This is a genomic window from Neobacillus sp. NPDC058068, assembly GCF_042885335.1.
Lineage (GTDB): Bacteria > Bacillota > Bacilli > Bacillales > Cytobacillaceae > Neobacillus.
In genome coordinates this window covers 1-55937 of record NZ_JBHVSI010000001.1, presented here as the reverse complement: position 1 = coordinate 55937, position 55937 = coordinate 1, and the positions used below count along the sequence as shown (strand labels likewise).

At 38.3% G+C, this 55937-nt stretch carries 65 protein-coding genes, 1 pseudogene and 1 riboswitch (1 of these 67 running past the window's edge); of the genes and pseudogenes, 16 read left to right on the top strand and 50 right to left on the bottom strand.

The annotated features are described in order from the left end of the window. Positions 1-844, top strand: the 3' portion of a protein-coding gene (locus ACFVSW_RS00325; protein WP_387310969.1) for an acyltransferase family protein. 188 nt of this gene lie to the left of the window's left edge; the window shows 844 of its 1032 coding nt (coding positions 189-1032); its start codon lies off the left edge, out of view; it ends in the stop codon at positions 842-844. A gap of 174 nt (positions 845-1018) precedes the next feature. Here ACFVSW_RS00325 and ACFVSW_RS00320 read toward each other — a convergent pair whose 3' ends face one another. Beyond that, complete coding sequence (locus ACFVSW_RS00320; RefSeq protein ID WP_387310967.1) at positions 1019-1147, bottom strand: hypothetical protein; 129 nt, start codon at positions 1145-1147, stop codon at positions 1019-1021. A gap of 29 nt (positions 1148-1176) precedes the next feature. Beyond that, a complete protein-coding gene (locus ACFVSW_RS00315) occupies positions 1177-1656 on the bottom strand; it encodes a hypothetical protein (protein WP_387310966.1) in 480 nt (159 codons plus the stop codon). Positions 1657-2052: 396 nt separating this feature from the next. Between ACFVSW_RS00315 and ACFVSW_RS00310 the strand changes: the two genes are divergently transcribed. Both ACFVSW_RS00310 and ACFVSW_RS00305 read left to right on the top strand, forming a co-directional pair. Next, the gene (locus ACFVSW_RS00310) at positions 2053-2424 is read left to right on the top strand and encodes a VOC family protein (protein WP_387310964.1); all 372 of its coding nucleotides are present in this window, start codon (positions 2053-2055) and stop codon (positions 2422-2424) included. Between the two features lie 91 nt (positions 2425-2515). Then, positions 2516-2914, top strand: a complete 399-nt coding sequence (locus tag ACFVSW_RS00305) for a nuclear transport factor 2 family protein (RefSeq protein WP_387310962.1) — start codon at positions 2516-2518, stop codon at positions 2912-2914. A 169-nt stretch (positions 2915-3083) separates the two neighbouring features. On the opposite strand, the gene ACFVSW_RS00300 is transcribed toward ACFVSW_RS00305, so the two are convergent. From ACFVSW_RS00300 to ACFVSW_RS00255, 10 genes are all read right to left on the bottom strand, one after another. Continuing rightward, complete coding sequence (locus ACFVSW_RS00300) at positions 3084-3425, bottom strand: IDEAL domain-containing protein (protein WP_387310960.1); 342 nt, start codon at positions 3423-3425, stop codon at positions 3084-3086. A gap of 114 nt (positions 3426-3539) precedes the next feature. Continuing rightward, complete coding sequence (locus ACFVSW_RS00295; protein WP_387310957.1) at positions 3540-3953, bottom strand: RrF2 family transcriptional regulator; 414 nt, start codon at positions 3951-3953, stop codon at positions 3540-3542. 157 nt (positions 3954-4110) lie between these two features. Continuing rightward, positions 4111-4245 (bottom strand): BA3454 family stress response protein, encoded by a 135-nt coding sequence (locus tag ACFVSW_RS00290; protein WP_387310954.1) that lies wholly within the window; start codon positions 4243-4245, stop codon positions 4111-4113. Between the two features lie 84 nt (positions 4246-4329). Then, positions 4330-4725 (bottom strand): transcriptional regulator SpxA, encoded by a 396-nt coding sequence (spxA, locus tag ACFVSW_RS00285; protein ID WP_387310951.1) that lies wholly within the window; start codon positions 4723-4725, stop codon positions 4330-4332. Between the two features lie 185 nt (positions 4726-4910). Next, a complete protein-coding gene (locus tag ACFVSW_RS00280; protein ID WP_387310949.1) occupies positions 4911-5783 on the bottom strand; it encodes an aldose 1-epimerase family protein in 873 nt (290 codons plus the stop codon). Between the two features lie 318 nt (positions 5784-6101). Further along, complete coding sequence (locus ACFVSW_RS00275) at positions 6102-6284, bottom strand: Fur-regulated basic protein FbpA (protein WP_387310948.1); 183 nt, start codon at positions 6282-6284, stop codon at positions 6102-6104. Positions 6285-6761: 477 nt separating this feature from the next. Then, positions 6762-7094: a hydrolase gene (locus tag ACFVSW_RS00270; protein ID WP_387310946.1), complete on the bottom strand. Its 333-nt coding sequence runs from the start codon at positions 7092-7094 to the stop codon at positions 6762-6764. A gap of 495 nt (positions 7095-7589) precedes the next feature. Further along, a complete protein-coding gene (locus ACFVSW_RS00265) occupies positions 7590-7784 on the bottom strand; it encodes a DUF3231 family protein (RefSeq protein WP_387310944.1) in 195 nt (64 codons plus the stop codon). Between the two features lie 35 nt (positions 7785-7819). Then, a complete protein-coding gene (locus ACFVSW_RS00260) occupies positions 7820-8083 on the bottom strand; it encodes a hypothetical protein (RefSeq protein ID WP_387310942.1) in 264 nt (87 codons plus the stop codon). A gap of 18 nt (positions 8084-8101) precedes the next feature. Further along, complete coding sequence (locus ACFVSW_RS00255) at positions 8102-8344, bottom strand: hypothetical protein (protein ID WP_387310940.1); 243 nt, start codon at positions 8342-8344, stop codon at positions 8102-8104. Between the two features lie 235 nt (positions 8345-8579). Between ACFVSW_RS00255 and ACFVSW_RS00250 the strand changes: the two genes are divergently transcribed. Beyond that, the gene (locus ACFVSW_RS00250) at positions 8580-8822 is read left to right on the top strand and encodes a glutaredoxin family protein (protein WP_387310939.1); all 243 of its coding nucleotides are present in this window, start codon (positions 8580-8582) and stop codon (positions 8820-8822) included. A gap of 73 nt (positions 8823-8895) precedes the next feature. Further along, positions 8896-9183 (top strand): multicopper oxidase domain-containing protein, encoded by a 288-nt coding sequence (locus tag ACFVSW_RS00245; protein WP_387310937.1) that lies wholly within the window; start codon positions 8896-8898, stop codon positions 9181-9183. 62 nt (positions 9184-9245) lie between these two features. Here the strand turns inward: ACFVSW_RS00245 and ACFVSW_RS00240 are convergent, their stop codons facing one another. Beyond that, complete coding sequence (locus tag ACFVSW_RS00240) at positions 9246-9641, bottom strand: hypothetical protein (RefSeq protein ID WP_387310935.1); 396 nt, start codon at positions 9639-9641, stop codon at positions 9246-9248. Between the two features lie 273 nt (positions 9642-9914). Continuing rightward, positions 9915-10103 (bottom strand): annotated as a pseudogene (locus ACFVSW_RS00235) (aldo/keto reductase); the annotation flags it as partial. A gap of 104 nt (positions 10104-10207) precedes the next feature. Between ACFVSW_RS00235 and ACFVSW_RS00230 the strand changes: the two are divergent. Then, the gene (locus ACFVSW_RS00230) at positions 10208-10750 is read left to right on the top strand and encodes a GNAT family N-acetyltransferase (protein WP_387310933.1); all 543 of its coding nucleotides are present in this window, start codon (positions 10208-10210) and stop codon (positions 10748-10750) included. Positions 10751-11081: 331 nt separating this feature from the next. On the opposite strand, the gene ACFVSW_RS28065 is transcribed toward ACFVSW_RS00230, so the two are convergent. The 6 genes from ACFVSW_RS28065 to ACFVSW_RS00205 form a co-directional block, all read right to left on the bottom strand. Beyond that, positions 11082-11240 (bottom strand): YuzK family famiily protein, encoded by a 159-nt coding sequence (locus ACFVSW_RS28065; RefSeq protein WP_483871399.1) that lies wholly within the window; start codon positions 11238-11240, stop codon positions 11082-11084. A gap of 468 nt (positions 11241-11708) precedes the next feature. Further along, complete coding sequence (locus ACFVSW_RS00225) at positions 11709-12419, bottom strand: potassium channel family protein (RefSeq protein WP_387310930.1); 711 nt, start codon at positions 12417-12419, stop codon at positions 11709-11711. A gap of 309 nt (positions 12420-12728) precedes the next feature. Then, complete coding sequence (locus ACFVSW_RS00220) at positions 12729-12929, bottom strand: hypothetical protein (protein WP_387310928.1); 201 nt, start codon at positions 12927-12929, stop codon at positions 12729-12731. Positions 12930-13252: 323 nt separating this feature from the next. Beyond that, the gene (locus ACFVSW_RS00215; protein ID WP_387310927.1) at positions 13253-13951 is read right to left on the bottom strand and encodes a hypothetical protein; all 699 of its coding nucleotides are present in this window, start codon (positions 13949-13951) and stop codon (positions 13253-13255) included. A 103-nt stretch (positions 13952-14054) separates the two neighbouring features. Then, on the bottom strand, positions 14055-15860 hold the full coding sequence (locus tag ACFVSW_RS00210) for a PrsW family glutamic-type intramembrane protease (protein ID WP_387311637.1): 1806 nt from the start codon (positions 15858-15860) through the stop codon (positions 14055-14057). A gap of 817 nt (positions 15861-16677) precedes the next feature. Then, positions 16678-16815 (bottom strand): hypothetical protein, encoded by a 138-nt coding sequence (locus ACFVSW_RS00205; RefSeq protein ID WP_387310924.1) that lies wholly within the window; start codon positions 16813-16815, stop codon positions 16678-16680. Between the two features lie 240 nt (positions 16816-17055). On the opposite strand from ACFVSW_RS00205, the gene ACFVSW_RS00200 reads away from it, so the two are divergent. Both ACFVSW_RS00200 and ACFVSW_RS00195 read left to right on the top strand, forming a co-directional pair. Further along, entirely contained in the window at positions 17056-17388 is a 333-nt protein-coding gene (locus ACFVSW_RS00200; protein ID WP_387310922.1) for a PadR family transcriptional regulator, read from the top strand. Further along, entirely contained in the window at positions 17385-17936 is a 552-nt protein-coding gene (locus ACFVSW_RS00195; protein WP_387310920.1) for a DUF2812 domain-containing protein, read from the top strand. Before ACFVSW_RS00200 ends, ACFVSW_RS00195 begins: the two co-directional genes overlap by 4 nt. Positions 17937-18063: 127 nt before the next feature. Here ACFVSW_RS00195 and ACFVSW_RS00190 read toward each other — a convergent pair whose 3' ends face one another. The 8 genes from ACFVSW_RS00190 to ACFVSW_RS00155 all read right to left on the bottom strand — a co-directional run bounded on the left by ACFVSW_RS00190 (position 18064) and on the right by ACFVSW_RS00155 (position 24563). Then, positions 18064-19155 carry a threonine aldolase family protein gene (locus ACFVSW_RS00190; protein ID WP_387310918.1) on the bottom strand — a complete coding sequence of 364 codons (1092 nt, stop codon included), beginning with the start codon at positions 19153-19155 and terminating at the stop codon, positions 18064-18066. A 115-nt stretch (positions 19156-19270) separates the two neighbouring features. Next, on the bottom strand, positions 19271-20290 hold the full coding sequence (locus tag ACFVSW_RS00185) for a thiazole biosynthesis adenylyltransferase ThiF (protein ID WP_387310915.1): 1020 nt from the start codon (positions 20288-20290) through the stop codon (positions 19271-19273). Then, positions 20287-21054, bottom strand: a complete 768-nt coding sequence (locus ACFVSW_RS00180; protein WP_387310913.1) for a thiazole synthase — start codon at positions 21052-21054, stop codon at positions 20287-20289. The genes ACFVSW_RS00185 and ACFVSW_RS00180 overlap by 4 nt, the downstream gene beginning before the upstream one ends. Position 21055: 1 nt before the next feature. Then, a complete protein-coding gene (thiS, locus tag ACFVSW_RS00175; RefSeq protein WP_387310911.1) occupies positions 21056-21259 on the bottom strand; it encodes a sulfur carrier protein ThiS in 204 nt (67 codons plus the stop codon). Positions 21260-21269: 10 nt separating this feature from the next. Beyond that, positions 21270-22166 carry an NAD(P)/FAD-dependent oxidoreductase gene (locus ACFVSW_RS00170; RefSeq protein ID WP_387310909.1) on the bottom strand — a complete coding sequence of 299 codons (897 nt, stop codon included), beginning with the start codon at positions 22164-22166 and terminating at the stop codon, positions 21270-21272. A 1-nt stretch (position 22167) separates the two neighbouring features. After that, positions 22168-22908 carry a thiazole tautomerase TenI gene (gene tenI / locus ACFVSW_RS00165; protein ID WP_387310907.1) on the bottom strand — a complete coding sequence of 247 codons (741 nt, stop codon included), beginning with the start codon at positions 22906-22908 and terminating at the stop codon, positions 22168-22170. Then, positions 22909-23017, bottom strand: a riboswitch (TPP riboswitch). 142 nt (positions 23018-23159) lie between these two features. Beyond that, entirely contained in the window at positions 23160-23333 is a 174-nt protein-coding gene (locus tag ACFVSW_RS00160; protein WP_387310905.1) for a hypothetical protein, read from the bottom strand. Between the two features lie 111 nt (positions 23334-23444). Then, the gene (locus ACFVSW_RS00155) at positions 23445-24563 is read right to left on the bottom strand and encodes an NAD(P)/FAD-dependent oxidoreductase (RefSeq protein ID WP_387310903.1); all 1119 of its coding nucleotides are present in this window, start codon (positions 24561-24563) and stop codon (positions 23445-23447) included. A gap of 174 nt (positions 24564-24737) precedes the next feature. On the opposite strand from ACFVSW_RS00155, the gene ACFVSW_RS00150 reads away from it, so the two are divergent. Then, the gene (locus ACFVSW_RS00150; protein WP_387310901.1) at positions 24738-25880 is read left to right on the top strand and encodes a CAP domain-containing protein; all 1143 of its coding nucleotides are present in this window, start codon (positions 24738-24740) and stop codon (positions 25878-25880) included. Positions 25881-25930: 50 nt separating this feature from the next. Here the strand turns inward: ACFVSW_RS00150 and ACFVSW_RS00145 are convergent, their stop codons facing one another. The 13 genes from ACFVSW_RS00145 to ACFVSW_RS00085 all read right to left on the bottom strand — a co-directional run bounded on the left by ACFVSW_RS00145 (position 25931) and on the right by ACFVSW_RS00085 (position 39101). After that, complete coding sequence (locus ACFVSW_RS00145; protein WP_387310899.1) at positions 25931-26254, bottom strand: BC1872 family protein; 324 nt, start codon at positions 26252-26254, stop codon at positions 25931-25933. A 423-nt stretch (positions 26255-26677) separates the two neighbouring features. Then, on the bottom strand, positions 26678-27148 hold the full coding sequence (locus ACFVSW_RS00140) for a hypothetical protein (protein ID WP_387310897.1): 471 nt from the start codon (positions 27146-27148) through the stop codon (positions 26678-26680). 123 nt (positions 27149-27271) lie between these two features. Next, positions 27272-27832: a class I SAM-dependent methyltransferase gene (locus ACFVSW_RS00135; protein WP_387310895.1), complete on the bottom strand. Its 561-nt coding sequence runs from the start codon at positions 27830-27832 to the stop codon at positions 27272-27274. A 118-nt stretch (positions 27833-27950) separates the two neighbouring features. Then, positions 27951-29198, bottom strand: a complete 1248-nt coding sequence (locus ACFVSW_RS00130; RefSeq protein ID WP_387310893.1) for an aminopeptidase P family protein — start codon at positions 29196-29198, stop codon at positions 27951-27953. Between the two features lie 151 nt (positions 29199-29349). Beyond that, complete coding sequence (locus ACFVSW_RS00125; RefSeq protein WP_387310891.1) at positions 29350-30513, bottom strand: iron-containing alcohol dehydrogenase; 1164 nt, start codon at positions 30511-30513, stop codon at positions 29350-29352. A gap of 184 nt (positions 30514-30697) precedes the next feature. Continuing rightward, entirely contained in the window at positions 30698-31972 is a 1275-nt protein-coding gene (locus ACFVSW_RS00120; RefSeq protein ID WP_387310889.1) for an L-cysteine desulfidase family protein, read from the bottom strand. Between the two features lie 236 nt (positions 31973-32208). Then, the gene (locus ACFVSW_RS00115; protein WP_387310887.1) at positions 32209-32940 is read right to left on the bottom strand and encodes a gamma-glutamyl-gamma-aminobutyrate hydrolase family protein; all 732 of its coding nucleotides are present in this window, start codon (positions 32938-32940) and stop codon (positions 32209-32211) included. Positions 32941-33132: 192 nt separating this feature from the next. Next, positions 33133-34164, bottom strand: a complete 1032-nt coding sequence (locus tag ACFVSW_RS00110; protein WP_387310885.1) for a threonine aldolase family protein — start codon at positions 34162-34164, stop codon at positions 33133-33135. Between the two features lie 220 nt (positions 34165-34384). Beyond that, on the bottom strand, positions 34385-34564 hold the full coding sequence (locus tag ACFVSW_RS00105) for a DUF2187 family protein (protein WP_387310883.1): 180 nt from the start codon (positions 34562-34564) through the stop codon (positions 34385-34387). 57 nt (positions 34565-34621) lie between these two features. Beyond that, a complete protein-coding gene (locus ACFVSW_RS00100; protein ID WP_024028214.1) occupies positions 34622-34936 on the bottom strand; it encodes a thioredoxin family protein in 315 nt (104 codons plus the stop codon). Positions 34937-35040: 104 nt separating this feature from the next. After that, positions 35041-36558, bottom strand: coding sequence for an osmoprotectant update ABC transporter permease/substrate-binding subunit OpuFB (gene opuFB / locus ACFVSW_RS00095; protein WP_387310881.1), 1518 nt, complete (start codon positions 36556-36558; stop codon positions 35041-35043). Further along, the gene (locus tag ACFVSW_RS00090; protein ID WP_387310878.1) at positions 36551-37519 is read right to left on the bottom strand and encodes an ABC transporter ATP-binding protein; all 969 of its coding nucleotides are present in this window, start codon (positions 37517-37519) and stop codon (positions 36551-36553) included. The genes opuFB and ACFVSW_RS00090 overlap by 8 nt, the downstream gene beginning before the upstream one ends. A gap of 229 nt (positions 37520-37748) precedes the next feature. Then, positions 37749-39101, bottom strand: coding sequence for a S8 family peptidase (locus ACFVSW_RS00085; RefSeq protein ID WP_387310876.1), 1353 nt, complete (start codon positions 39099-39101; stop codon positions 37749-37751). A 361-nt stretch (positions 39102-39462) separates the two neighbouring features. Between ACFVSW_RS00085 and ACFVSW_RS00080 the strand changes: the two genes are divergently transcribed. Then, positions 39463-39708: a hypothetical protein gene (locus ACFVSW_RS00080; protein WP_387310874.1), complete on the top strand. Its 246-nt coding sequence runs from the start codon at positions 39463-39465 to the stop codon at positions 39706-39708. 38 nt (positions 39709-39746) lie between these two features. Here ACFVSW_RS00080 and qoxD read toward each other — a convergent pair whose 3' ends face one another. The 5 genes from qoxD to ACFVSW_RS00055 form a co-directional block, all read right to left on the bottom strand. Further along, positions 39747-40031, bottom strand: coding sequence for a cytochrome aa3 quinol oxidase subunit IV (qoxD, locus tag ACFVSW_RS00075; RefSeq protein ID WP_387310872.1), 285 nt, complete (start codon positions 40029-40031; stop codon positions 39747-39749). Positions 40032-40033: 2 nt separating this feature from the next. Then, on the bottom strand, positions 40034-40630 hold the full coding sequence (qoxC, locus tag ACFVSW_RS00070; RefSeq protein WP_387310870.1) for a cytochrome aa3 quinol oxidase subunit III: 597 nt from the start codon (positions 40628-40630) through the stop codon (positions 40034-40036). Between the two features lie 3 nt (positions 40631-40633). Next, positions 40634-42577 (bottom strand): cytochrome aa3 quinol oxidase subunit I, encoded by a 1944-nt coding sequence (gene qoxB, locus ACFVSW_RS00065; RefSeq protein ID WP_387310867.1) that lies wholly within the window; start codon positions 42575-42577, stop codon positions 40634-40636. Positions 42578-42634: 57 nt separating this feature from the next. Continuing rightward, on the bottom strand, positions 42635-43552 hold the full coding sequence (gene qoxA / locus ACFVSW_RS00060; RefSeq protein WP_387310865.1) for a cytochrome aa3 quinol oxidase subunit II: 918 nt from the start codon (positions 43550-43552) through the stop codon (positions 42635-42637). A 338-nt stretch (positions 43553-43890) separates the two neighbouring features. Beyond that, positions 43891-44892 (bottom strand): LLM class flavin-dependent oxidoreductase, encoded by a 1002-nt coding sequence (locus tag ACFVSW_RS00055; protein ID WP_387310863.1) that lies wholly within the window; start codon positions 44890-44892, stop codon positions 43891-43893. A 146-nt stretch (positions 44893-45038) separates the two neighbouring features. Between ACFVSW_RS00055 and ACFVSW_RS00050 the strand changes: the two genes are divergently transcribed. The 4 genes from ACFVSW_RS00050 (at position 45039) to ACFVSW_RS00035 (ending at position 48818) form a co-directional block, all read left to right on the top strand. Next, positions 45039-45857: a S1C family serine protease gene (locus tag ACFVSW_RS00050; RefSeq protein WP_387310861.1), complete on the top strand. Its 819-nt coding sequence runs from the start codon at positions 45039-45041 to the stop codon at positions 45855-45857. Between the two features lie 217 nt (positions 45858-46074). Beyond that, positions 46075-47058 (top strand): ring-cleaving dioxygenase, encoded by a 984-nt coding sequence (locus ACFVSW_RS00045; RefSeq protein WP_387310859.1) that lies wholly within the window; start codon positions 46075-46077, stop codon positions 47056-47058. Between the two features lie 156 nt (positions 47059-47214). Further along, positions 47215-48198 carry a GMP reductase gene (gene guaC / locus ACFVSW_RS00040; RefSeq protein WP_387310858.1) on the top strand — a complete coding sequence of 328 codons (984 nt, stop codon included), beginning with the start codon at positions 47215-47217 and terminating at the stop codon, positions 48196-48198. Positions 48199-48368: 170 nt separating this feature from the next. Beyond that, entirely contained in the window at positions 48369-48818 is a 450-nt protein-coding gene (locus tag ACFVSW_RS00035; RefSeq protein WP_387310856.1) for a S1 domain-containing RNA-binding protein, read from the top strand. 86 nt (positions 48819-48904) lie between these two features. Here ACFVSW_RS00035 and ACFVSW_RS00030 read toward each other — a convergent pair whose 3' ends face one another. The 4 genes from ACFVSW_RS00030 to ACFVSW_RS00015 form a co-directional block, all read right to left on the bottom strand. Beyond that, positions 48905-50269: an Nramp family divalent metal transporter gene (locus ACFVSW_RS00030; RefSeq protein ID WP_387310854.1), complete on the bottom strand. Its 1365-nt coding sequence runs from the start codon at positions 50267-50269 to the stop codon at positions 48905-48907. Positions 50270-50528: 259 nt separating this feature from the next. Then, on the bottom strand, positions 50529-51584 hold the full coding sequence (locus tag ACFVSW_RS00025; protein WP_387310852.1) for an ABC transporter substrate-binding protein: 1056 nt from the start codon (positions 51582-51584) through the stop codon (positions 50529-50531). Between the two features lie 82 nt (positions 51585-51666). Next, on the bottom strand, positions 51667-52518 hold the full coding sequence (locus ACFVSW_RS00020) for an ABC transporter permease (protein ID WP_387310850.1): 852 nt from the start codon (positions 52516-52518) through the stop codon (positions 51667-51669). Further along, positions 52496-53287 (bottom strand): ABC transporter ATP-binding protein, encoded by a 792-nt coding sequence (locus tag ACFVSW_RS00015; RefSeq protein ID WP_387310848.1) that lies wholly within the window; start codon positions 53285-53287, stop codon positions 52496-52498. The genes ACFVSW_RS00020 and ACFVSW_RS00015 overlap by 23 nt, the downstream gene beginning before the upstream one ends. 207 nt (positions 53288-53494) lie before the next feature. Here ACFVSW_RS00015 and ACFVSW_RS00010 point away from each other — a divergent pair, with 207 nt between their 5' ends. Together ACFVSW_RS00010 and ACFVSW_RS00005 are read left to right on the top strand one after the other, a co-directional pair. Next, a complete protein-coding gene (locus ACFVSW_RS00010; RefSeq protein ID WP_387310846.1) occupies positions 53495-55090 on the top strand; it encodes an ATP-binding protein in 1596 nt (531 codons plus the stop codon). Further along, positions 55087-55773: a response regulator gene (locus tag ACFVSW_RS00005; protein ID WP_387310845.1), complete on the top strand. Its 687-nt coding sequence runs from the start codon at positions 55087-55089 to the stop codon at positions 55771-55773. The genes ACFVSW_RS00010 and ACFVSW_RS00005 overlap by 4 nt, the downstream gene beginning before the upstream one ends. Positions 55774-55937: the final 164 nt, after the last annotated feature.

The following is a 55937-nucleotide window of genomic DNA, read 5'->3' as shown; positions in this document are numbered from 1 at the left end:
TCCCAATAGTCTTCCTACTAACTTTTGGGTGAAGAGGATTAAATGGCTGGTTCTACCCTATCTATCCTTTGGGATCATTGATGCCCTCGTCGGTAAACATTTCGATCCTAGTTCCGTATTAACCCAGAGAATCATTGTAAACATTTTTAGAGGTTCATTTGAAGGATGGTTCATTTTGGTTATCCTTCAGTTTTATATAATCCATTACATTGTTACACGTTTCAAATTGTCAATGAAATGGCTGTTTCCATTAAGTTTGGTGACTATGATTGTTTATTTGAAAAAAGGACTTATTTTCTTTGTAGGCATCGAGGATCTTTTTAAACTCCCTTTCCTAGCCTGGTTTGGCTACTTTACAATTGCATTTATCATTGGAAAGCATTATGCAGTTATTGCTGAAAAATTAGTAAAATACCGCTGGCTTACAATTTGCTTACCAGTTATCTCGGTAGGAATTATTTATTTATCATATAAAACTGGAAATACTATAATTCATTCTAGACGATTGGATCTATATCCGTTGGTTCTTTCAGTTACTGCTGTTGTACTTGCTTGGGGACAAGTCATTCCAAATACAAAATTTATTGATCTAATTAGTAGATATTCTTTTGGCATCTATTTGTTACATTGGCAGCTTCAAAGATTTCTTGATTCATATGTTGTAGATTACTTTACTCATTTTCGTACACAGGCGTTGGTTTTATTCGTTTTATCCTTGTTGGGTTCAATATTGATCATAAGGGTGGTTACATTCCTTCCATTTGGTTCATTTATTGTCGGTAATGTGAGAAAGAAAAAAACTACATCTTTTAGAACGGAACACGGAAAAGCTACGGCTGCATAGGAAGTGCCTCTGCATTGGGATCGGATAAAAGATGAGCCTGACCCCCAATGCAAGAAACTAGAATTTAAGAGTAAATTAATTTAGATAGTTTGATTATGCAGAGTGCGAGAGGACATCCAGTAAATGGATGTCCTCTCGCACTCTAATTCAGCTATCATTTTTCCATCATTAATTTTAAAATGAGTTCATCGGTTTGCCTTGTAAAATTGGATGGAAAGCTTTTTGTTCTTGTTGTTGTTTTTTATTTTCTTTTTTATTATTATTTTCTTCTTTTTGTCCCCCTTTCGTATCACGATGCGTCAACGTATCGTCAAGCTCTCCACATTCAGGTTCTAGAAATGTATTTTTTCTTCATGGCCGCTCACTTCGTTGCCGCAAATCAATTCTTCTTGTTTACAAAAAGATTCAAAGAGGCTGCGAATTTCCTGTTTTTGAATGGATTCCGAAACATATTGAATAAGTGAGAGATCCTCGACATCCTTTAACTCGGAAAAAATACAATCCATCATTTGTTTCCCGCCTCTATAGAGGTTGTACTTCCCCCAGTTTTTCATCGCCAGCTCTCTCGTTTCAGGATTGTAACGAATCAACTTGTGATGCTTGATGAATCGTTCCATTAACGAATGAACACTCTCAATCGAATAGCCCAAATCAAAAGCCATTTGTTTTTTCGTAATTTTGTAGATTCCAGTTTGTGTTGTATGTGGATTCGTAAGAAGATAAAGGTAAAAATATCGATCCTCCGGTGTCATCTCTTCTGAAACCATCGGATTCTTCCAAAAATCCGTACACACCATTCTAAACTTTGCCATCTTCAACCACTGTCCTTTCTTTTAATAAAATTTCTTCACTCCTTATTTATAGTTAAATGAAGAAAATGGCCATATGTTTTTCAAACGAAATTGAATATTTTATGACACCTTTTCATCACCTTGTCCTTTGCGAGGGCTATATGTAAAAAGCCCGCGTCTCAGTACTTCTAAGATATCGAGATTAGCGGGGTAAAGCGAATCTCCGTTATCATTTTTGAGGGCGTTTTTTGCAATTTGGATGATTTTTAGGCTTTTTTGTGTGAATGTGTTTATCTATTTGAAATGTACCCACGTCATCTAAAAATTATGGTAAATGTTGTGAATTCCACAGCAATCATTTATAGTTAATATAAATAAAGTGAGTTTTCTCACATTAATAAAAAGGGAGGAGAAAATATGGAGCTAGGTGCTTTTTCTGTAAGTTTAAACGTAAAAGACATTCATCTATCTAAGTCATTCTACGAAAAACTAGGATTTCAAACTTTTGGTGGTGACATTAGTCAAAATTGGCTTATTATGAAGAATGAAAATTGCATCATTGGACTATTCCAAGGAATGTTTGAAAAGAATATTCTGACCTTTAATCCAGGCTGGAATGAAAATGCTGAGAATCTTGAATCGTTTACGGACATTCGAGACATTCAAAAACAACTTAAGGCTGAAGGAATAAACATGCTGACTGCAGCAGCTGAAACAAATGAGGGACCAGGACATTTTGTCATTGAAGATCCAGACGGGAATCAAATTCTTGTCGATCAGCATCGATGAAAAAAGAGGAAATAATGGCCGAGAGGTTTTAGTACCTAAAAACTTCTATTATTTCTAACAGGAAAATTCTTGAAAGGAAAGGATGATTGAAATGAGCACGGAACAGGAGTTTACAACGAACCTCTCACTCAAAGAGAAAGCTGTGTCTTTTCTACAAATCGTAGCATCAGGGAAAGTTCGTGAAGCATACCAGGCTTACATAGGTCCTGACTTTCGGCACCACAACCCCTATTTCCGTGGCGATGCAGAATCACTCATGCTTGCAATGGAAGAGAATGCAGCTATGAACCCTCATAAAATACTTGAGGTTAAACTTGCCATTCAAGAGAAAGATACGGTTGCGGTTCACTCTCATGTAAAGCAGAATCCAGAAGATCTTGGTGGAGCTGTTGTACATATTTTCCGTTTCCAAAATAACCAAATCGTTGAATTGTGGGATATTGGACAACCCATACCAGAGAATTCCCCTAATGAGAACAGCATGTTCTAAAGTAGTTAAATGGATGCGTGGCTAAAACACGCATATATAAAAAGGTGCATTCATCCGTTACTGGATTAATGCACCTTTTTTTGTTCAGCTATTTGGACTAACCCTTTCCAAAAAACATTGGATCTTCCTTTTACTAACGTTCAAACCAAACGGAATTTATTGTGTAGTTTTAATGTACTCCATTTACTAGCTGCTTCATTGCGTTTAACTCCGAAGAAAGCACTAAAAACCATTCCTTATCCCCTGTTGATAATGCCAAGTCCAGGAGGAATTCAATTTGTGCCTTGTTGGTTACATTGGAAACAGGCAGTTTTTTCACCTGTTTACTTAAAATAGGTATTGTTTTTCCAATCGTTTGATTAAGGTCACTTGTTACAACGGTTACCTTCACTACGCCTTCTAGTGTATCTGGTGACAGCGATTCAACATAACCAATAATTAATTCGCCATCCCGTGATTCTGCCTTAATCCAATCACCTGTTTTTAAAATCGTATTATTGTTGGAGAACATAATTTTTTTCACCTTCTTAATATTTTTGTTTCATCTTAGATTATGCTAGCTTTCACTGATCTGTAATTTTTTTTATTACATTTTATTTAATAAATTGTGCAGACATATATCCAGTCACGGCCTCTTATTAACAAGATCAACAACTTCATTAATTGTATAATCCTTTAAATATTCTCCCATATGCTCTTCCGCACCAAAGAAAATGCTGCATAAGACTTTTTGCATATTCGCCCCGACAATACAGTTTTCATTGGATTCAGGACATTTAGGCTTTAGTGCACCTTCTGAGGTTATTTTATATATATCCCAAAGATTCACTTCACTTAGTTCTAGCACAAAAATAAATCCGCCTCCAGTTCCCTCTTTTGATTTGATAAATCCATGTTTTTTTAACAAACTTAGCACTTTTCGAATGCGAACCGGATGGACGCCAGCACTTTCCGAAATCGAATCGCTAGTTGACATGCGGTCCGGCTGTAGTGCAAGAAAAGTTAAACTATGAATGGCAAGGGTAAAATCACTATTCATGAGCTTTCCTCCTAAGCAATAAATCTTATCACGTTTTTTACTATTACATCTATTGTCTGCATCTTTTTTAAAATTATCAACGTACTGTAATGCTAAGCATTACAGATTTGCTAGTCAAGCACTTAGCTATACTAAGTCCGTAGCAAAGCCGCTTTTTTTAAATATCCCATTGTTTTTTGACTTGCTTTTCTGCTATCCGGTTAATTTTTTCCCATGTCATATCTTTTTTCACGATTACATTGGTATGGTAATTTCGATTTTTATAATTTACTGTCACGAATACTTCAATCATCACTTTTTCCTCCTTTTAAACCACATATTTCAATTATATATATTAAGGTTTGTTTTTACAGGCTAAGCATTTTGTCCTTAAAAATTAATTGGCCGCTTTTTGCAATTCGATGTACAAATAGTTTCGGATCCTACGGGGCAGAAAACTACGTATTTCGTCCTCGTTATATCCAACTTGTAATCTTTTTTCGTCCAGGATAATGGGCCGGCGTAGCATTTTGGGATGCTCCATGATTAATTGATACAATTCACTAAGTGGAAGAGATTCAATATTTACGTTTAATTCTTGGAACGCCAATGAATTCGTTGAAATAATCTCGCTAGTTCCCTCTTCTGTCAAGCGAAGAATCGATTTAATCTCATCGACTGTAAGGGGATGAGATACTATGTTTCTTTCCATATAGTCAATTTGATGCTCTTCAAGCCAAGCTTTTGCTTTTCGGCATGAAGTACAACTCGGTGTCGTATACACAGTCACCATACTTTTTCACACTCCTTAGTGTATTGGCAAGTATATTTAAATGTAATAAAAAAACTTACAGTTATCATACTGTAAGTTTATTCGTTACAGTACATTTTGTCAATTGTAAAGTTTTGGTTTGATCATTCACTCTTACCAAAAAGATTATGAATTCGGCAGACAGTGTCTGCCTGTTTTTTTACGGCTCACATAAACCTCATTTTATACTCTGCCCTGAATGCTTCTCTTGGTTCAATCTTATTGATTCCAAATTTCTCTTTCAAGTTTCCATTTGTGTTGTATGTATCAGCAATACCGTACCACGGTTCGATGCAAATAAACGGAGCCATTTTACCTTCTGTGTAATTCGACCAAATTCCAACAAACGGAAATCCTTCAAACCTTACTTCTACACCATGATTCGACTTATTCGATGACAGTGTAACTTGATCAATATTACTATAAATAAGTGCATCATTCGCAAAAAGCGAGTCATTTAGTGGAATCGATGATAGATCATTGACTATTCCTTTCTCGCGAATCAGTGAATTATCTATCTCATATTCCATCACATTCTTATTTGCAGCAGAAATAAAGTGCAAATTATAGTTCTCTAGAGTTTCATTTTCTAATAGTGGAATCCTAAATGCGGGATGGGCACCAATGGAAAAATACATTTCTTCCTTGTTTATATTTACGATTTCCCAACGAACAGTGAGTATTTCCTCATTGATGGAATAACGAATTATCGCAATAAACTCGTAAGGATAAACATGACCGTAACGTCCGCGAGACTCGAAACGAAAAGAAACGTCTGTTGTAGTCTGATCATCCACCTCAAATTCCACATCACGCAAAAAACCATGTTGTGACATTTCGTAGGTCTCACCCTCGAGTTGATAGCGGTCTTCCTTTAAACGTCCTACAATCGGAAATAACACCGGTGAGACACGTCCCCAATAGGCAGGATCTCCCGTCCACATATAGTCCAGCCCATTTGTCTTATGCTTCACTTTGCGGACTTCTGACCCATTTCGACTAATTTCCACCTTCAACCAATCATTTTCAATAACAATCATCTTATCTGCCTCATCTCTGGTCTGCATTCTTTCCTTTTATTATACCGAAATTCTATTGTTTCAATAACAAAGGCACACTTTGTTACATTTACTAACATGTTTTTTTTCCTAAAATAATATCCTTTGTTTCAAAAACAATACGAATTTGTTTTATATTACAAAATAATAATATCCATAATGCCCAACCTTTTTTAATAGAAAAAAGACCGCTGATTCTGGAACATCACACAGTCTATTGCAAAAGCAACTTCCCATCAAAAGGAGTAAGGTGTCAGGCACTATGTAATATTTGCACATAATGCCGACACCTTTTTTATGTTACACCCATTGTATGGAACTAAAGTCACCATGGGGATGGGTTTGTAATTTAAATTTACGATATTCATATTCTAATTTTGAAAGTGGCATTTCGTATAGCTGTTTGTCCTCTTTTTCATAAATGTTAAAAAAGATTAATTTTTTGATCAGTTTTTGTCGATTCTTTTCTCTGCTATTTCTCATTCGAAACACTCTCCCAAAATTAAATACATTTCTTTTTGCATCGATTTATTAATATTAAGGGACCAGTCAGTTTATTTTATGTATTTAATCATAACCCAATAATTCCTATAAGTAAAGTATGAATTAAATGTATTTTTGTTATTTTAGAATTTATTGAATTTTTAAAACGGCGCAGATTCCATCTAATAAAACAATATACACCCGCTGCGGTAGGAACGTTATTAAATATCAGCTTTTATTATCGGTAATAAGTTGACGAAACAAAGTGCCACATGCACTATCAATTTTTGGATGGTGCCTGACACTTTGTTTCAAAATTTCCATCAACGTCTCTCAATCATTATTTAACTGCAGTTAATTGCATTGATTCATAAGTTTCAATGAAGTCATCATCATCACATATTGATTTTCATTTGCCTATGGATGGTGCCTGACACTCCGATTCTTTACTTTCATCCCAAATAACTTTCGGTCCTCTTAATCGTTTACAATAGCTTCATTTAAGATTCCCATTTCTCTAATATGTGCACGAGTTTTTTCATCACCTAGGTAAAATAGCATTGTATAGATCAGCATCATTTGCCGGTCATATTCCATATTTTGAGGCTGATAATGGTATTCAAGAAAAGGAAATTGTGCCCGAAAAAAGCTTTCCCAGTCCATTTCGTCGTTATGATCAAAAAGTCGTTCAAGAACAGCTAGTTGGGATTCTGTAGCTTCAATTTTAAAATTCCATTCTCCTTCGAAAGGGTCTCTGAGAATATCGTGAGATTGAATATTAACATAATAACTTTGTTTTTGATCACCCATCCGATTCATCTCCTATCTTTTTGTATGTTTACCACAACTTTGATGGTTTTAACCATTTTCAAAAAATATGTAGAATAATAAAAGAAAATAGAATAGAATAATAGGTTTACGAATTTGAAATAATTGGGTAAACGAATAGTAGAAAGATGAAAACTTAGTTCTAGATAAAGCTGTATAAACATGTTTTTAATGGCTCTCTTTAAACGATCAAAAAGTTAATGGAGGGATGTATCATGAAAATTAATAAACATGAATGGCTTTCTTTAAGTAAAGAAATAAAAGTAAAGCTAATTCGATTAGCGATATTGGAAAACCGAACCAAATATTCAAAATCTCATAAGATCTTTTCTACTAAATAAAGCCAGTCCCCCTCCACTTTGCAAAGTTTAAGCACTGGGGGACTGGCACCTGATTACGCAATTTTCCAATCTGTATCATTATGTTTCAATTTCATTTCTGAATATTGTCTCCGTTCTTACTTTTTAATTCACCTCATTAGCTCTTTATTAATTGATCACGGTCTTCTGCTTGTGGTGGCTCTTCCATCCATCCATGCTTAATCATAATCTTGGCTCCGTCTTCGGCAAATAGCGAAATTTCCGGAATTAAAGATGCATATTTTAATCCTAAATCTCTTCTTAGGCTTGCTGCGATTGCCATTCCAAAATTGCCAATTCCTGCGGCAATCATCGATAGTGCATCTCCCGCTGGATTGCTTCTTGCTTCTAGCTCTCCATGTCCGGGTGGTGCTCACCTAGAATAGAATAACATCCATAAGCAGTCTGTTCGAGATCAACAATTTGTGACACATGATCCTTTTTCATCTGGTCGGAGATTTCCGGCAATGCTTCGCTTGAAAGCTGATGACAGAGTGCTTCGACAATTATGTCCTGTTCGTCTATATCTTCTGTAGCATGGTAGGCCTCTCGTAAATACTGAACAGCTAGCTCGGATTTAATGTTTTTGGCAACAGACGTAGCAAAAATCACAGAATCTCGTTTCTTTAATTAAGGTGCTACAGCCTCAACCACATCATCATTTTGAAAAGCAATTAACGCCGTGGCCGCCTCTTTCAATAAGATATCCTCATCTCGGACCAACAAGCTGGCCAAAGTAGGAATATATTTATCCATTTTTAATAATCCAATCATGTAAACCTCCATAATCCCGCGATAGGAAAACCATTGTTCGTTTAATTCTGCTTGGATGATTTTGTCGATTTCGCAGGTTGAAATCCAATCGTTTTTCACGATACACTCTGCCAGTTTCTTTGCTTTTCTATATGGAGCTTGCTCGTGATATTGAAGGCTTTCAAGTTCGTTTAGGTATTTTTCATATTCCCCTATTACGGCTCTTTTTATAGTTCTTGGTTGATGTTATATTTCAATGAGGGTCACTTCCTTAAAAATTGATCTAAAGTATTTAATTGTACCCATGGAAACAGAATTCATTGTACAATAGCATTAATGAAGTGGAGGTAATTAAATGAAAAAAGTGATTATTTATTCTCAAGAGACTTGCCCGCCTTGTCATGCGGAAAAACTTTGGTTAAAAGAAAATCGGATTGAGTTTGAAGAAAGAGACATACGTAAAGACGATCAATATTTGCAAGAACTTATTGCACTAGGTGCTGCTGCTACGCCAGCAACCATTATCAAAGACGAAAATAGCGAAGAAGTTATCCTAGGATTTGATCAAGCGAAATTGGCCCAGATCTTAGGGGTATAAAGTATGATAAAAAGGGAAACCAGTCATCGGTTTCCCTTTTTATTCATGTTGTTAAGCGATTATTATAAGGAAAATGGGGTCAGTCCCTCAGTGTGTTAAAGCGGTAATTCATCGGGGGACTGACCCTATATTCCAGATATTAAACCGGAGAGATTTCTATGTAGAAAAGTATTCCAAGGAGAGAATTATCCATTTTACCTGTCCGACAATACCTCCCGAACCTCAAGAACGAGGATTGAAGGAAACAGTTAGAGCTAATCCTAACCAGGTAAATCGAATTATCATGAAGTTTGGTCCTTATACAGGGTACTATGTATGGCACTGTCATATCTTGGAGCACGAGGATTATGAGATGATGTGACCGTTTATTGTTATCGGTTAACAGACTGTGCTCCGTAAAAAATCTTCTTTTCCAATTAGTAACTAGGTGTCTTCATTGGATAGGAACTTTTTACTAATTCGATGAAAGAAAGGGCTGATTTCTTTAAATAATGGTTTTAATTGTTTAGATGTTTCAACAAACATATCGATAGTTTCCATAAGCAATACAACATCCACATTGTTAATAAGATCTTCTATTTGATTTTGAGTGGTGTGAGTTCTAGTTTCAGGTTCTTTTCTTCTATAGCCAAACAACAAATTATCAGTCCGATCCAATCTCCTATCGAAAGATGATTGCTCTTTTTGTTCTGGCGATTCTTGGGAATTTTTTTCCCGTTCATTGTAAGTTTCTCTGCGTTTACTGTTTCCAAACATAAATCTTGAGAACCGGTCAATTTCTCCATTCGGTTCCTGTTTCTGTTTTTTATCCTTCTCCATAGAGTGCTTCTTCCTCCTTTCTTTCTTATTCCTTTAGATAAACTATGATTAGTTTTGTATCAGAGTGTGGACACATATACAAAAAATAAAAAAGAAGTCAAAAGACTCCGTTATTTTTTCATAGAAATTGAACAAGGACCTTTGACATTACAAAACAGTATCAACGTACTGTGCACTAACAGTATATGGTTTTCCCAAAGGGAATTTGGGATTTTTTCATGCACGGAAAAAATGCCTGATGCATTCCTCTTTAATTTACATATCCATTTAATGTCTAACGGCCACCCCTACAGTCCCTTCGTTTTCATAATTATAAGCAGAAACTATAAGTCGATAGCCGAGATCAATGGCACTTAGGATTGAATTGACACCTTCATTTCCCTTCAGTTTATATTTACCCAAACCGATTTCTGGAAAAGTAATCCCATCATTTAGTGTAACTTCCGGAATTGTTTTGTTCAAACCTTTCTCATTCTTAAATTAAGAATCTGCAGTTAATTCAGTCTTACAAAAAAATAAGAGACGTGATAACCTTATTATTGAATACTCGATTAAAGGAGAAGAAAATGAATATAACATATGAAGTTATTGCAGATGAAAAAAGTGAATGCTGTAGAGAGTTATGTAATGAACTAATGGCCTTTCAAAAGTCGAAAGCATACATAAAACCGGAATTATTTTACAACATGAACTTCGACACACGGATGATTCCTTCCATAAAAAGTGCAATACATAATAATATTGTGGTAGCTAAAGATGGAGATAAAATAGTAGGGTATGTCTATTCCAATATTTCTACCAAAGAGTCCTATTCAAATGACTTTGCCACCTTTTTTGACCTATCTTCTGTTAATAGGGATCACGTAGGTTGTTTATCCCAATTCTACATTAAAGATGGGTATCGACAATATGGGATTGGATCTAGCCTTTTCATTAGGTCAATGAAATGGCTGCAACAATTTGAGGATGTCGAAGATTATTTTATCTTTGTCTCCAATGGCAATACGAACGCCTTGGAATTCTATAAGCGCAAAGGATTTTCAGTTAGTCATGATATATTGGATGGTTTTATTACCGTTTTACGGAACATTAAGAAGATTGAAAAGTAGATATGTATAATTAAAATTGATTTATTCCTTTCATCAAATTTTTATTCTGAATGCCATGTTATTTCCAACTGAGTATCGCCACCATCTAATTATATATAAACTTTCCCTCCACTATTACTGGTAAAAGGGCCAGCCCCGCCTGGTAAAGACGATCAATATCTGCAAGAACTTATTGCACTAGGTGCTGCTGCTACGCCAGCAACCATTATCAAAGACGAAAATAGTGAAGAAGTTATCCTAGGATTTGATCAAGCGAAATTGGCCAAGATCTTAGTGGTATAAGTAAAAGGTATGATAAAAAGGGAAACCAGTCATTGGTTTCCCTTTTTATTCATGTCGTTAAGCGATTATTATAATGAACTAGTCGATCTAGATCAACAACCATTCTGCGACACGTATTATAATCCTTTTCTCGGCTCTTTTCGACTCTTATTCTTACTGAATGATGTCTCATATACTCTTCATAACCTACACCATGTGCACTGTACATCGCTTTTTCCATTTCGCTCGTATAACTTAATTGTAAATGATCGATAACAAATCATTCCTTTCAGTTTTTTCATATGGCGATATGTTCTTTTACGTAGGTTTCATCTTAACATTGAATTCTAGGTCAGACAAAGTCGAAAAAACGGTGTATTTTGCTGTATAAAGGAATGTCATCCAAACTCGAGAAAATATCACTGATATGCATACCTTTTTCGCCATATCCTTCCATATACTGCATAACCTATACTCCACAGCTTTATCATCAGCGCTTAATGATGGATTATTTTTTTACATATCATAATTTATCAACAAAAGGAATCATAACCTCTTCGAATAATTCGGCTAAAAGATGAAGTTAACAAATTAAAGAACAGCTATTAGATGTACGAACTAAAAAGCGGTCACTATGATATTCATAAGACCGCTTTTTACCTAAAAATTAGGTTCTATATTTTACCATCAAAGGGTTTCATTTTTTGCTTTGTTCTTTTTGATAAGCTTTCAATTGTTCAATCATGACGAGAATCTCTGGTTCCGTAAGAGACGGATAATCATCAATCTTATCCCTTACGTATTTCAATCGTTCAGGCAAGTCCCCTTTTTTATTAGAAAATATCGAAGCTACCGTTCCGGTTACAACCCCAATTAACCCGATCCCAACGAACATAAGTACACTCGCAATTATCCGCCCGACATTTGTTTCAGGATATAAATCTCCATAGCCAACGGTTGTTGTCGTTACCACTGTCCACCATAAAGCATCTCCATAGCTGTGAAAGCTTGGTTCTATCCATGTCATAGGAATCGCAGTTATAAATAATAAAGCAATAACTGTTACAAATAATTTATCTAAGCGATATTTTTCAATCAATAGATCTAAAATCGAATTATTTCTTTTTACTACGAGGATGAGCCTAACTAAGCGAAATAAGCGAATTAAACGGATAGTTCTAAATAGATGATCGAAAGGGATGAGTGCAAGGAGCTCGATTGGATGACTTTTGACAAATCCCCATTTTTCCTTGCTAAAGAAAAACCGAATCACATAATCAGCGGCAAAAAGCCCCCACACAAGCCAGCCTAAAACAAAATCTTCTTTTTTGGGCAAATCAACAATTAAAGAAAAAATAATTATTCCTGCTAATATTAATTCATAAATAAAACCTATCTTTCTTTGCAACTCTTCACCTTCTAACTATTGTTTCACTGACTTCCTCATCTATTTTAAGGGAACAAGTTTGCAGAAAACAAGGAATTAATTTCACATCTATGTCCTTGACAAAAAGGTAATAGGGTCAGTCTACCGTTGAACTAATAGTTCAACAGGGGACTGACCCTACTACCTTTCTTTTTTTCAATTTCTAAACTAGCTATACTAACTTAAAATCGGTGCCTGGCACCCGATGCGCTACCGCTTTAGCACACTGGGTGTCAGGCACCAGACTTCTAGTTTAAAATTTAATTTCTCGATTGTTTAAAACATCTTCATTTAATATCCCCATTCTAAATTTAGTTCTTCATTTAGGTAATAAGCGGCTGTTTCGCCCACAATGGTTTCCATAATCTTGATAATCAAGAAAAAAATTGTGATGACCATAGGAACCTTGTTCAACATATGCTTGCCTCGTACTTCATCAGAAATTGATAAATAGCCACTATTATCTTCTTGACCATCCTTATAATATCCCATTCACCAATCCTTCTTATTTTCTCATGTTATTCCCTGATTCATTTATAAAATTCTTGTTTTATTCCTAAACCTCTTGTTGTAAAACTATAAAATAAAAAAATGAAAATTACATAAAAAAACAAGTTAGACAAGTTTAATTACTAATCTTGTCTAACTTGTGTGCAAAAAATGGTCAGTTAATAATGATTACATCTAATATTTAGCTCATTCTTACACTTTGTTTTTTCTTAATCATCGAATATCCATTTGCACATTAATGATAATTATAATGCTGAATAGAATTATTCAACTATTGTCCTTCCTTATCTAAAATTTAATTGCAACTAAATCTGTGTAAGAACATAGACAAGTGGCTTTAAACGTTCCTTCGTTCCAAAAAAATATATATTATTGGCCAGGAAGAGCTCATAATAATGGTGTTTCGAAGGCTCAGGATTGCCTCGTAATCCTAGTCTGATCTGCGGGGGAGCATCCTGTACGATTTCGAATTTAATATCCTCCATCAATTGCATAAGAAAAAGCATGGGAACAGAAATCTTATAGGTAGCTGGTGTTTCATCTCCCAATAACCAGTTCGGTTGTCCCCCAAGTTTATTATTAGCAATTTTAGGTTCAGAAGTAGATGTTTGTTTCCATCGCTTAAATTGAATTTTTTCTTGGTACGAGTCTCTATATACACCCTTTTTAGTTTCAAAAATATTGCATTTAAAATTTTTCTGATAATCTTCTAAAAAGCCTTCTGGAATATCCACACCTCGTAAAGTATCTTGAAGCATTTCAGGGATAAGATATTCCTCATGAGCACAAGAAGTACATGCAAACACTGCCATAGAAAAACCATGCCAAATATGTTCTTCCGGAAAGGCCACTTGAAAAAAGAAGGTTTGTTCGGCACCGCATAATTGGCACACTGGAATTTCCATTGAAGCAGGTATACAAGGATGACCTCCAATAAATGATAAATCACCTTCCATTTGTTTTTGATTGGAATGATCCTCCATTAATAAATAACTATTATCCATTTCTTTTCATCTCCAGTTTCAATAATTAAAGCTAGTTTACCATTTCCTATTTCTTCGCAATATCATACTTCTGATAAACCTCTAATTCATCATTCAAATTAAATTAAGGGTTTTTGAAAACCCCCGTGATGGTCTCTCCATTAATTCTTACATGATAAAAGATTTCATAAGGTCTTGTGGATCCACTAGCATATTTTGGAACAACACGAACAAAAACGGTTTTACCTGCTTGAACTTCTTCTGCAATCATGCCTTCAAATTGTCTGAATCTCCCTCGATTAATACTCAAGTTTTGCGGGAAAATATTCCCCGAGAACCGTGAACCAAGACCACCAAGATTTTTACCAATTCCATGACCGGCATCGTCTGTCTGTTTTCCAAGCGATCTTACCCATCTTCTTGAGGCATCATTTGTTTCAGTCCCTTTTTTTAGATGACCCTTTTCGATTTTTGCGAAAACAGAACGTAGTTCGCCATTAGTTCCATGCGTAGTACGATAAATGAGTCCTCCTTTAGTTCTAAATTCATGTCTTGTGAGCCCTTTTGTAGTTTTTAATACTTTTGCTGCAGCAATCTTTCCAAAAGGAAAACGTCTTAACCCCAAAGTAAAAATAGTTGCGAGTGCATAATCAGGTGAAAGTAACTTTTTTGGATTCCGGATAATATCTGCTATTTGTTGGCCACTAGCTACAACCCCCATCCCCATTGAAACAGCACCAATAGCCGACCAGACGCCGAGAAAAGGGAATGATAAAGCAAATGCACCAGCAATCATGATTCCTTTTTCCCATCCTGATAGTCGATCCCACCAGTTTTGCAAACCATCAAATAAACAAGCAAAGCAAGCATCCTGGCTGCTGTAAAAACTTTCTCCCCCCCCAAAAACAAGTGCAATTAATATAGTTGCTGCGATGAGAGTTAACGTTTGATAATACTTCTGAACGTTTGTAACCAGAACAGGTAAACGTTTTTTTGCTTCTGCATTTCCATATATAATGGTAAAACCGAGTTCCCTTCGTTCACGATAAAAAAACATCAAATAACCAAATCGCTGGTTATCCTTTATTAGAGCACTGGTTAAATTCCATAATTCAGAAAAAGGATTTATCACTTTTTCTGAAGCAAGTAAAGGAATTTTCTCCCGTACAAAGTTCAGTTTCCAATAATCAATAAGCAAGGCAGCAATCAGCATTAGTAAGAAAGTTGGTTTCGCAGCATAACCGCTCCCTAGCAAATGATGAATACCTTTGAGCCATTTGGGTGCCTGAAAGCTCGCGTTCCATAAGATATGATCAAAAATGGCCATAAATAAAAGGAATCCTGGAAGAATATAGATATAATTCGTAAACCTCTCTTTATATCTCACAGCTATTCCGATCCCTAGCGCAATCATAGCCGTCAGTAGCGCATGCCCCGCTGACATTCGCGTGGGAAAAAAACTTTCCTCAAAATAGCCCGGAAATAAGGTGGACAAATCCCAATGAATGACCTTCCCCCCTAGGAAAGTAACCCCGTAATTTCCTCCATAAATTAATCGGCGGCCTGTTTCCTCTAAAAATTGAAAACCAGCCCCAGATGCAGCTCCTATAAGTGCATAATCACTTAAGCTTAGGGATGTGGCGCGGCGTGATAAAAAAAGATAGACTCCAAGCGGAATTAATTTCAATACTTCTTCTGCAATTGGCGTTAAAAAAGCTTGGCTCCACACACCTGAAGCTTGACCTCCGAAAACTATAGTTATCGAAAGAACGATAACTGAATTCAGCGGCACAATTAGCCATGAAGCAGCCAGAAAGAAATAGGTATATTGTTTCCAAGCTAAAGTTTTACTGCGACATAGAAACCAAAATTGGACAATTACATAAAATGACCAAAAAAATTGAACGAATATCTTCCTTGAGTCCTCCATGAAGATCAAACTGATCAGGAAAGCAATTAAAGATACCCAGGAAAAAATATTATAAATACGAATAATGAATGGATGTTTATGGATCCATTCTGTCCAAATTTGAAACAGGGACTCCAATTTCGTCCTTAATTTTAGTCTAGTGTTTTCGATCCTACCTGTCATTCCTCTTCACTCCAAAACAAAAGTTTGGTAAGCAAGTTTAGATTAGAAGGTGAACGAATGATGTTGGGATAGTCTGCTTACAGTTTCATACTATACCTTGTAACGTTTGTCGTTGGAATAGGTCGAATATTACAAATTTACAAAAAGGAATTCTAGGTTACATTTTTTATGAAGTGACGCCTCCTTAAAGAGTTTTTGACATAATGAAATTCTCTGACATACATACGTCAAGCTTTATTGGGGATTAGCTTAAGTAAATTACTCCATCTACTTTCCAGAAAAACCATAAAATTCTTCCATAGGTTTTATATGAGCGGGGCGACATAAACTACATGTCGAGAAAATTTTTGAACGCTCATATTTTGCCCCATTTGCTTATTTACGGCGGATCATTTCGGATGTTGTAAATATGAAGAAGCTGATTAGCTGTTCTTTGAATTATTCATGAAATAAATATTGATATTTTAAGAACGAACTATTCATATTAACTTGTAAAAACCTTTTTTTACGGTGTTTTGGGGGAAAATGGGGTCAGTCCCCCGGTGCGCCACAGCCTTAGTACACCGGGGGATTGACCCTTTTCATAAAAGAAAAAAACCATCTTTCTATGTATCATAACAAAAAAGATAGTTTTACTATTTTGAGATTTTTTCTGTTATTGTTTTTTGACAGGAGTCACTACTGCATATAAATTTTCGGTTGGGTCTGATACATTAAATTCAATAATTTTATAGCCACTATCTCCATCTTTGTACTCATTTTTCCCTGTGGTAATGATTTGAATGTTATTCATATTCATCCTTCTTTCCTAAGATTTCTCACACAGAAGTTAATATATGATGGAAGTTAAAATATGTGATTAAAATTTTTACAAATTAATTATTTTTAAATTCCTCACCTGATTATCAACATATAAACCCGTTAGACCGTCAATGAAAAAATATTGAAACAAATGTTGAAATTTATATCAGCAGCCGATATAATATACCTGTGAACGATATATCGTCAAACGTAATAGTTTAGGAGTGAGTAAATGGCTGAAAATATGGAACACAGTGCACTGACAGAAGCAGTTTATTATATTCTTTTGTCCCTTTATAAGCCGATGCACGGCTATGGCATCATGCAGAACATTAAAGAATTAAGCAATGGACGTGTCACACTGGGAGCTGGCACTATGTATGGGGCGATTAATACCTTACTGGAAAAAGGCTGGATACAACCAGTAGCCGCTTATGAAGAAAAATCACGTAAAAAGGAATATCTAATTACTGAACTCGGAAAAGAGACTATTATGCTCGAAATATTAAGGTTAAACGAACTCCTGAAAAATGGAAACAAAATAACAGGAGGTGGATTGTCATGAAGCGTGTTATCAGAAAAATCTTTGTAGATTTTGAAAAGGAAGAAAAATTTTTAAATGAAATGTCAGCAAACGGACTGGCTTTAACAAAATATTCCTTTAGTAAATATGTTTTTGAGGATGCCCCCAAGGGTGAATACATTTACAGGCTTGAATTGCTTGAACACCCAGTCGATCATCTAGAAAGTCAGGAGTATATTCAATTTATGGAGGAAATGGGCGCAGAGCATGTTACCTCTTATCATCGGTGGGTTTATTTCAGAAAAAAAGCGGCAGATGGTGAATTCACCATCTACTCCGACAATGATTCCAAATTAAAGCACTATAAACGAATCATGCTATTATTCTGGTTTGTCATCGGATTAAACATGTTTATCGGACTGCTCAATTTGTTTTTGGGCAATTTGATATCTTCTACAGGCCGTCCACCAATTAATAGCTATCTATCTATTGTCTCATTTTCATTCGTTGTGCTGCTTCTCTTATTTTTGGTCATACCTTTGCGGAAAAAAATTGATAAATTGGAGAATGAAAAGAAAATTAGAGAATAAGAAAAAAAGTGCCAGGCACCATACAATTTTCCGGTTGGACCCTGGCACTTTTGGTATTTATATTGTTTTTACATCCCAGCTTCAATTTCATTTCCAGGACCAAATCCTTTTCAGCTTTCGGACATTTTTATCGTTTTTTCATCTTCTCATCCAGTAAGTTAAACACTTCGATTAATTGTTCACGCCGAAGATTCGTATATAAATCACCAACGCTTACTTCAAAATAACTGGTAGAGTTTGCTACTTCTCTTACATAGCTGGATAAGCCGATGCCCGATTCCTGACAGATTTCTGCTAAAATCCGTTCCATATCCTCTTTCGGTGTATCAAAATGGACATGAAACATATTAGAGACAGGCACCTGCGGTTTGGTTGAAACAGCGTAACATTGATTATAGAATTGAGCGAGTTCTTTTGCTCCTTCATAATACTCTTTCATTTTGCCATTCCGTTTTTCAAAGTAATAGTCTGCGCTTAGGAAATAGGGATATAGACTGATTAAATCTCCCCCATGACGTCGTTTCCATACTTTTGATTTCTCAGTAAAGGCTTCATCCCCCGCAAGAATGGCTCCGGCAATCCCGCCGATACCTTTATAAAAAGAAATATAGACACTATCAAACAAACTGCAAACTTCCGCGGCCGACTTTTCGTAATACGGCAGAATTTCAAAGAGCCGTGCACCGTCCAAATGTAATTTGATTCCTTTTTCTTTACAATAAGCGGCGATTGCTTTAAGCGTTTTATATTCAGGGAGCTGTCCGCCAATCTCCCGTTGCGGCAATTCCAGCAATAGACAGGCGACTTCTTCCTTCATTCCCGTCACGTCATCGTATTCAATCACTCTGTTTTTATCTGCCAGTAAAATGGATTCAATTTGATGCAATTCTTTTAACCCATCTTCCTCATGAATCTCCAAATGGCTCAACGGGTGATAGGCTACCTTTCTTATCCCTTTTTGATCACACCAAATGCGCAGGGCGATTTGCTGGGCCATCGTCCCGCTCGGAAAAAACACCGCCGACTCTTTCCCTAAAATTGCGGCCATTTTCTCCTCGAAGTCTTCGATTATTTTTCCCTTCCCATACATCTCGCTTTCCAGTTGTCCTTCCAAGTCGTTGAATACCTCTTTTAGAACCTGAACATTTCTAGCGCCATGACCATTCACTTGATATTTTGTTTGTTTAAACGCATCTAGCAAACTATTCTTATCGCTCATTATTCCCGCTCCCTTCAAAACTAAAGCCTTTGTATCTTTATCCTAATTCTACTATACCAGCTTGAAAATATGGAACAACCGCTACCTCCATGGAGCAGCGGTTGTTTCGTAGTGATTAGCCCAAGTATCGATGGTATAGCGCCTTTGCTTCGGAAATATCCTTCGTTCCGTGCACTAGTACCCTTCCGTCTTTAAAAAGTACTAAGCGGTGGGAATTCTCCGTATATGATAGAAGGTAAGGATTTCGCTGGATAGTCCCCCTCTGTTTCGCCAATATTTTTTCTAACGCTTCCAAATCACGCACGGTTGGAATGGAGGGACGGATCTGAACAGAATCCCTGCCACATAGTACTGCTGTTTTTGTTTGATTTTCAAATGATATATAAGGATAGGAACGTTGGATCCCGCAAGAGGGACAATCCCCTTTTTTCAATTTATCTACTTGTATCGCTCTATTTTGGTTTTTCCATAAATCAAAGGAAACGAGTTTGTTTCGTAATGAATCGAAATCGCCGACTAAAATTTTCAATGCTTCACTTACTTGGTAAGAAACAACCATGTGAACAGCAGGACTAATAATTCCAGCTGTGTCACAGGTTAATCCGCCTAGAGGAACTGTTTCTATTAAACAAGAAAAGCAAGGTGTTTTTTCAGGAATAATTGTGTAGGAGATGCCGTAGCTTCCAACGCAAGCCCCGTAAATCCACGGGACACCCACCTTTTGGGATACATCGTTTATGATCATTCTTGTTTCGAAATTATCCGTTGCATCAATTATTAGATCCACTTTTTTAGCCCAGTCTTCTAGCTCTATAGCTGAGGCATCCGCAATGATTGCCTCAATTGCCACCGAAGAGTTAATGGCTGCTAAGCGATATTGGGACCCTATGACTTTGGGAATTCGGTTTTTGGCATCTTCTTCTGAATATAACTGCTGCCGTTGCAAATTGCTCCATTCCACATAATCACGGTCAACAATCGTTAGTTTACCAATTCCGGCGCGGACGAGTGCCTCAGCACTTCCAGTTCCGAGTGCTCCCATTCCTATTATAAGTACATGCTTTTTAGAAATCTGTTTCTGACCGTCTTTTCCAATGGGGGAAAATAGTTCTTGACGTGAATACCGATTATTCACCCGATACTCATTCCTTCCTTTGGACTGCTTGCTGTCGCATATTTCTTTTTCTCGATTCTTCCTGCATCATAGCCTAATCGTCCAGCTTCAATCGCCAGCTTCATTGCTTTCGCCATTTTTATCGGGTCCTTTGCCGCGGACACTGCCGTATTTAATAACACACCATCTGCTCCTAATTCCATCGCCAAAGCAGCATCGGCTGGAGAGCCAATACCGGCATCCACAATAACAGGCACGACGGCTTGTTCGATAATAAAGCTAAGGTTTACGGGATTGATGATACCTTGACCAGATCCTATTGGCGATGCCCCTGGCATGACGGCATGACAGCCCGCTTCTTGAAGCTTTCTTGCCAAAACCACGTCATCGGATGTATAAGGGAGAACAATAAATCCTTCCTTCACTAATTCTTCTGTAACTTTTAGCGTTTCAATTGGGTCAGGAAGTAATGTTTGATCACAGCCAATCACTTCGACTTTAATCATATCGCATAGGCCTGAAGCCTTTGCAAGTTTGGCGATCCGGACAGCTTCTGCTGCTGTTTTGGCTCCGGCTGTATTTGGCAAAAGTGTAAATTTATTAGTGTCCAGAAGTTCTAAAAAATTCGGCTGGCTAGCTTCAAAAATATTCATTCGTCTAATCGCAAATGTGAGGATTTCTGCTTGGGACACTTCCACTGCTTCCTTTTGAATTTCAAAGCTTGGATACTTGCCCGTTCCCAGCAACAAACGAGATTGAAAGGATAATGGACCTATTTTTAACATATTAACCGCCTCCTACAAAATGGACTATTTCAATTCGATCTTTATCTGATAATCTAGTGCTTTGGTGTTCTAACCTAGTTAATATTTCGCCGTTTACTTCCACGACAACTACCTTATCCTGGATTTCATAATGTTTGAGCACATCTGAAATAAATACGACATGGTCTGGTATTTGAATCAACTCGCCATTTAATACGATCTCCATGGTGTACCTCCTAACTAACTATTTCTTTCTTTCTCTCTAAGTGAAATGCTGAGAGCAAAGGTTGATCCAGCATTCTACCTGCTAATAGGTCCGCTACTAGTTGCCCTGTAATGGCACTTAATAAAATCCCATTTCGTTTCGGGACTAGATAACATCGTTTGTCGGAAAAAATTGTCGTGTTGATCATCGGCTTTTCCGTTCTGACGGAAAAGCATTCTCCTTTAACAGGATAAACATCAATGTCCATCCCGGTTTCACTCATTAATTTTGCAGCCCAAGCTCCGGTGGCGACGACAACTTGTTCACTATGTATGACTCCATTGGTAGTTTTAACCCCTTTAACCTGACCGTTTTCATAAACGAAAGAAACGACCTCAGTATGTTCACGAATTTCTGCTCCAAAATATTCAGCTGCTTTTGCAAACGCTTTTGTCAACTTTGCTGGATGCACATGCCCATCGTTAGGGAGATACATCCCTCCTGAAACACTTGGTGATAAAGACGGTTCCATTTCACGTATTTCCTTAGTGTTAAGCCATGTTATAGTTGGATCCCAATTCCTTTGAAAGATGACCTGCTTTTTTACTTCGAATGCTAGTTGCTCCGTTTCGGCGATTTTTAACATTCCTTTATTTACATACTCGATATCAATTCCAGTGTATTCAAATAACTCACTTGAGAGAGTCGCAAACATTGCCTGGCTTTTTAAAGCTAACTGGAATAAAGGACCATCTTGTTCAATCTCCGCTTGTGCTGCCAGCATTCCAGCAGCCGCACTTGACGCTTGGCAAGCCAATCGGCCCTTCTCAATTATGATTACTTTTCTTCCCATTTTTGATAGCTGATAGGCTATTGAGGATCCGTTAACTCCTCCTCCGATTATGGCAACATCAAATAAATTTCCCACCTTATCCACCTCCATCTTTTAATACATTTATATAGGACTTTACTGCTTTTAGTGGATCGTCAGCTTCTAAAACCCCCGACATGACAGCGACCCCTTTTGCTCCTGCCTGAAGTACCTGCCCCGTATTCTTAGCTGTTATGCCTCCGATAGCAATAACTGGAATGTCCAATTGTGTTAGCCTTGATAATTCCTCCAACCCTTTAGGGCCCATACCTGGTTTTGATTGAGAAGGAAAGACATGGCCGTAAATCACGTAATCTGCGCCCTTCTCTTTTGCTTCAAGTCCTTCTCTGTAGGAGTGGATTGAACTACCTATCATGAGCTGTGGGAAATATTCTTTAACAATGGCTGTATCTAAACTATGAAAGGCTAATTGGACTCCTCGGGCCCTTGTAACCAGGGCAACATCCAGCCGATCATTAATAATAATCTTTGAAGGTGGGATGTTTACATTTATTAAAAGCTTGACTGCTTGAAATAGTTCCTTTGCTGTTTTTTGTTTTTCTCGTAAGTGGATTGCGGTTACATATGGGTGAATATCGGTAACTATTTCACGAAGCTTCTCAATCGGCATTTTACCGTTTGAAATAATATGTAACTCTTTATCTTTTACACTAGTTAATATACAAGTCACCCCTTTAAGAAGATTCCGCTTTGTTCGATTGAAGTGAAAAACAAAAAAACCACTTTCTTTGATTAAGAAAGTGGTTGAAAATTTGAAATAAAAACATTTGATCTTCAAATATCATGGTTCCCACTTCCCTACGCTGGTATTACCCAGATCAGGTTCATAGAGTCCTGAAGTAGCACTTCAATCTCAGCCTTTTAAAAAGGCACCTCTAGCGGATAAACTTCACCTATTATGTTGTTATAATATCCTCACATGGTTAATGTTAACACCTTCATTAGAAATGTCAAATGGTTTTTTATTGCTCAAAATAGTAAAAAGAAAACCAACTTTATTTATTAGGAAAAGGTTACACTTTTTTTCTTTCATTCGGCGAACATGATTTTTATTTCATTTTCAGCCTCAATCATTCTTCCGAAGCGGTATCCTTCAACCAATACATGGCGCTCATGGTCATTTAAGCGCCGGTCCCATTTCGTTTCAAGATAAAGTATCACTTCGTTATAAAAAATGTCGGGATATTCAAAAGGTTCATTCATGAATGGATCACCTCACCGTCAAATAAACTTCATCCTCCACCATCCTGTCCAATTTTTTTCATTTTAATTACCGTTTTTTTCGACCTCTAATAGCGGTCGTTTTCTCAAAAATTAACCCCCTAGCGCTCCAGCAACATCATAGCTACTAAAGTCAATTTCTGTTTCTTTTCCTAACACTAGTTTTGCCAGTTCCGCACCGAGATAAGGGCCACTTGTTAACCCAGATGCCCCCAATCCATTTGCTAGAAAAATCCCTTCATAATTTGGCAAAGCTCCTGCCACTGGAAGAAAGTGCGGGGCAACCGGGCGGAAACCTACCCTTGTTTCAACAAAGGTGCTATTCGCTAAACCGGGAGCTGTTTCTAATACTTTGCCTAAAATCTCATTCACTCCGCCAGCGGTTACGCGGGGATCAAATCCAGCCTCGTTTTCGTGTGTTGAACCGACGATTACACGTCCATTGTCAAGTGTGAGCAGATATTGGTTATTAGGCGGCATGACAACCGGCCAAGAGCCAGTATCTGTTTCAGGCATTTCCAGATGAACAATTTGCGCTTTTTGCGGTTTTATTAAAAAATCAACACATAATGGCTGGAGAAGTTCATTTCCCCATGCCCCTGCGGTAACAATCACCTGATCAGCAAACAGCGTTTTATCCTCAAGTTTAATTCCAATCACACGATTTTGTTTAATAACAAGGGACGCATTCCCTTTCAGAAAAGTAACCCCATGCTTTATGGAGGCACGAATCAATGCTTTACACAATGCTCTTCCATTTACGCGTGCACCGCCGCTAACGTAAACAGAGCCAAATTCCTCCGATAACGGCGGAAAAAGTTCTTTTGTTTCTATAGGCGATAAAATCCTAATCTCGCCAATTTCAGTTGCATCCTCCCGACGGTTTCGTGCTCGTTCTGCCATTTGTTCTAGTTTATGAAAATCAGTATGAAGGCTTAACGCCCCTACCCGTTTATAACCTGTATCTTGTTCTCCGTTTGCTTCTAATTGCTCAATTAACTCCGGATAGTAACGAGCCCCGCCTTTTGCTAACCTGTACCATGCTTGATTTCGCCTCTGCGAAAGCCATGGACAAACAATTCCGGCAGCTGCAGCTGTAGCCTGTCCTATGTCCTCGCGATCCACTAAGATTACCTCAGCATTTTGTTTTGCAAGATGATAGGCCGTAGATGCACCGAGAATTCCTGCACCAATAATGATTATTTTTTGCATAGTACACCTATTTCCTTGTATAATAGACTCCACTTTTCACCTTCATCATATAATAAACCAGTTCTCTTCGCGAAAAAAATGATTCCATCTGTTTATTTTTATTCATTATAAGCATATTGCTTATACATTTTAACTAGATTGGTTACAATTCTAATAGAAATGGAGGAAACGGTTATGATGCGTTTTTTTTCAATCCTAGCATTATTGTTTATATTATATGTTTCTGGACCTTTTATTAAACAAAAGATAGAAAACTCCGATTACGGACCGGCAATTGGTCAAGTCGAATCTAAAATAAATGACGTCAAAGATAACCCAGAAGTTCTTGCTGCCATTAATACTTTATCTGAAAAAATTCAACAATTATGGGAACAGCTTAATCTTAAGTTAAAAGATTTACCGCAATCACAACAAAAGGAAAAACCGGCAGATAGAGAAAAATTAGCGTTAAAAACCCCGGTTGGACAAGTCTTTTCTATTCATAATGTTGAACTTGGTGAGACTAAAGAAAATATTGAACACAATTTAGGTCAGGCGAACCGTGCCTCCCTTAACGAATATGGGGCTAAATGGTATACCTACCACGACAATTATCGAGATTTTTTTATGGTAATGTATGATGAAAAAGGTAAAGCAGCAGGCCTTTACACAAACCAGGATTTAATTGCGTCTGCAAAGGGGATCAAGTTAGGAAGCTCGAAAGACAGTGTTCGAGCAACATTGGGGGAACCACTGACCAAAATTCAAAAAGGTTTGATGATCTATCAATTACAGGAAAATAGCGACAATGATGTGTTCTTGCTTGATGATGTTTATGTAACTATTTTTTACGATAAACACGAGAACAATACGGTTACAGCAATGCAATTAATCAATAAAGACACGGAACAAAAGAAACGTGAACTTTACACCGCGGCAAGTCCGGTTTTGAAAGAAGGATTTGAATACCAGTTATTCGATTTAACGAATGCTGCACGCGTTGAACACGGGCTCCCCATCCTAACATGGGATAACGATGTCAAAGAAACAGCCCGCAAACATAGCACGGATATGGCAGTCAATCAGTATTTTGATCATACAAATCGTAAAGGTCAATCACCATTTGATCGGATGAAAGAGGATCATATCATCTTTCATTTGGCCGGGGAGAACCTTGCTTATGGACAATTTAGCAGCATCTTTGCCCATGAAGGTTTAATGAACTCACTTGGCCACCGTGAAAATATATTGCGTGATGGATATAAATATTTAGGAGTAGGCGTTGCCTTTAATGATCAATCACAGCCCTACTATACAGAAAACTTTTATGCAAAATAAAAAGGTGCTAGGAACCATCCGAATGCTGGATAATTCCTGGCACTATTTTTTTAACATAATTTCTGCCATATTCTTGTGTGATCAGGGATGGAACTTAGTTCGACGATTGAGTAGGCGGCATTCGTAATTGCTTGTGCCAACGTCTCCCCAGTTGAACAAATATCATTAAAGCAAACCTTAGAAAACCCTTTAATTGTATAAGTAAATCCTAATTCTTCTAATCGCTCAACAATTAGCATTGCATGTTCAAGGTTTTTCTCTGGTTGAAACTCAGACTCATGAATGAAAATCCCCTTTTCATAATCATACCAACGATCCCATCTATTTAACTTCCAACCTAATATTCTCCGTGCAATCGAGTCGATTTTTATCATGCTCTCTTCTCCTTTATTTTATCATTTAGTAAATTCAAATTGTTATACAACAGATATATTATTATATCGCAATTATATAACAGTGTGATAAAAATTTCCAGTACTTTTTATTAAAATTTTTGAAATACAACCTGATTTACAGGATATCATTGACAAAAACGACTTTCACTGATATATGGCAGTTAGTAATTAAGGAGAGTTTTTTTATTCAAAAAAAAAACGCCATTTACTGACGTTTTTTTGGTACTTGGACTCTCACTCGGAATTTTTACTGCAGCGCTTGTCTGGCTGCTTGAATGGGGATTTCAATTGAAGCTGTAATAGATGTAATACATCTGAGGAGTTTCTGCTTATTTAAACATGGATATCGTTCCTATTGTTTTCCCCACTTTTTTCACTATGCTATTCAGTGTTAATTAGATGCTAGGAAAGCCCCAATGTTTTTTGAACTCTTAAGATACTTTTCTTATTATTCCATGTCTCTTCTTTTAATATTTCGATGCTGTCTTCTTGGTTCTTTAATTGTTCTTTCATTTCGCCAAAATCTTTAGCGTTTTGAAGTTTCATTTCACTTATTTCTGCCTTTAAAAATTCTTGTCCTGTTCTCAAGGCGCTTAAGATTCTACCATGTTCTTTAAAGGTTTCACTATGGCTATCTAAGATACCGCGATACGATTTCAAAATTTCACCATGGTCTTTCAAAATTTCGCCATGCTCTTTTAAAATTCCACTGTGCTCATTCAAAATTCCGCTGTGCTCATTCAAAATTCCACTGTGCTCATTCAAAATTCCGCTGTGCTCATTCAAAATTCCGCTGTGCTCATTTAACGTACCACCTAAACGATCTAGCTTATTATTCATTTCCTGTAATAGGGTAAAAATCTGCTTCTCCATTTATATCACCTCCGTTTCATTGCCAATATTATACCACTTAATATCAGTTTCTGCTTAATATATTATGAAATGTGTCGAAAGAGAAAAAAGTGTCAGATCGTGCATAAAACCTATTTGTCAATTTTAATATTTCCGACAAAATATAGTTTGCCGCCCTTCTTGTTCATTTTCCTCATAAAAAAGAACATTCCACTCTGCAAATTCGGCCAGCAGCTCTCCTGATTGTAGTTTATATTGATTGGATACTCCTTGATTTTCATGCTTTGGTGACATATAAAAGGTTTCCATGAAGAAATACCCATTCTCTTTAATAATCGACTTAACTAATGGAAATAGAGACCTATCAAGATAATTCGTGATAACAACTAAACTAATAGAATTCTTTTGCAAATTAAGGTTGGTTATTTCCGTAAGATCGCATAACTGAGGATAAATTGCGAGCTTTTGCTTTACTGCTATTTCCTTGAGATAGTTGACAGCCACATCAGATATATCGATTGCCCGCACTTGAAAGTTTAATCGTGCCAGGAACAGGCTGTTTCCACCAAGACCACAAGCAAGATCAACAGCTTGCCCTCCCGGCAAATAAGAAGAAAGGTTCTCTAATCTGGCATTCGGTGCAGGTTCTTCCAGTTGATTTATCCGTTCTTTGTGTTTTTGATTCCATTTAATTCTAGGATCCATTTGGACACCACTCCTGTAAATTAATAAAGGGAATCTCCTCTTAAAAAAAGAGATCCCCTTATTAAAATAATGTACCTCTTACTCGATTTGTTAAATGTAAGAAAGGTTGACGATATTCTTATTGTTGATTCATAAATGCTTCTATTTCTTCAACAGACCGGAAAATATCCTTGGAAAGTACCTCGTGGCCTTCTTCGGTGACTAACACATCATCTTCAATTCGGATTCCGATTCCTTCATCCTCAATATATAAGCCCGGCTCAACTGTTAACACCATTCCAGGTTGTAGGATTAAATCCTTATAGCTGCCAACATCGTGGGTATCTAACCCAAGAAAGTGGCTGACACCATGATAGTAATAATTTCCGATTTCACTTTCTTCCTTCATCAATCCAACTTTGATGCACTCTTCGGCTAAAACCTTCTTTGTCTGCTCATTCAGTTTTGCAAATGGGACACCCGGTTTTATCAGTGCTGTCGTTTCTCTGAGTGCTTTTAAAACAATGTTGTAGAATGTTTTTTGTTTTTCAGTAAACGTACCATTTGCCGGAAAGGTATAGCTTATATCCGCATTGTAATAGTTGTATTGGGCACCTAAATCAAGCAGAACAAGACTCTCTTCCTCAATTTTCGCATCATTTTTGTCATAATGAAGAATCGTCCCATTTTTCCCGCTTGCGACAATTGTTGGGAAAGCATAATGTTTTACACCTTCTGACTTAAGTGTAAAATCAAAATAAGCCTCAAGTTGATATTCTTTCGTTGCAGTTTTCGCATGACTCATAAGGTTTTTTATACCTTTATAGGTAATATCAATTGCTTTTTTGATCTTTTCGATTTCTTCTGGTGTTTTACAAACGCGCAGTTCACAAATTTCCGGATAAACATTTTTCATTTGCAGGTATGGGTAATTCGCCTGGATTTTAGTTGCAAATTGTTGTGCCTTCGTCGTTATTTGATCTAGCTCTCTTCTTTCAAGATCTAAATAGGTATTCGAAAGTGAATTAGTAAATAGGATTCGAGATAAAAATGGTTCAAATTGTTCGATAAATTGGATATTCCCGATCCCGGAAACTTCGGCAGCCTCTTCTTTTGAGATAGATTTACCAATCCATTTTTCTATTACAGGATCTGATTTTTCGATAAAAAGATATTCTTCTACCTGATTATTTGTTTTATAGGCTAAAAAGATAAGATTTGGTTCGTCAATTCCTGTTATGTAATAAAAATTTCGATTTGGCACAAATCCGTAGGCCTCATCTGCCGATTTTTGCGGAGCCTTTCCAGCAAACAAAACAAGCAGTGAACGGTCTTCAAGCTTCTCATATAAACGATTACGATTATTTACGTAAAAATCCTTACGCATTTCATTACCTCACTTCTAAATATTTTAAGTTACTGGTTTAACTATACTATACTATTAATCATCGAAATATTATAAATTTTTTTATCAAGCGATTGATCACAAAAAAAACCTCGCTACATTCAAATTTATGTATGCGAGGCTTTTTGCATGGTTATTTTGCTATTTGATATATTTGATAGACATCGGCCTCATATAACTTGATAAAGTTGCCTAATGGACCGTTTTCTGTTGCCTTTTTAGCCATTTCCTCTAGGTGTTCTTCACCAATTTCAGCCTCTTTAAGGGTAATCGGCATGCCAATTGACTTAAAGAATTCTTCTGTTTTCTTAATCCCGGCTAAGGCGGTTTTTTCTAAATTGTTCATATCAATTTCGATATTCCATACTCGGTTGGCAAATTGGACAAAACGATTGACGTCATGTTTATAAACATACTTCATCCACGCCGGAAAAATAATCGCTAAACCGGCTCCATGTGCAATATCGTAAATACCGCTTATTTCATGCTCGATATCGTGGCTTCCCCAATCACCAATTCTTCCAGTCCCTAACAAATCATTATGAGCAATTGTCCCAGACCACATAATCTCAGCTCTTGCATCATAATTTGTTGGCTCGTCTAAAACAGTATGGGCATTATGGATGATCGCTCTTAAAGCAGCTTCACATAAGCGGTCAGTTAGATCCACATTCTTTTCATTAGTAAAGTATCTTTCTAAAATATGTGCCATCATATCGGTAATACCACAGGCAGTTTGATAGGCAGGCAATGTATATGAAAGCTCCGGATTTAGGATGGCGAACTGAGGCCTCATTGTATTATGTCCTGATGATTTCTTATACCAGCCATCCTCGTTCGTAATAACAGTGCCTGAACTCGATTCACTGCCGGCCGCTGGGATCGTCAGCACCACACCAATTGGCAAACACTCGGTAACAGCTGCTTTCCCGGTAAAGAAGTCCCAAACATCCCCGTCATACTTTGTTCCGGCTGCAATCGCCTTGGCAGAATCAATCACACTCCCGCCGCCTATAGCGAGAATAAAGTTGATATCATGCTCCTTACAAAGGGCAATACCTTCTCGAACTAGGCTTACTCGAGGATTGGGCTGAACTCCGCCTAACTCAATGATTTCAATTCCCTGGTCCTGTAGTGACTTTACAACCGTGTCATATAAGCCGCTTTGTTTAATGCGGCCCCCGCCGTAATGCAGAAGAAGCTTTTTCCCGTAAACAACGGCTTCTTGCCCGACTAAATGCTCTTTTTCCTTGCCAAATATAATCTTTGTACTGTTTTGAAAAATAAAATCCTGCATACTAACACCCCCAATTCTATCTTAAACCATTATGCGAAAAAAAACACTATTCACTAGGCTTTGTGAGCATAGAATCTAGAGAATTTATTTTAGCTTTTTCTTACTATTCTTGCGGCTGCTCAAACACAAAAAAAGCCGGCTAAGGACCACCGACTTCTGTTCAAATATATTGAATACTCTCCTATTATTTCTCCATCATTAATTTTAAAATAAGATCATCCGTTTGCCTCGTTCCTTCATTTCCGAGTTTGCAGAAACTCTCGATGCTTTTTTCGACGTCGTCGTGGATAAAACCATCGGTTGATTTTATTTCTTGGTGGTTCAGAGCCAACAAAGCTGATTGTACGGCGACATTTGAACAAGTCGACACTTTCATGGCACAACCTGCCTTAGCCCCATCGCAAATCATACCGGATACGTTTCCGATTGTATTTTGAATCGCCGCTTTAACTTGCTGAAGACCCCCGTCAAGCAAATAAACAATCGCACCACTCGCACCCATCCCTGCTGCCGTAACACCGCATAACGCAGAGAGACGGCCAAATTTGGATTTGATATGAATGGTGATTAGATGACTTAAGGCAACCGCGCGAATCATCTTCTCCTCGGATACTTGCAGCTTTTCTGCCGCGGCGACAACAGGAAGTGTAACGGCAATACCCTGATTTCCACTCCCCGTATTCGCCATCACTGGGAGTGTCGAACCCGCCATTCTGGCATCAGAGCCAGCGGCAGCAAGTGACATGGCCACGGTGGCTAAATCATCGGATAGAATTCCTTTTTTCACATTTTCCTTAATCGTTTTACCAACATTTAGACCATAATTACCAGAAAGCCCTTCTAAGCCAATCCTTTTATTAAGTACGATACTCTTTTTTATAAGCGTTAAGTCGTTAAGATCCGCAGTTAAAACCCAATCATAGATTTCATCAATTGTAAGTGTTTCCAATTCCTCTTCATCTGTTTGGATTCCGATATTCTCACATCCGCCCAGGTATACTGCTTTCCCATCTACCTCGATTAAAGTGATATTGCTATGATTATCCGAGATCACTACTTTAGCAGTCTGCTGATCTGTTTCCACTATGACTTCAATATAAAGTCTTTTTGGTGAATCCGCTTGGCCGGCAGTTACCTTCCCCGCCTCAATTAACGTTAATGCCGACTGTTGATCCTCCATTGTGAGCCCATCTAAAATCTCTAATTTCTTTTCCGGGTTCCCAGCTGCCGCTCCGAGGGCAGCCGCGAATTCAAGACCCTTAGCCGACATGCCAGGAATTCCAACGGATTTTGCATTTTTAATGATATTTCCACTAGCTTTTACCGTTATTGCCTGTATTTGTCCATTTACATAGCTCTTTGCCGTTGCGGCAGCTAAGCAAATAGCTACTGGTTCAGTGCAGCCAAGGGCAACAACTAATTCTTTTTCCAAAACAGCTAATATTTTATGCTTCCCCATTTTATCCCCCTTGGTTAAGATAACTTTTCTAACATTTTATCACAATAGCACCAAAGGTCTTAAGTTATTTTCTTCCTATCTTTCGTAATTGGGCTCGAGATCACGGAGGTTGATAAGATTAAGAAGGTATTTTATCAAGGGGTGCATGTAATAGAGCGCGGATAATCTTCTTGAAATATTAAAAGAAGAAGGCAATCATTGAGATTCCCTTCTTCTCATTGGCCTGCTCTCAACCATTACGAATCCGATCGCTTTGGGCAGCTTTTAATAAATTCCGCAAACAAATTATTCATGGCCTGGTTTGTACTTGCCATCGATTCAGGATGCCACTGAACACCAATCATAAATGCGGCCGGATTGATATACTCTACAGCTTCTATGATCCCGTCGGATGACTGTGCGACGATTCGTAAATCGGATGCTACAGTATCAATTGCTTGATGATGCAGACTATTAACTCTTATTCGTTCAGAACCTACTATTTGAAATAGTTTGCTATCTTTGGTAATAGTCACCCAATGGGAATCCCTATATCTATCTATCTTCTGTGTGTGTTGGATGGAGTCTTTGACTTGACTCGGGATATCCTGGATCAATGTTCCACCTAGGGCTACATTCAATATTTGAATACCTCTGCAAATCGCAAGCAGTGGAATATTATTTTTTAGGGCGTATTCCACAATAGCTAACTCTGCAAAATCCCTCTCTAGAATGACCTGACCTAGCTGAGGGTGTGGATCCTGATAGAAAAATATTGGATCGACGTCCTCTCCCCCACTGAGGATAATTCCATCGCATATTGGTAGTGTTTCCAACGACATATCAGGGTTAATAAAAGGAAGGATAATTGGTATACCGCCATTAGCGGCAACACTTCGATGATAATCATGGTGCACATATACCCCTTCCATATTTTTGTTATGGCTTATATATGCACCTGTTATGCCAATAATTGGTTTCTTGTTCATCTTTCTTCCCCCTAAGGAATATTCCGTACCATTTTACTATAGGGGATAAAGTAACTTTTCACAATATTCCCTTAAATATTTTTCCGGGATAAAAAATACGCTTATTTCAGTGGCCAATTTATAGTTTATGCCATTACTTTTTTGGTCATCCTGAAAAAAAACCTCCATTTTTAGTTCAACTTCTATGTTAATTTATTTTGTAAGTTCCTTTTTCAAATCCTTAATAAAAGCGGCGACCATATCCTCTTTTGTTGCCCAAGAGGTTACAAGGCGAATCGCCGAGTGATCGGCATCAACTTGTTCCCAAACATGAAAGGAATATTTCCTTTGAAGTTCGATAATCAATGCATTCGGCAGGATTGGAAAGATTTGATTGGATGGTGATTCGGTCAGAAATAGAATTTTTGCTTCGCTTATTTCAGTCCTAAGCATTTCCGCCATCTTGTTTGCATGCGCAGCCAAGTCAAAGAACAAATTGTCGCGGAAAAGTTCAAGAAATTGTATCCCTAACAGTCTCCCTTTTGCAAGCAGGGCACCCTTTTGCTTTAAATGATAGCGAAAATCTTCTTTAAGAGCATCACGACAAATCACTAACGCTTCCCCTATGAGTGCTCCATTCTTGGTTCCGCCAATATAAAAAGCATCCACAAGTCCTGGGAGGTCACTTAGTAAAATGTCATTTTCTGCGGAACAAAGCGCTGATCCTAATCTCGCTCCATCCATATACAAAATAAGCTGGTTTTTGTCGCAGAAATTCCTTAATTGCACCAGTTCATCTTTCTTATAAATCGATCCTATTTCTGTCGAATTCGAAATGTAAACGAGCTTCGGCTTCACCATGTGCTCATCTGGATGTGCCTTGAGTACAGCTCGCAATTGTGCCGGAGTCAGTTTTCCATCTTCTGTTTCAATAGAAAGGATTTTATGTCCTGTTGCTTCGATTGCACCCGTTTCATGACCCAGAATATGGCCAGTACTTGCGGAAATCGCTGCTTCATGCGGTCTTAAGAAAGCTGAAATAGCGGTTAAATTCGTTTGTGTTCCGCCTGATAATATGTGGATATCAACATCAGTGCTCCCGATTTTTCCCTTTAAAAGTTCTACAGCTTTTCGGGTAAATCGGTCTTCGCCGTAGCCCTCCTCCTGCTCGAAGTTGGATTCCACTAAAGCATTCAATATTCTAGGATGTGCGCCTTCGCTATAATCATTCTTAAAGCTGTACATTAGAAATAGCCCCCCTTTTATTTTTTTACATTGTATCATTATTTTTATTAAAACATAGCTATCAACGACTCGGCGAATTTCTAGCGGCAGCATTGCAAAGTATGAATAATTACACTGTTTTGCAATCAAATAAAGAAGACACCATCCAATTTTATGGATAGTGCCCAATCCTGTTTCAAGTTGAACAATAATGTTCTAGAGATACCATCAACTGTTCTACTTATTTTTTGGTAATTTTGTAATTTTTATGGTTAACGATAGTCGTAAGTGGTTCATCTTTGGCTTTGGAAAAACCGTATTGAACTATTACGGAATTTTCCCTAATGCCTGAAACGACACCTTCGAGGGTTTTTCCCTCACGTTTAAACGAAATCACATCGCCAATTTTTGCCGTGGCCATCCCATCACCTCGCAATTATAATCTCCAAAAGGGCTTAAGAAATACAATGAATAGTAATCAGAAATTGTTTAAGAATTCTCTAACTTGATCTTGTGTTTTGGCGTTGGCACTATGTAAATGAGCTAATTTTTCGCCATTTTTAAATACTAATAAAGAAGGAATCCCCATGACATTTTGTTCCTCAGAAATTTCCGGAAACTCATCACGGTCAATTTTTATCCACTGTTTGTCTTGATTCTCTTCGATAACTTCATCGATGAACATCGCTAACCGTTTGCAGTCCGGACACCATGTGGTGGTAAAGATGCCTACTGTTAATTCATCGTTTGCGATTTGATCCCGATATTCTTGTTCTGTTTTGACTTCCCTCATATTCTATCTCTCCTGCTTCATGGTAGTGTTTTTATGCTCTGTCTTAGATTAAAATCATTTAACCTAGAAAGCAAGGAATTCATCCTTAATTTGAATAAGTATAATTATTTAATTAATCCCTCTTCTTGTAAAAATTGCTTGGCAACATCTTTGGCACTTTTATTGTTGACATTAACTTGATAATTCATCTCGCGCATTTGATCATCCGTTATTTTTCCCGCAAGCTTCTTTAAAGCAACTTCGATTTCCGGATATTTTTGCGCCGTTTCCATTCTTAATAAAGGTGCCCCTTGGTAAGGAGGAAAAAGATGCTTATCATCCTCTAAAACAATTAGGTTATATTGCCTTAATTCACTATCTGTTGAGTACGCATCAACCAAATCAATATCCCCTGATTTAATCGCATTGTAACGGAGTTTCGGCTCCATCGTAATGACGTTAGCAAATTCGATGCCATAAAGTTTTTGAATCCCGCGATACCCATCCTCACGATCGGCAAACTCCAAGGTAAAACCGGCCTTTATGTTGCTGCTCATTTTCTGCAAATCAGAAATTGTCGTTAATCCTTCCCTATCAGCCAAAGGCTTCGGGACAGCTAAGGCATACGTGTTGTTGTAACTCATTGGTTCTAACAATTCCATATCATATTTTTTTAACATGCCAGTTCGTGCTTGGTCATATACCTGGGCACTGTCCGTACTTACAGCCGTTTCTTTTAAAAATTCCGAAATCGCAGTTCCGGTAAATTCAGGGTACACATCAATGCTGCCTGACTTTAACGCATTAAAAACAAACGAAGTTTTGCCGAGACCAGGCTTAAGGTCGACCTTTAGGTCTGTATCTTCCTCGATAAGCAATTTATACATGTTTATCAAAATTTCCGGCTCTGAACCAAGTTTTCCGCCGATGACAATTTGTTTCTGGTCATGGTTGGTAATCGACGGAATCGCAATGGTCAGGAGGGCTGCCGCTCCTATAACGACAAAAGTAATCAAGGTCTTTTTGAAAGATATTCGTTCAAATTGGCGCAAGCATGTATCAATCAAAATGGCGAGAACGGCTGCTGGGATGGCACCAAGAATTATCAGTGCTGAATTATTTCTGTCAATCCCAAGAAGGATAATGTCCCCTAATCCTCCAGCGCCAATGAGGGCTGCCAATGTTGCTGTTCCGACAATTAACACCATTGCCGTTCGTATTCCCGCCATTATCACCGGCGTGGCGAGGGGGAGTTCAACTTTTACTAATCTTTGTCTACTGTTCATCCCCATCGCTCTTGCAGCTTCGATAAGCGAAGGATCTACCTCTTTGATGCCGGTATATGTATTTCTAAGAATGGGAAGCAGTGCATAGATCACTAAGGCAATGATGGCGGGCACTTTTCCGATGCCAAACAAAGGAATTAATAGACCTAATAGGGCTAATGATGGGATTGTTTGCAGGATGGCGGTAATGCCAATTATCCCTTCAGCAATCCTTTGCTTTTTTGTCAAATAAATCCCGAGTGGAATCGCAATAAGTATAGCAAAAAATAAGGCAATGAGGGAAAGTTCAATATGCTCGAGCAAGGCACTCCACAATTGCGATTGTCTTTCTTTAAAAACATCTGCAAATTTATCCATTGCCGATACCTACTTCCCGCAAACCTTCCGCCATATATTGTAAAGCTGTTTGCCTTGTGATTATTCCAACGATTTGCCCTTCTTTTGTCACTGACAAGCGTTCGTGCACGGTTAACAACATAAGTGCCTCTCTTAATGAGGCTGTTACTGGAATTATTACTGTGGAAGGTGCCGCGCTCTGGCTGGTCATGAGTTGCTCGATGATGTCTTCTAACCAGATATTCTCCTTAACTGCAGCTGAGTGCATCCCGACAAAATCTCGGACAAAATCATTGGCCGGGTTCTCGATAATCTCGTTTGGTGTTCCAACCTGAACGATTTCACCATCTTTCATGAGGCAAATTCGGTCTCCAAGCTTAATCGCTTCCTGCATATCATGAGTAACGAAAACAATCGTTTTATTAATTTTTCGCTGCAGTTCAAGGATGTCATCCTGTAATTTTTCCCTGCTAATCGGGTCAAGTGCACTGAATGGTTCATCCATTAATAATATTCCGGGATCCGAGGCTAGGGCACGTATCACGCCAATTCGCTGCTGCTCACCGCCAGAAAGTTCTTTCGGTTTCCGGCCCCGATATTTTTCCGGCGGCAGTCCAACCATTTCCAACAATTCATCGGTTCGATGCCGAATCTTCTCATTGTTCCATTTTTTTAATTCTGGAACTACCGCAATATTTTCTGCAATCGTCATATGAGGAAATAGCGCAATTTGCTGAAGGACATAGCCCATGTTCCAGCGAAGTTCGTGGATGTTATAGTCACTAATTTTTTTATCATCAACAAAAATGGTACCGTCAGTTAATTCAATTAGTCGGTTCATCATTTTGAGCAGCGTGGTTTTTCCGCAGCCGCTAGGACCAATAATGACAAAAAACTCCCCATCATTAATTTTCAGATCAAGGGACTTGATCGCAGCGTTGCCGTCTTGGTATCGCTTTGTTACCTTTTCAAATCGGATCATTCTCTCACTCCTTGTATTGACTTTTTAGGCTGGAATTCATCTCCATTCAGGGGAAATTTACTCTTTCTACTAAGATAACAGGGAATTGCTTGTTGGGCAAAAGAAAACGCATTTGAATAGTAATATTCAATCCTTCTGCAGCGGGAAAGAAATAAACAAAGCTACCGGAACCGCCGATAGCTTTGTTTATTAATATTTAATTCACTGCACTAACCGCATTAATTAATATTTATTTCAATGCACTAACCGCATTAATTAATCCCTGGCCAGATTTTTCATCGTAACCTGGTTTGAATACATCTTCAGCTGATTTCAAAATGATGTGTTTTACTTGAGCTGGATTCAGTTTATCCTTCCCGTGTTGGGCAATAATAACGCCGGCAAGTGCTGCTACTTTTGGAGCCGCCATTGATGTCCCAGCTTTATAACCGTAACCGCCAGGGACAGTTGCAAAACATAGGTACGAATTATCCCTTCCCTCTTTTGTTTCTGGGTTGTAGTTAGGACCTAAATCCCCGCCTGGAGCCATGACATCAATTTTTCCTACACCATAGTTTGAGTAGTATGCTAGATTCTTCAATTGTCCGCCAGCGGAAACCCTGATTAAGTTCTGATTGCTTGGGCTTCTGTGTGTAGCACCTTTATTATCACCTGAAAGTTTTCCTGGGCTGCTTATATCAACACCGTTATTTCCCGCAGACCCAACAACTGTAACACCTTTCTTTATGGCATAGTTAATGGCGCGATTAAACATTTGTACATCGGCTACAACATCTTTTGTCGCATAATCAGGATCCTGGAACCAATCGTAACCGCCTAAAGACATATTTACGACATCAACATTATCATCGGCAGCTGTCATTAATGCCTCCGCGATATTGGCTGTGGAAGCTTCTCCGGTTGGGCCAAAGACACGATAGGAAGCAACTTTAAGGTCGGGACCAACTCCCATTGTTCTTCCTTTAGCTGCAATTGAACCTGCTACATGTGTGCCATGACCATTTTCGTCCTTAGGGTCCGAATAGACCGGAACAAAGGATTTTCCGTAAGCATAATTTGCTTTTAAATCTGGGTGGGTATAGTCAATGCCTGTATCGATAACCGCAACGACAATATCTTCCCCTGAAACTGGCTTGCCTGTTCCCCCAGGAAGGGTCCATGATTCCCCATTATTTGTTACTTGTTTAATATCCCATTGATTTTGTTCATATAAATCTGGCTTAACAGATGTGGCTTCTTCATAGGAGAACGTTGCTTCAACAGATGGTGCCTCAGCATAAATTTTGTTCTCTGCTCCAGCTTCGGACACGATTGAAGACTTATTAACTTCCTTTAGAAAATTAGGATTACTGGAGGAGACCTCAACAGCACCTAGTTTTTCCAGCCTGTTTTGAATCTGGCCGCCAGCTTTTTTTACTAAATCCTCATAACCTGATGGCAGCTTAGCCTCATCTTTAAAAACTACTATGTATTTCTTTTCAACTGATTGTGCATGTCCTACACCTGCACCACTAGCAAAAACCGTGGATGCACATAACGATAAGCTAAGTGCACCTGCAAAAAATCCTTTTTTAATTGACATAAAAAAACCTCCTTTTTAATTTCTAATTTTCATTATATTGCAAATCAATTTTTCGACAATCTTCATTTTTCGACAGCAAAAAAACTACATAACCTACTTAAGGATTGTATAAAATGTATTTTTTTCCATTAATCTACGAAAATTTAGGATAAAGGAAATATACTTTCGGAGGGATTGCTTGCAGATTTTGTCGAAAGAATCAATCTAATTTCTTAGCTTATTCCCCCATGTTTAGAGGTACATAAAATAGTATAAAGATCCACAAACATTTAATTATAACCTCTTTCTGATAATTCATAAAAATTAATTTTGACAATTTTGTGAACAAGAGGAATAATATATAGAAAGGGGGATGAGAAAAGTGAAATTAAATGTAAAAATCTTGAATACTGTAAAGGTATCCGGAAGTATTTTACTAACACTTGGCATTTTAACTTTTTTCTATAGTTTCTTTGTAAACGATTACAGAAATTTAGCAGGCATTTCCATCGGGATCATAATGGGCGCCGTTTTCATCTTTCTCATGGGTGTGTTTTTCGTTGCAACAGAAGAAATGCTGAAAACATCAGATAAAGGCATTCATTTAGAACCAACTAAAAAAAATTAGGAGCGTCATGACAATGACGCTCCTTTTTCGTTGCTCTATTAAATATAACCCCAAATCATGCACAATAATGTACCAAAAACGGTGACCAAAGCAATAATAAGTCCGTAATAGACGTTTGTATATATAGCTCCCTTATCTTTCGTTTCACCAGCATGCATGAATACTACAAGCTGTACGGCAGCTTGAATGAAAGCAGTCACAAGGAGAATCGTCATCCCAGTTGTTATGGACATGTCTAAAAAATATACAGCCAGCGCGATTGTGGTAAGGAGGATTGAAAAGACAAACCCCATCACCTGCTTCATCGGGAATAATTCTTTCATGTTTACATCATTCCTTTCAGATAGACGAAGCTGAAAATAAAGATCCAAACAACATCTAAGAAATGCCAGTAAAGCGAAAAGATAAATGATTTATTCGCTGTCTCAGGGGTTAACCCGCGCTTTTTCACTTGCAAAATGATAAATAATCCCCAGAATAAGCCAAATGTCACGTGCGCTCCATGTGTGCCTAATGTCGTTAAGAGTGCAGCAGTGAAGGCACTGGTTTGCAGACCTGCCCCAATGTGCACATAATGAACAAACTCAAAAATTTCAAAACCCAAGAACCCAAGACCAAGGAGCAGTGTAACAGAAAAGAATGCCATCATCGCTTTCTTATTGCCTAGCCGCATTGCATGAATCCCAAGGCCAATCGTAAAACTACTTGTTAACAGCAGAAAGGTTTCAATTAGGACGGGAGTGATTTCGAAAATCTCTGCCCCTGTTGGGCCGGTTCCCGTACCGTGCATTAATGTGAAATAGGCTGAGAAAAGCGTTGCAAACAGCATAATTTCTGCTCCAAGGAAAATCCAAAAACCCAAGATTTTATTACTATTTTCTTCCGTACTATATTCAAGTGGCAGCGAGTTATCTATTTTCATTTGTTAAGCACCTCGCAAATTATTTTCTGTCTCTTCGATTTCATCAACGGAAATGTAATGGCCATGATCTTTTTCAAAAGAACGAAGTCCCATACATACAAAAATTCCGATAGTTGTCAAAATAAGTGGTATCCATAAGCTGAATACAAAGGAAAATCCCCAAACAAAGAAAATACAGCTCATGATAAACGGTACACCGCTATTATTTGGCATATGAATTTTTTCATATTCACCTGGAAACAATTCATGACCATGTTTCTTTGCATCCCATAATGCTTCAGATGAATTCACATGCGGCAAAATGGCAAAATTATATGAAGGGACTGGCGTATGTGTTGCCCATTCTAATGATCGTGCATCCCATGGATCTGCTGAAATATCCCTTGAAGCGTAGCGAGTGCTGTAGTAGATGTTGTATACGATTAACGCAAACCCTACTGCAAGTCCTGCTGCACCAATAAACGAAACCATATTCCACGGTCCAAATCCAGTTGATTCGGAATAAGTGTACATCCGGCGCGCCTGCCCATCCAAGCCAGAGAAAAACATTGGGATAAATGCCAATAAGGTACTCATGGAAATAATCCATGCAGACAACTTACCAATTTTTTCATTTAACATAAATCCAAACATTTTTGGCCAATAATACGTAAGACCCGCCAACATGGCAAATACAACACCAGGAATAATTACCATGTGGAAGTGAGCAACTAAGAACATTGTGTTATGGTACTGATAGTCTGCAGCAGACATACCAAGCATAACACCTGTTACCCCGCCGATTGTGAAGGTCGGGATAAATAGTAGTGAATATAGCATCGGAGTCGTAATCTCAATTTTACCTTTCCAAAGTGTAAACAGCCAGTTGAATATTTTTACACCTGTCGGAACAGCGATCGCCATAGTGGTAATCGAGAAGATACTATTTGTTAGTGCCCCTTGACCCATGGTAAAGAAATGGTGCGTCCAAACTAAGAATGATAATAGGGAAATGATCACCATTGAGCCGACCATTGATTTATATCCATAAAGATTTCTACGAGCAAAGGTTGAAATAACCTCACTGTAAATCCCGAATGCCGGTAAAATTAAGATATACACCTCGGGATGTCCCCAAACCCAGAAGAAGTTCGCCCAAAGCATATCCATGCCGCCATTCGTCGTGGTAAAGAAATGCGTTCCAAATAAACGATCCATGGTTCCCATTGCAAGTAATACGGTTAATACTGGGAACGCAAAAACGATGATCGCATTCGTTACTAATGAAGCCCACGTGAACATCGGCATTTTCATCAATGTCATCCCTGGTGCTCTCATTTTTAGAATGGTCGTGATAAAATTGATCCCAGTCATTAAGGTCCCGATACCGGCAATTTGAATTGCAATCATATAATAATTCGTCCCTACCGATTCACTAAAATCGGTACCTGCCAGCGGGAAATACGAAGTCCATCCGGCGTCAGGTGAGCCTCCGATAACAAAAGAAATGTTGAAGAGCATGGCACCCATAAAAAACAACCAGAAGCTTAAGGCATTTAAACGCGGGAACGCTACGTCGCGCGCCCCTATTTGTAATGGCACAACAAAGTTCATTAATGCCATAATAAATGGCATCGCCATAAAAATAATCATGACGACTCCGTGTGTAGTGAAAATTTCATTATAGTGCTGAGCATCTAGCAGTTTGTTATCAGGAACAGCCAGCTGTGCCCGCATCATAATTGCGTCCACCCCACCCCGGAATAACATTAGAAGTGCAGAGATTAAATACATAATCCCAATCCGTTTATGGTCAACTGTTGTTAACCATTCTTGCCATAGATAACCCCACTTTTTAAAATAAGTTATCCCGGCGATGATGGCGATAACTGTTAGACCAATAGCAACCATCGAGGCATAAATCACAGGACTTGGATTTGGGATGGCAAAGCGATCAAAGAAATCCATACTAATTTGACTCCTTTCAGGAGAATTTTTTTCCAAACGTTTCAAACTTTAAAACTATTAATGGTGATGATGTTCTGATTCTGAACTAGTTTCACTTGCTTTTTCATCTTTTTCCATGTTCATAGAATGACCTGAACCATGATTGTGTCCACCATGTTCACCTTCAGGCGGCGGCAAAAATCCTAAATGGGTTCCAGTGTACGTGGACTGCCCCAGGTGACCAGGTTTAAGTAATTCGGTAAATTTGTCTTCTGTCAGAGGTTTTGCGGTTTTCTTAACCTCTTTAACCCATTTATCAAATTCAGTCTCAGGCATTGCCTTTACATTAAATGTATTTTCAGCGAAGCCCTTCCCGCTAAAGTTCGCATTACGTCCCATGTATTCACCTGGAACATCCGCTGCTAAGTGCAGCGTGTTGACCATGTCAGACATGGCATATTTTTGTCCGCCAAGCTGTGGTATCCAGAAACTAGTGATGGGACCATATGAATAAAGTTTAAATTCAATTGGACGGTCTGTTGGAATATACAAATAATTAACTGTTTCAATGTTTTCTTCCGGATAACTAAAATGCCATTTCCAATTTGAGGAGGATGCGTAAATTATTAATGGTTCTTTATCACCATACCCCGCCGGTTTCGCTTCAACTTTATAGTTACTTTGAACAGATACAATTGAGAGGAAAATGACAATTAGTACTGGAATTCCCACACAAATGGTTTCAACCAGCAAACTCCCTTCAATATGGGGAGGCTCATAATCTTTACTTTGTTTCGATGCACGATATTTTGTCAGCATAAATATCAGGATACCAAAAACGGCCAGAACAATAATCGACATAATTCCGATTGACAGCATAATGTCCTTGGATTGTGTGGCTGCCTGCGGTCCTTTAGGGTCCAAAACCTTTAACGGTTCACAACCCGTTAGCACAGTGGCTATAGTAAAAAGAAGTGACAATAAAGCCCATTTCATTTTTTAGTAATTCCCCTTTCTATTATTCTAGAAAACCTTTTTTAGATTAATATGTGATATAAATCACACTCTTGAATATATCTTAATACCAAATCGTTAGAAAGGACACCTCCAAATGAAATGTGTCACTGAATGTTCATATTCACCTTTTCAGAATAGAATTATTGGGCAAATCATTAGCTTTTTGAATGAAAATTTACTATCATAGAGAGTTTTGGTATTCGATAAACTACGAAAAGGATGGCTAATATCAGGATAACAATAACAAAGGCACCATCCAATTTTCGGATGGTGCCTGACACTTTTTTCTCCTTCAACAGTGGGTAATTATTATTTCATCATTTTCCATCTACCACTTCTTTCAGAATTTCATACGAACGTTTTTGTTTATTAGGATCGTAAATATAGGACACAGCCATGATTTCATCTACGTTATATTTTTCTTGAAAACGGCTCAACTGTTGTTTGACTGTCTCTTTGCTTCCCAATAATGTCACACTTGACATCGATGCGGCCATTTCTTTTTCCATTGGATTCCAAAGCACATCCATGTTTTCAACGGGCGGCTGTAACGGATTCCGCGAACCACGTACCACATTCAGGAAAAATTGGTGCTTCGTTGTTGATAACCAATTGGCTTCTTCATCTGTTTCCGCTGCAATGACATTTAAACAAACCATCATATATGGTTTGTCCAAATACTCTGACGGCTGGAAGCGGTCACGATAAATCGAAATCGCTTCTTCCATGAATCTTGGTGCAAAATGGGCGGCAAATACATAGGGAAGACCCATTTTTGCTGCCAAATAAGCGGAATCCGTGGAAGATCCAAGGATATAAATCGGAATATTTGTGCCTGCACCTGGATAGGCTCTCACATAACTTTGCTGTTCTTCAGGACCAAAATAGGTAAGTAATGACTTAACATCATCTGGAAATGTATAAACAGAATCATTTTTCGAGCGTCTTAGGGCATTGGCTGTCATCATATCGGTGCCAGGTGCGCGGCCCAGACCTAGGTCCACGCGATTCGGATAAATCGTGGCCATCGTTCCGAATTGTTCAGCTACCACTAACGGAGAATGGTTAGGAAGCATAATCCCGCCAGATCCCACACGAATGTGATTGGTATGCTCTAATGTATGTTTAATCAAGATTGACGTTGCTGAACTGACGAGCGTCGGAGAGTTATGATGTTCCGCAATCCAATACCGTTGATACCCCATTTTTTCCGCTGCTTGCGCAAGCTCCACCATTGCCTCAATGGCTTGCTTAGAGGTCTGTCCCTCCCTTATCGGGGCTAGATTTAAGACAGATACTGGTATTTGAATGTTTGCCATTTAGATTTGTCCTTTCATAAAAAAGATTACTACTATCTATAGTATCAATTGAAATATAAGAAACAAACTTAAATGCTTAAATAAGCTAAATCATTTATCAAAACTGATACAATAGGAATATACAACCATCTTATGAGGTGTAATAAATGGAGAAGGAAAATAAGGATTATAACCAAGAACAGCTGGATGAAGAAATGGATTGGGAAGCCTTCTTTGCAGGTGAAGAGCCTCAAGAATGGGAGAAAGAAAAAGCACAAAGAAAAAGGCGGAAAAGAGTAATCGCTAAAATAATTAGTTCACTACTCGTGTTTGCTTTATTAATAAGTGGATTAGGGATGTGGTTTGATGTCTTTAATCTCCCGGCAATCCGTTTTATTGAGGTGTCAAATAGGCTTTCGAAAAAAACAGAAGTAAGGGAATACAAGAAATCTGTTGTAACCCTTGAATGGAATGGGATAAAAGGCACAGGCTTTACTATCGCTTCCAATGGGTTAATCGTGACAAATGCACATGTGGTTGAAAATACAGAAAGAGTAAACGTACATTTAAGTACAGGGGAATCCTTTGTTGGAAAGGTCATCGCAAAACATCCAGAATTTGATCTTGCGATTGTTGATATCGAGGCGAAAAACCTCCCCGTTCTGCCGCTTGCCGTTGAAAAAGAGTGGGAGCAGCGGAAAGGCGAGAAAATTACCTTTATTGGCAACCCGCTAGCCTTTACCCAAATAGCGAATGAAGGCACGATTGTCGGTAAAGTCCTGTTAAAAGACTTGGATGCTCCGGTTATGATGATTAAGGCACCCATCTATAAAGGCAATAGTGGAAGTCCAGTAATAAATCAAAATGGAGAAGTAATTGGTGTCATCTTCGCCACGATACAGGACCCTAATATTGAAACAAAAGAAACTCTTGGGGCTGCAATACCTTCCTTTTACATACAGACAATCCTGGATGAAATCAACTGATGGAGGGGGACAGGCACCTTGTCCCCTCCTATCCATTGACATTAATCATAAACCATGATATTATTTATCTCGAATTAAAGATATTTGAAATCAAGGCAGTTGCTTATGCGAATTTATTAACTGCATTGGTCCTAGATTCCCTATTTCCTGAGTAGTGAACAGGCACAAATGGAATCATATAAATACACATAAATTGAGATTTGTTGGAGGAGATAAAATGAACGGACTAAAAGGAATTCACCATGTTACAGCGATTACCAGCAGCGCAGAAAAGAATTATCAATTTTTCACCTATGTTTTAGGGATGCGTTTAGTAAAGAAAACGGTCAATCAAGATGACATTCAGACCTATCATTTATTTTTTGCCGATGATGCTGGCAGCCCTGGTACTGATATGACTTTCTTTGATTTCCCCGGAATTCCTAAAGGTGTACATGGGACGAACGAGATTTCAAAAACTTCTTTCCGTGTACCAAGTGATGCTGCCATCGAATATTGGCTAAAACGCTTTGATCGTTTAGAAATCAAGCATACAGGTATCAAAGAACAATTTGGTAAAAAGACGCTGTCTTTTGTCGATTTTGATGACCAACAATACCAATTGATTTCAGATGAAAATAATCAAGGGGTTGTGAGCGGTACGCCATGGCAAAAAGGACCGATTCCATTAGAATTTGCAATAACTGGATTAGGACCCATCTTTGTTCGCGTGGCAAACTTTGATTACTTTAAAGAAATGATGGAAAAAGTTCTGTTATTTAAAGAAATTGGTCACGAAGGTTCTTTTCATTTATTTGAAGTCGGTGAAGGCGGCAATGGAGCCCAAGTAGTGGTCGAATATAATACGGTTCTTCCTCCCTCCCAACAAGGTTTTGGTACCGTTCACCATGCTGCCTTCCGTGTGGAAGACCGTACTGTTTTGGAAGAATGGATGAAACGGATTGAAGGCTTCGGGTTTGGTACCTCTGGATTTATTGACCGTTTCTTCTTCGGGTCATTATATGTTAGAGTGGCACCGCAAATTTTATTTGAATTTGCGACAGACGGACCCGGATTTATGGGAGATGAACCGTATGAAACACTCGGAGAAAAATTATCACTGCCTCCATTCTTAGAACCAAAACGAAATCAAATTGAGAAATTTGTTCGCCCGATTGATACCGTAAGAAGTACAAAAGAATTAGTGAAAGAATACAATTAACCTTTGTCAATCCAAATAAAAAAGCCCACTGGGCTTTTTTATTTTGTCTCCTCCCCCCTTTTTTCTTTGACATCCTTTTAAAAATAATGTACATTACCAATGTACGAACGTTTTTATTATAAATTACTTAAATATTCGTGTTTAGGGGTGCGATTTATGGAAAATGTATTTGATTACGAAGATATTCAGTTGATTCCAGCAAAATGTATAGTAAATAGCCGATCTGAGTGTGATACAACTGTAACATTGGGCGGCCATAAATTTAAATTACCCGTTGTGCCTGCCAATATGCAGACAATCATCGACGAAAAGATATCGGTTTATTTAGCGGAAAATGGCTACTTCTATGTGATGCATCGTTTTGAACCAGAAAAGCGCATAGCTTTTATTAAAGATATGAAATCCCGCGGATTAATTGCCTCGATAAGTGTTGGCGTCAAAGAGGAAGAATATCTATTCGTCCAGCAATTAGCAGAGGAACAACTTTCGCCTGAGTTCATTACCATTGATATCGCACATGGTCATTCCAACGCTGTGATTGAGATGATTAAGCATATTAAGAAGCATTTACCGCAAAGCTTTGTTATTGCTGGAAATGTCGGAACTCCTGAGGCAGTAAGAGAATTAGAACATGCCGGTGCAGATGCAACCAAAGTGGGCATTGGACCTGGAAAAGTATGTATCACCAAGATTAAAACTGGCTTTGGAACAGGCGGCTGGCAATTGGCAGCACTGCGTTGGTGTGCCAAGGCAGCAAGTAAGCCTGTTATTGCTGACGGCGGGATTCGGACCCATGGTGATATCGCTAAATCCGTCAGATTTGGTGCCGCGATGGTCATGATTGGATCCTTATTTGCTGGACATGAAGAGTCACCAGGAGAAACCGTTGAGAAAGATGGCAAGCTTTACAAAGAATACTTTGGTTCGGCATCGGAATTTCAAAAAGGTGAAAAGAAAAATGTTGAAGGCAAAAAAATGTTTGTCGAGTACAGGGGTTCTTTAATCGATACTTTGATTGAAATGGAACAAGATTTGCAATCCTCTATTTCTTATGCTGGAGGAAACAAATTAGAATCCATCCGTAATGTTGATTATGTCGTGGTAAAGAATTCCATCTTTAACGGGGATAAGATATATTAATAATCATAAATTTTAACTAGATGAGCGGTACTTTGGTACCTGCTCATCTTTTTGCTTTCTGAACAATACAGACGATATTCCATTTTAATCATAAATAGTGGAATTGATTTTTTTAAAAAGTTTGTTATAATTATAAGTTGTTAACTTTATTGAGGGGGAACAATAATAATATGTCAGTAGAAGTCGGCAGTAAAGTCCAAGGAAAAGTAACAGGAATCACTAATTTTGGAGCGTTCGTTGAATTACCAGGAGGCTCCACAGGTCTTGTCCATATCAGTGAGGTTGCAGAAAGCTATGTAAAAGATGTTAATGACCATCTCAAGATTGGCGATCTGATTGAAGTAAAGGTGATTAGTGAGAAAGACGGAAAAACTGCCTTATCGATAAAAAAAGCAATAGATCGACCAGAGGGACAACCCTCTTCTTATTCACAACGCCCGCCGCGGCAAGGAAGAGTGGATAGTCGTTCAAAAGACTTCCGTTCAAAAGGAAGTTTCAAACCAAAGGAAAATTTCGAAGATAAGATGGCTAAGTTTTTAAAAGCAAGTGAAGAAAATCTATCTAGCCTCAAGCGAAACACGGAAACAAAAAGAGGCGGTAGAGGCGGAAGACGCGGGTAACCCGTTCTAAAAGTTGAGGCATCTCGTCTCCTCTTTCATTCCTATTTAAGATACGAAAAAAGATCGCCTTTTGGCGATCTTTTTTTCTAACCTAATTCTTGACCGGTAACAATAATATAACCGATTAAAAATATATTCAATGCCACAATCACAACCGTACAAACCCATGCCAATATTTTTACTGGTAATTTATTGGCGAATTCACCCATTTTCTTTTTATCACTTGTAAATAACACTAAAGGGATAACGGCAAATGGAAGGGCCAAGCTTAATACTACTTGACTCCACAACAATAGTTCACCAGTTCCTTTTGATCCTGCCACCCATGTCACAATAAAGGCAGGAACGACTGCTAATAATCGGGTAATCAAGCGGCGAAGCCATGGTGAAATTCGTAATTGAATAAATCCTTCCATGACAATTTGCCCGCTTATCGTTCCAGTTATCGTCGCATTTTGCCCCGAAGCAAGTAATGCAACTGCAAATAACGTACTCGCAATCCCTACACCTAATGTTGGACTTAATAATTCATAGGCTGCTTCAATTTCTGATACATCTAGATTTGTTCCATAAAAGGCAGCTGCTCCAAGTATCAGAATAGCTGAATTAATGAAAAAAGCACCTGTTAAAGAAAATGTGGAATCAATTAACGAAAATTTAATTGCCTCTCTTTTTCCTTCGATTGTTCTTTTGTATTGTCTTGATTGAACAATGGAGGAATGCAAATATAAATTATGCGGCATGACCGTTGCTCCTAAAATCCCGAGTGAGATAAAGAGCATGCTTGGGTTTGTGACAATTTCCATTTTCGGAACAAATCCACCAAACAATGCCGAAATTTCCGGTTTAGAGACAATCACCTCAAAGACAAATACGACAAAAATAGTTACCATTAACACGATGACAATAGATTCAATTATGCGAAAGCTTTTCTTTTGTAAGTAAAGCAGGAGCAATACATCCAAGGTAGTAATCGCAATCCCTAATAATAAAGGAATACCGAACAATAAATTTAAGGCAATTGCAGAACCGATGACCTCTGCTAAGTCAGTTGCGATAATGGCAAGTTCCGTAAGGATCCAAAGGAAAAAGCCAGTTTTCTTTCCCGTTGCATCTCTTGTTGCCTGTGCCAAGTCCCTTCCCGTTACAATCCCAAGTTTTGCTGACAACGCCTGCAAAAGCATGGCAATTAAATTAGAAAGAAGAATGACAATCAACAGAGTGTAACCAAAACGTGCCCCTCCAGCAATCGATGTCGCCCAGTTTCCTGGATCAACATAGCCAACGGCAACTAGGGATCCTGGTCCGGCAAACGCCAAAAGCTTACGCCAAAAGCCGCCTTTGGTTGGAACACTCACGGTGCTATTAACCTCTTCTAAACTTTTATTTGAGCTTTTCTTTAGCCAACCCTGCTCTTCCATTGCAGGTTTTGTTTGCGTTTGAGTACTCATCAATCATTCCCCCTTTAAAAATTGCATCAAACTAAATCAGTTTCCTTAATGCAACTTTTTAAGAAATCTCGTTTACTCATTTATATATATGCAAGTATAGTAACATGGTTTCTTGTACTTGTAAATATTTTTTGCCTGCGCGCAACTTTTTGTTTTAAACGAAACTTTAAATGCAAAAAGTGTCAGGAACCATCCAAGTTTTTGGACGATGCCTGACACTTATTTATTGCTTTTCTTAAAAAGAATGAAGATGTTGCTTTTATTTTACTTTGTCAACGAATTTATTTGTATAGGTTTTGCTTAAGTCGATTTTCGCTTCTTTTAGTTTTGGCTTAAATGTAGTTAATATTTCGTACACTTTGTCCGGTCCATCGGCAGGCATTTTCCCATCAGGTGAAAACATCGACATGCTGGCTTCTAACGCCTTCAAATATAAATCCTTATCCCCTGCATAATATTCCTTTGGTAGTTGGTCAGCAATTTCTTCGGCGCTGTGTGAGTTGATATATTTCAACGTTTTTACAAAAGCGTTCGCTAACCGCTGCGCTACCTCTGGATTCTTTTGAACATAATCGCTGCTCATGTACAAACTTGAAGCTGGATAGGTGCCACCTAACGTCTCCTTTGTTCCATCAAGACTTTCCATATCCTTGAGAGAAGTAGCAAGACCTTTTGCTTCTAGCAAGGCAATCGTAGGCTGTGATGTAACGGCTAGTTGAATCGTCCCCTGCTCCATTGCCGCAATCAAGGGGCTGCCTGACCCTACAGGAACTGGGACGTAATCCTGTGGACTATTCCCGCCCTTTGTCACCAAATAACTTGCTAAAAAGTTTGTTGAAGCACCTAAACCTGTAACTCCAATATTTTTCCCTTTAAGATCTCCTAAGGATTTGATTTCATTCTTTATCTTATTCGAGACCATTAATCTTTGACCAGGAACTAGTCCAAATTGGACAACGGTTTGAATATATTTTCCTTGTGATTGAATATCGATGGTGTGATCATAATACCCTACTACACCTTGAACCTCACCAGCGATTAAGGCCTGCTCTGAATTGACTCCTGAGGCTGTACTCGATAGCTCCACATCAAGTCCTTCTTCTTTAAAATAACCCAAATTCTCCGTTAATTTAGCCGGGCTGTAAATGATTTTTTCCATACCGCCGACCATTATTTTCACTTTTGGAAGCTTTTCAGAAGAAGAATCGCCATTTTTTGATCCGGCTGTCTTTTCAGTATTACTGCAGCCAGCCAAATACAGCCCAAGGAGAAGGACAAAACAAGTTCCTAATAGTGTAAATTTTTTCATTAACATTTAACAATCCCCCATTTAATTAAAAGTTGTTTTCTAGTTTTACCTGCGGAATCACAAGTACAATAGCTTTAGGAATTTTCCATTATTGACGGACAAACCGCCAAGCAACAAACCGTTTCTCGAGTTTACCTACACCCCAAGTGGCTAGTAATGAAGTAATCGATAAAATCACCATTCCAGCGAAAACACCGGTTGTATTAAATGCACCTTGAGCTTGAGCAATAAGAAATCCCAACCCTTTTGTCGAACCGATAAATTCTCCGACAACAACACCCACAAGGGCGAAGCCAAAACTCGCATGGAGACTTGATAATATCCATGTCAATGCGGAAGGAATAATAACATGTTTGGCCAACTGCTTTTTGTTTGCCCCCAGTAAACGAGCATTATTTAGCAAGTTGCGATCGACCTCGCGTACTCCTTGAAAGGCATTGAAAAATACAATAAAAAAGGTAAGTGTTACGCCAAGCGCTATTTTCGAAGGCATTCCTAATCCAAACCAAATGATAAAGATCGGTGCTAAAACAACCCTTGGCAAGGCATTTAGCATTTGAATATAAGGTCCAAAGATAACAGCAAGAATATCATTGCTTCCTAACGCATAGCCTGCAAGTACCCCTAAAATCACACCGATTATAAAGGATAGAATCGTCTCTTCAAAGGTTACGACGAAATGTATATATAGCGGACCTTGGCTCGTTCCTTCGAAAATCCATTCTTTAATCTGATTTACAATCGCACCTGGACTGGAAAAAAAGAATGGATCAATGTATCGATTAGAGGCCAAAAACTCCCAAGAACCGAAAATAATCACTGCTACTGCAATTTGCAGGCTTAGGTTTCGTATCTTGATTTTTGCTGCTTTCATTTGTAATTCTTTTTTGCGAAGTAAAACTTCATCCTGTTTATTGTCAAGCATTGTTTGCGTGTGCATAGCTAATGAACACCTCATCTCGTAAATCATTCCAAATTTGCTCATGCAGTTTCATGAACTGTGGGTCAAAGCGAATTTCTGATACATTTCGCGGTCTTGCCAGATCGATACGATAATCCCCTTTTATCGTTGCCGCCGGGCCAGCTGTCAACACGATTACTCGATCACTTAGGGCAATCGCTTCTTCCAAATCGTGTGTGATGAAGATGACAGATGCTGAAGTTTCTTCCCAGATAGATAGGAGTTCATTTTCCATTAGCGCCCTCGTATGAACATCTAGAGCAGAGAAGGACTCGTCCATTAACAGGATTTCAGGCTGCGTGATTAAACATTGCGCCAAGGCAACCCTTTTTCTCATTCCTCCTGAGAGCTGGTGAGGATAATGTCCTTCGAAACCTTTAAGCCCCACCTTCTCAATCCATTTCCTTGCTTCGCTATAGGCCTCTTCTTTTTTGACACCATCTAATCTTAAACCGAGAGAAACATTGTCAATTACCGTTTTCCATGGAAAGGCATTCTCCGTTTGGAAGACGCATGCTGCATGTTTGTTGATTCCTTGCAGTTTTGTTCCTTGAATTTGAACCGTTCCTCTTGAAGGTTGTTCAAAACCAGCGATTAAATTTAATGTCGTTGATTTCCCACATCCTGTTGGCCCAACTATGGAACAAAACTCGCCTTTCCCTACTTTAAGATTAATATTGTTTAAGACCGTGTGGATCTCGCCAGAAGGCTTGATAAACTCCTTACTGGCCCCGATTAATTCAATCATTTTTTACCATTACCCCCTTTTTGATAGCGCTTACCAAAATATTATAAGAATTTTCAGAAAGGTGATATATTATGGTAAATAGTTCAATAAGAACGATTTTTACAGTTTTGGCGATATTGGCAGCGAAAAAGGCTTTGTGTGTTTACTTATTATTGTTAAACTGTTTGTATATTCTTTCTTTTTGAAAAATTATAAAAGGTGAATGGCATGCAGATTATAAAAAAAATGACACTAAGAAGTAAAATCAATTGGCTTGTTTCTTTCAATATTCTTTTCGTCCTGATTCTAGTCATTTCGGCCTTTTCCTATATGTTTGTTTCTAATAAATTTACAGAAACCGGCGAACGAGCCCTTACTTTAGCCAAAACAGTTGCCAGTTTACCACAAATTATTAATGCATTTGATGAACAACATCCATCTTTAGAAATTGAGCCAATTGTAGAGGCAATCCGCTTGAAAACCGGAGCAGAATTTATTGTTGTCGGAAATATGGAAACTCTTCGCTATAGCCACCCGAATCGGGCAAGAATTGGAGAATATATGGTGGGCGAAGACAACGATATTGTTCTTAAAGGCGGAGAAAGTATCACAAAAGCAAAAGGAACACTCGGATACTCGATACGGGGAAAAGCACCCATCTTTGACCAAAATCATCAACAAATTGGAATTGTCTCCGTCGGTTTTCTTGATAAAATTATTTGGCATCAACTATACCCGTTTTTAGGAAAATTCATCGGCATTGGGCTGATTACCCTACTTTTCGGTTTGACAGGTGCCTATTTCTTATCTGGCCATGTCAAAAAACAAATTTTTAATTTGGAACCTTATGAAATAGCCTTTGAAATGGAAAAGCAATCTGCCATTTTCGAGGCCATTCGTGAAGGAGTTATCGCAGTCAATAGTGATGGAATAATTGTTACATGCAATCGTGAAGCAAAAAAAATGCTTGGGATGGACGATAAGGAACTAATCGGAACCAAACTTGCAGCGATTTTACCGATGAGCAGTTTGCCTGATGTTCTCCAAAAAGGAATTCCTCAAAATGATCAGCCGATGATTGTCGGCAATTCGCTTGTCATTTCTAATTGGGTACCAGTCATAATGTCAGACAAAGTGATTGGTGCGGTCAGCACTTTTCGGGACAAGCTTCAACTTGAAAAAATCGACCAGCATTTGGACGATATTGGAAAATACGTTGATACATTACGGAGTCAAAGACATGAATACATGAACAAATTACATTTAATTTCAGGACTGATCCAAATGTCTGAATATGATTTGGCAGAATCGGTTATTAAACAAGAAAATGAAGACTATCAACATACAATCCAGTATTATTTGACAAAGGTCCGCGACCCGGCGATTGCTGGAATCTTAGTTGGTAAAGCACATCGAGCTCAGGAGCTTGGAATTCACTTAAATATTATTAACGAATCCTTTGTGTCTGAGAACTGCCCATATCGAGAGATTGTCATTACGATATTAGGGAACCTGGTCGAAAACGCGTTCGAAGCGATTCAACTATCCGGTTTTCAGCATGAACATAGTCTTGTGTCCATTTTTATTAAAGAAGAAATAAATAAACTAGAAATACATGTTAATGATAACGGACCCGGAATAGATTCAGCGATCAAAGATTCACTATTTAAAGATGGAATTACGACAAAAGGGAAAGGACGCGGATATGGTTTAGCATTTATTACTCGGTTAATATCAATTATTAATGGATTCATTACCTGCGAGAGTAGTTCAGAAGGAACAAACATGGTGGTAACATTGCCTGTAGGGGAGGAATTGAAATGAGTGGAGTACAGCAACGTGTATTAGTCATTGACGACGATTTCATGATCGCCAATCTTCATGGCAAATATATTAATCAACAGGAAGGATATAAGCTTATCGGGGTTGCCAAAAACTTTGAAGAAACGATGTCCCTTTCCAGCGAGCTCAATCCCGATTTACTCTTGCTTGATGTTTATTTGCCTGATCGTTCAGGTCTTGAAGTATTACGTGACATTCGCTCAAGGAACCTTCCTTGCGACGTCATTTTGATTACAGCCGCAACTGAAATCAATATTATTGAAGAGGCATTTAGATTAGGCATTTTTGATTATTTAATCAAACCATTTAGACTAGATTTATTGAAAGAGACGCTAAAGAAATACAGTCAGTATAAATTCCACTTGCTTTCTAGCAGCCAGCTAGACCAAAATTTTGTAGAAGGTCTGAAAAAATATCGAGCCCCAAAGTCTCATGCAGAGGAACAGATGCCCAAGGGTCTTGACCTCCGCACTTTAGAAAGGGTGAAACAATCCTTAATACAAGATTCTCAGCTGCGCAGTGCAGCCCAAATTGCCCAAATAGCCGGAGTTAGCCGCTCAACTGCTCGTGCTTATTTGGATTACCTAATCGAACAGGAAATTGCTGAGGAATTCCTGCAATATGGAACAGTCGGCCGTCCACAAAGACTTTTCCGCCTGAAATAGCAGTGTCAGGCACCATCCAACTATTGGACGGTGCCTGTCACTCATTTTTTATAATGGCTGTGTTAAAATACTTTGTTGATTTTGAGCACAATGTTGATTGGAGTGGAAGGCGCGAGACTCCTGCGGGAGCAGCGGGACAGGTGAGACCCCGCAGGCGCTTTAGC

What these genes read in the sequence shown, in the direction of transcription:
- ACFVSW_RS00315 (WP_387310966.1), bottom strand. Translation starts at nt 1,656, where the DNA reads ATGGCAAAGTTTAGAATGGTGTGTACGGATTTTTGGAAGAATCCGATG.
- ACFVSW_RS00310 (WP_387310964.1), top strand. Translation starts at nt 2,053, where the DNA reads ATGGAGCTAGGTGCTTTTTCTGTAAGTTTAAACGTAAAAGACATTCAT.
- ACFVSW_RS00305 (WP_387310962.1), top strand. Translation starts at nt 2,516, where the DNA reads ATGAGCACGGAACAGGAGTTTACAACGAACCTCTCACTCAAAGAGAAA.
- ACFVSW_RS00300 (WP_387310960.1), bottom strand. Translation starts at nt 3,425, where the DNA reads ATGTTCTCCAACAATAATACGATTTTAAAAACAGGTGATTGGATTAAG.
- ACFVSW_RS00295 (WP_387310957.1), bottom strand. Translation starts at nt 3,953, where the DNA reads ATGAATAGTGATTTTACCCTTGCCATTCATAGTTTAACTTTTCTTGCA.
- ACFVSW_RS00290 (WP_387310954.1), bottom strand. Translation starts at nt 4,245, where the DNA reads ATGATTGAAGTATTCGTGACAGTAAATTATAAAAATCGAAATTACCAT.
- spxA (WP_387310951.1), bottom strand. Translation starts at nt 4,725, where the DNA reads ATGGTGACTGTGTATACGACACCGAGTTGTACTTCATGCCGAAAAGCA.
- ACFVSW_RS00280 (WP_387310949.1), bottom strand. Translation starts at nt 5,783, where the DNA reads ATGATTGTTATTGAAAATGATTGGTTGAAGGTGGAAATTAGTCGAAAT.
- ACFVSW_RS00275 (WP_387310948.1), bottom strand. Translation starts at nt 6,284, where the DNA reads ATGAGAAATAGCAGAGAAAAGAATCGACAAAAACTGATCAAAAAATTA.
- ACFVSW_RS00270 (WP_387310946.1), bottom strand. Translation starts at nt 7,094, where the DNA reads ATGGGTGATCAAAAACAAAGTTATTATGTTAATATTCAATCTCACGAT.
- ACFVSW_RS00265 (WP_387310944.1), bottom strand. Translation starts at nt 7,784, where the DNA reads ATGATTGCCGCAGGAATTGGCAATTTTGGAATGGCAATCGCAGCAAGC.
- ACFVSW_RS00250 (WP_387310939.1), top strand. Translation starts at nt 8,580, where the DNA reads ATGAAAAAAGTGATTATTTATTCTCAAGAGACTTGCCCGCCTTGTCAT.
- ACFVSW_RS00245 (WP_387310937.1), top strand. Translation starts at nt 8,896, where the DNA reads ATGGGGTCAGTCCCTCAGTGTGTTAAAGCGGTAATTCATCGGGGGACT.
- ACFVSW_RS00240 (WP_387310935.1), bottom strand. Translation starts at nt 9,641, where the DNA reads ATGGAGAAGGATAAAAAACAGAAACAGGAACCGAATGGAGAAATTGAC.
- ACFVSW_RS00230 (WP_387310933.1), top strand. Translation starts at nt 10,208, where the DNA reads ATGAATATAACATATGAAGTTATTGCAGATGAAAAAAGTGAATGCTGT.
- ACFVSW_RS28065 (WP_483871399.1), bottom strand. Translation starts at nt 11,240, where the DNA reads ATGTACAGTGCACATGGTGTAGGTTATGAAGAGTATATGAGACATCAT.
- ACFVSW_RS00220 (WP_387310928.1), bottom strand. Translation starts at nt 12,929, where the DNA reads ATGGGATATTATAAGGATGGTCAAGAAGATAATAGTGGCTATTTATCA.
- ACFVSW_RS00215 (WP_387310927.1), bottom strand. Translation starts at nt 13,951, where the DNA reads ATGGATAATAGTTATTTATTAATGGAGGATCATTCCAATCAAAAACAA.
- ACFVSW_RS00210 (WP_387311637.1), bottom strand. Translation starts at nt 15,860, where the DNA reads ATGGAGGACTCAAGGAAGATATTCGTTCAATTTTTTTGGTCATTTTAT.
- ACFVSW_RS00205 (WP_387310924.1), bottom strand. Translation starts at nt 16,815, where the DNA reads ATGAATAACATTCAAATCATTACCACAGGGAAAAATGAGTACAAAGAT.
- ACFVSW_RS00200 (WP_387310922.1), top strand. Translation starts at nt 17,056, where the DNA reads ATGGCTGAAAATATGGAACACAGTGCACTGACAGAAGCAGTTTATTAT.
- ACFVSW_RS00195 (WP_387310920.1), top strand. Translation starts at nt 17,385, where the DNA reads ATGAAGCGTGTTATCAGAAAAATCTTTGTAGATTTTGAAAAGGAAGAA.
- ACFVSW_RS00190 (WP_387310918.1), bottom strand. Translation starts at nt 19,155, where the DNA reads ATGAGCGATAAGAATAGTTTGCTAGATGCGTTTAAACAAACAAAATAT.
- ACFVSW_RS00180 (WP_387310913.1), bottom strand. Translation starts at nt 21,054, where the DNA reads ATGTTAAAAATAGGTCCATTATCCTTTCAATCTCGTTTGTTGCTGGGA.
- thiS (WP_387310911.1), bottom strand. Translation starts at nt 21,259, where the DNA reads ATGGAGATCGTATTAAATGGCGAGTTGATTCAAATACCAGACCATGTC.
- ACFVSW_RS00160 (WP_387310905.1), bottom strand. Translation starts at nt 23,333, where the DNA reads ATGAATGAACCTTTTGAATATCCCGACATTTTTTATAACGAAGTGATA.
- ACFVSW_RS00155 (WP_387310903.1), bottom strand. Translation starts at nt 24,563, where the DNA reads ATGCAAAAAATAATCATTATTGGTGCAGGAATTCTCGGTGCATCTACG.
- ACFVSW_RS00150 (WP_387310901.1), top strand. Translation starts at nt 24,738, where the DNA reads ATGATGCGTTTTTTTTCAATCCTAGCATTATTGTTTATATTATATGTT.
- ACFVSW_RS00145 (WP_387310899.1), bottom strand. Translation starts at nt 26,254, where the DNA reads ATGATAAAAATCGACTCGATTGCACGGAGAATATTAGGTTGGAAGTTA.
- ACFVSW_RS00140 (WP_387310897.1), bottom strand. Translation starts at nt 27,148, where the DNA reads ATGGAGAAGCAGATTTTTACCCTATTACAGGAAATGAATAATAAGCTA.
- ACFVSW_RS00135 (WP_387310895.1), bottom strand. Translation starts at nt 27,832, where the DNA reads ATGGATCCTAGAATTAAATGGAATCAAAAACACAAAGAACGGATAAAT.
- ACFVSW_RS00130 (WP_387310893.1), bottom strand. Translation starts at nt 29,198, where the DNA reads ATGCGTAAGGATTTTTACGTAAATAATCGTAATCGTTTATATGAGAAG.
- ACFVSW_RS00125 (WP_387310891.1), bottom strand. Translation starts at nt 30,513, where the DNA reads ATGCAGGATTTTATTTTTCAAAACAGTACAAAGATTATATTTGGCAAG.
- ACFVSW_RS00120 (WP_387310889.1), bottom strand. Translation starts at nt 31,972, where the DNA reads ATGGGGAAGCATAAAATATTAGCTGTTTTGGAAAAAGAATTAGTTGTT.
- ACFVSW_RS00115 (WP_387310887.1), bottom strand. Translation starts at nt 32,940, where the DNA reads ATGAACAAGAAACCAATTATTGGCATAACAGGTGCATATATAAGCCAT.
- ACFVSW_RS00110 (WP_387310885.1), bottom strand. Translation starts at nt 34,164, where the DNA reads ATGTACAGCTTTAAGAATGATTATAGCGAAGGCGCACATCCTAGAATA.
- ACFVSW_RS00105 (WP_387310883.1), bottom strand. Translation starts at nt 34,564, where the DNA reads ATGGCCACGGCAAAAATTGGCGATGTGATTTCGTTTAAACGTGAGGGA.
- ACFVSW_RS00100 (WP_024028214.1), bottom strand. Translation starts at nt 34,936, where the DNA reads ATGAGGGAAGTCAAAACAGAACAAGAATATCGGGATCAAATCGCAAAC.
- opuFB (WP_387310881.1), bottom strand. Translation starts at nt 36,558, where the DNA reads ATGGATAAATTTGCAGATGTTTTTAAAGAAAGACAATCGCAATTGTGG.
- ACFVSW_RS00090 (WP_387310878.1), bottom strand. Translation starts at nt 37,519, where the DNA reads ATGATCCGATTTGAAAAGGTAACAAAGCGATACCAAGACGGCAACGCT.
- ACFVSW_RS00085 (WP_387310876.1), bottom strand. Translation starts at nt 39,101, where the DNA reads ATGTCAATTAAAAAAGGATTTTTTGCAGGTGCACTTAGCTTATCGTTA.
- qoxD (WP_387310872.1), bottom strand. Translation starts at nt 40,031, where the DNA reads ATGAAAGAATTATTCCCGATGAAGCAGGTGATGGGGTTTGTCTTTTCA.
- qoxC (WP_387310870.1), bottom strand. Translation starts at nt 40,630, where the DNA reads ATGAAAATAGATAACTCGCTGCCACTTGAATATAGTACGGAAGAAAAT.
- qoxB (WP_387310867.1), bottom strand. Translation starts at nt 42,577, where the DNA reads ATGGATTTCTTTGATCGCTTTGCCATCCCAAATCCAAGTCCTGTGATT.
- qoxA (WP_387310865.1), bottom strand. Translation starts at nt 43,552, where the DNA reads ATGAAATGGGCTTTATTGTCACTTCTTTTTACTATAGCCACTGTGCTA.
- ACFVSW_RS00055 (WP_387310863.1), bottom strand. Translation starts at nt 44,892, where the DNA reads ATGGCAAACATTCAAATACCAGTATCTGTCTTAAATCTAGCCCCGATA.
- ACFVSW_RS00050 (WP_387310861.1), top strand. Translation starts at nt 45,039, where the DNA reads ATGGAGAAGGAAAATAAGGATTATAACCAAGAACAGCTGGATGAAGAA.
- ACFVSW_RS00045 (WP_387310859.1), top strand. Translation starts at nt 46,075, where the DNA reads ATGAACGGACTAAAAGGAATTCACCATGTTACAGCGATTACCAGCAGC.
- guaC (WP_387310858.1), top strand. Translation starts at nt 47,215, where the DNA reads ATGGAAAATGTATTTGATTACGAAGATATTCAGTTGATTCCAGCAAAA.
- ACFVSW_RS00035 (WP_387310856.1), top strand. Translation starts at nt 48,369, where the DNA reads ATGTCAGTAGAAGTCGGCAGTAAAGTCCAAGGAAAAGTAACAGGAATC.
- ACFVSW_RS00030 (WP_387310854.1), bottom strand. Translation starts at nt 50,269, where the DNA reads ATGAGTACTCAAACGCAAACAAAACCTGCAATGGAAGAGCAGGGTTGG.
- ACFVSW_RS00025 (WP_387310852.1), bottom strand. Translation starts at nt 51,584, where the DNA reads ATGTTAATGAAAAAATTTACACTATTAGGAACTTGTTTTGTCCTTCTC.
- ACFVSW_RS00020 (WP_387310850.1), bottom strand. Translation starts at nt 52,518, where the DNA reads ATGCACACGCAAACAATGCTTGACAATAAACAGGATGAAGTTTTACTT.
- ACFVSW_RS00015 (WP_387310848.1), bottom strand. Translation starts at nt 53,287, where the DNA reads ATGATTGAATTAATCGGGGCCAGTAAGGAGTTTATCAAGCCTTCTGGC.
- ACFVSW_RS00010 (WP_387310846.1), top strand. Translation starts at nt 53,495, where the DNA reads ATGCAGATTATAAAAAAAATGACACTAAGAAGTAAAATCAATTGGCTT.
- ACFVSW_RS00005 (WP_387310845.1), top strand. Translation starts at nt 55,087, where the DNA reads ATGAGTGGAGTACAGCAACGTGTATTAGTCATTGACGACGATTTCATG.